Here is a 57,671-nt window from a genome sequence, read left to right on the forward strand (position 1 = left end):
AAAAGCTTAATGAAGCCAAGTATGAGTTAGAATTAGTCAATGTGAATGTGGTTAAGATGACTTCAATCAGTAAAACGCAAATGAAAATAACTATTTCGAATCCAAATGGAGGAAATGTAACAAGAGTTCAATTCCCAACATGGAGTATGACCAATGGACAAGACGATATTAAATGGCTAGAAGGAACACGTGATGCAGGTGGTTCATGGTCAGTGATTGTTGATTCGAAGGAGTTTAAACATGGTGGGGCATTCAAAACCGATATCTATGGTACTGTAGATGGAAAACTTCAAAAGCTTAATGAAGCCAAGTATGAGTTAGAATTAGTCAATGTGAATGTGGTTAAGATGACTTCAATCAGTAAAACGCAAATGAAAATAACTATTTCGAATCCAAATGGAGGAAATGTAACAAGAGTACAGTTCCCAACATGGAGTACTACGAACGGACAAGACGATATTAAATGGCTAGAAGGAACACGCAATACAGATGGTTCATGGTCAGTGGTTGTTAATTCATCAGAGTATAAACACGCTGGTGCATTCAAAACCGATATTTATGGAACAGTAAATGGGAAAATGCAGAAACTTGGTGATGCTAATTACACTCTAGAGGCTCCTACTGAAAATACAGTTGAAACAAAATCAATTAGTAGTACAAAAATGCAAGTGACAATATTTAATCCAAATGGAGGAAATGTAACAAGAGTACAGTTCCCGACATGGAGTACCACGAATGGACAAGACGATATTAAATGGCTAGAAGGGACACGTAATTCAAATGGTTCGTGGTCAGTAGTTGTTAATTCATCAGAGTATAAACATGGCGGTGGATTCAAAACCGATATTTATGGAACAGTAAATGGGAAAATGCAGAAACTTGGTGATGCTAATTACACTCTAGAGGCTCCTGCTGAAAACACGGTTGAAACAAAATCAATCAGTAATACAAAAATGCAAGTGACAATATTTAATCCAAATGGAGGAAATGTAACAAGAGTACAGTTTCCGACGTGGAGTACTACGAATGGTCAAGATGATATCAAATGGTTGGAAGGGACACGTAATTCAAATGGTTCGTGGTCAGTAATTGTTAATTCAATAGACTTTAAACACGGAGGAGCCTTCAAAACCGATATTTATGGAACAGTAAATGGAAAACTACAGTATTTAAGTGGAGCGAATTATACGCTACAACAAGATGAAGTTGCTATACGTTTATCAAAACGTCCTTATTATTATTCCCAATTGGATGGTCGTTGGAGTAATCGCCAGTATGGAATGTCAACATTAGGTCCTTCGGGTTGTGTACCAACAAGTATGGCGATGGTTTTAAAAGGACATTTTGGGATAAATGTTACACCAATTGATACTGCAAATAGAATCTATAGTTTTGGTGGATTTAATCAACAATATTTTGGCGCGTCAGGACCAGACTTTGTTAAAGGGATGAATTCGTACGGCAAACAAGTAGTTGTTATGAATAGTTTAGCTGAACTAAATGACTATTTAGCTAAAGGATATCCTGTTGTTATGTATGTTAATGTTGGGATTGGACATGCAATTGTCGGACACGGCTATTCTAATGGAAAAACAACTATCTATGATCCTTATGGACAAAAATTTTATAGTGGACAAGTTTCAACCAGTCAATTATGGAATAATCCGTCAGAAGATTATGTTGATTGGACAGCTGGAAGACCATTTTTTGCTGTTAAATAAAAAAGGAGTATCAAATGAAAAAAAGAATATTGTTATTAAGTCTGATTGCGGTATTTATGGTTACAGGTTGTAGTAAGACATCAAAAAATAGTACAGTAGAAAGTAAAAAAACTGCGCAAACTGTAAGTGAAATAAAAGAATCATCTGCAGATCAAACAAGTGAAAGCACAGAAATAAGTATTGACGATTCTTCAATAGATGATATTCGAAAAGAAAATCCGCAAGAGACTGTATCTCAATTAAGGCGCGAGCTGTATGAAGCTGGTATTAATTCAAGTCAAATTACTGATTCTGAATTAGTACAGTATAAAAAAGAAGCGACAGAAAATGGGATTGAATTTACGGAATATGTTGCTGACATAATTAAAGACTAAGTAGAAAAGAGAGGATGATATAGAACCTCGATTAATAATTGAAAAAAGGACACTTTTGAGAAACAATCAAAAGTGTCCTTTTTTATATCAAGTTTATTTATTCTCTAAAACTGAATAGGAGGCAAATTGAAATTAAGTTTTACGAAAACTCAATAAGTAAGATCTCATAGCGAGTCACTACTTTTCTCAATCTCTAGGAACTGCTTAGATTTTGTGTAGCAATTTTGTCTTATTTCAGACTAGTAATTAAAGTAGCTACGTTTTAGTTTTACCGTTCAGATACAGAAACCATTCGATTATCCACCGCATACTTATCAGACAATGCTTCTAAGATAGCATCTGAAAAGTCTTCATAAGATAAAATACTTGTACCGTTACTAGAAAACCTTAGAACATTATTCGCCAAAACATAATCGTGATTTAATTGGTAGTCTAATGATAATTCAAACGGTGGAGCAAAATACAACCAATTAAAGGAATGCTACTGCTTTAGTAAATCAAAAGCAGCTGGAACATCGTCTGATTCAGAAATACGCAATGTTTTTTCTGGATTTAAATAGAGTGGTTCGGCACCGCCGCAAATTAATTATTTTGTAGTTTGGTTTTCAAATAATTGTATAAGATGTTTTGTAACCTCGACGTTCTTTTTATCACGCACAATAGCAGTTGTTTGAGTAGTACGATTATTCTCTATTTTCGACATAAGAATACTTCCTAATTTTCCTGATGCTGAGATGATTCCTAAGTTCATTTATATTCTTCCTTTTAGCAATGGACTGTAGTAATAATCAATTTATGGCGATGATTATGGTTGATGATTCTAGAAAAAATGACACAGCGACGAATATTAGTAAACTGCTGATTGATTATTTGGAAGCATCCATTAAATAAATTTTTGACTTGACTTGATTTTTTTTAGAGTAAAAATAGTTATTTTGATTAAAAAATACTCTATTAATTATCAAGTAGGTCAATATAGAAAAAAGGGCTTGAATGTAAATTTTATCTGATTTTTTATACTATAGAGGTGATTCTCTTTTTTTACCAAGCTAGTTATTTTCCAGCATAAATCGAATGAAGCGATTAAAAGGTACAGAATGAATTTTTAGTTTTTTTTTAATTATTTAGATGAGGTTGTGATAAAAGCGGTTAGTTCTGAGAACCAAGTAGGTACGATGCATCATCGAATCACTACGTTCTTCGTGACTTATCGCAATAAGAAGGAATTTTCGAAAATGACAAGAAACATGAAAGGTTTCCTTTCGATGTTGAATGATTCCTTCTTGGTGATCTTCAAATTTTTGGTAACCGAGTAGGTATCGTACAACATTAGCTTATTTCTGAAGCCTTTAATTGTTAGAGCTTTAGCTCTTAAAAATTGTTGTGATCGGAGCATAGCGTAGTAGCTACTTTTTCACCACCGTTTATCAGGTCATAAAACAATCGTTTAGAATTGAGCAATTGTACGACCCAGCAGTTATTGAGTTCTTTGCAATGAATGTTGGTTAGGAAATTGCCGAGATTCTGATTGTTTTATACCGTTTGTTCAGGTCATAAAACAATCGCTTAGAATTGAGCAATTGTACGAACCAGGAGTTATTGCGTTCTTTGCAATGAATGTTGGTTAGGAAATTGCCGAGATTCTGACTGTTTTATACCGTTTGTTCGGTTTTAAGAGATAAAACAAAAGTGTTCTTTACTTTTGTCTAACCCACCATGATATAGTACATAGTACTAAATACTGAGTAAAGAAAATTTTTTCCGATGATAATAGCTACCCATTTGGTCGAGAATAAAGTTTCCCACTATTACTTGATTCTATTTATTTAATTGGTTAGCGAAAAAATTATTCTTTTATAAAAAAATTCATTTTCTGATTGTATAGTTGGGTTGAAAATGATATTTTTATAAGCAAAAAGACCAATTAAAAACGAAAATAGTTTAATAAAATGGAAATAATGATTGGATCGTTTTTATTTTATTTGCTTTAGAGCTATAATTATCTCAAATAAACGGTTATTGATTAATCAAAGAGATGGAACTTTAGATAACCAATAGTGTTGCCTCTTCCTTTATTGATTTTTTCAATCGTGAATGAAGGGAAATAACGTTCTAACTGCGCTTCCATCTGTGAAAAAACTTTTTTATCGATGTCAGACATCTTATAACTACTTGGAATAGCTAATACATGTTTGAAACATTCTATACTAATTGTATAGTTATCAAAAGCTTTCATCTCAAGGAACATATAATAAGCGGTTTTTGCGTAACTAGATGAAATACTTAAAAATATTTTTAAGTGATTGATATCGAAATAAGAGCCTATCATTTCCAGATTGCTGAGAACTTTTTTATTAACAAGAAAATAAACAAGCTTATTTTCTCTATTTACTTCATAATTTATAAAAACAGGACTGTATGTATCACAACCAGCTTCTTTTGTTACCCAAGACATTTGTGTTAATTCTTTAAAGTAGTTAGATTTTTCTAAGTCGGAAAAGTTTATTTTAATATATTTCTCTAATTCTTCAAAATCAAATGATATAGAGTCAGATTTTTCTTGAGAAATTTTAAAACAAATCAATACCATTAAGTTCATTTTGCGTACATCAAATCGTCGTAATCCACTAGTGTTGTCTAAATAATCCATTTTATTTTGTTACCTCAATTTCTATTTATTTGTATAGTATTTACTATGTAAAATTTAAAGTTTTATTTTAGTATAAAAAACTAGTATAGATTATTTAATTGTTAAAAAAAACATTTTTTATTGTTTTTTATAATAAATTTATGAATTTTTTGTTTTTATTCATAAATTTCTAATGTATTCTTCGAGAAAAATAGAATAAGTCTAATGGATAATAATTGACATTTTTAAAATATTCTGTGTTATTTTTCAAACAATAATAGCAGTTAAAACGTTATATATAATTATATAATGGATTCCTAAATGAAAAAATTGTAATAATTAATTAAGGTTTCAATTAAAATATATTTATAAGGTTTCAAAATTAATGATAACTAATTATAATAGTTTCAATTAGGTGAAACTAATAATACATTTTAGAGAGGTTAAAATAGAGTGAAAAAAATACTATTAGCTACAAGTTTATCGGTAGTCCTATTAGTGACAGCAGCCTGTGGATCGTCAAGTAATAATGCGGAGGAGGAAGCAAAAGATCAGGTGAAACAGATTCTTAAACGTGTAGAAAATGCAGAACTTCCTACCGCGGATCTATCCCTTGCAACAGATGCTGTTAGTCTTACTGCCTTATACAATACATATGAAGGATTATATCGTTTAGGAGATTCGGATGAGTTGCTTCCAGCAGGAGCAACTGAATTAGCTGAAATTAGTAATGATGGGCTGAAATATACGGTAAAATTAAATGAAAAAGCAAAATGGTCAGATGGCAGGTCGGTTACCGCTAATGATTATGTTTTTTCTTGGCAACGAACAGTAGATCCGCAGACAGGTTCTGAATATGCAGAAATGTTTAAACCTGTAAGAAATGCTGAAAAAATAATTGAAGGTGAAATAGCTAAGGAAGAACTAGGAATTAAAGCATTAAGCGATTATGAATTAGAAATTGAATTAGAATCTGCAACTCCTTATTTCCAAAATTTGTTAGCTTTTCCTAATTTTTTTCCACAACGAAAGGATATCGTTGAAAAATATGGCAAAGAATATGCTACAACAAGTGAAAACGCTGTTTATAATGGTGCTTTTGTTTTAGAAGATTATATTGGGCCAGGTGTATCTAGTAATTGGAAATATGTAAAAAACAATACATATTGGGATAAAGAAGCGGTTAAGCTGAATGAAGTAGATATAAAGGTAGTGAAGGAAGCAAATACTGCATTGAATATGTACGAGGATGGAAAAATTAATGAGACTTATCTTTCTGGTGAATTAGCGCAACAAAATTTAGATAATCCTGATTTTCTATCTATTTTGCAACCAAATACGTTTTATATTCAATTTAATATGAATGCGGAAGACTCTATTCTTAAAAATGAAAATGTTCGTAAGGCTATTTCATATAGTATAGATCGCAAAGCTATTGCAGATAAGATTTTAGCCAACGGATCAACAGCAGCTGAGACCTATGTTCCAGCAGAATTAGCTTATAGTCCAGAGAGTCATGAAGACTTTACGAAATATAGTCAACCAAAAGCGACGTTTGATAAAGAGAAGTCAAAAGAATCATGGGAAAAAGCGCTAAAAGAATTAGGAGAAGATTCGATAGAACTAGAATTATTAGTTACTGACACCGAAAGCGCAAAAAAAATATCTGAATATCTTCAAGAAGAATTACAGCAAACATTAACAGGAATAAAAATAAATGTAAGTTCAGTTCCTTTTGCGGTATCGTTGGATCGTTTAGATTCTGGAAGTTACGATATTGCTTTGGCAGGAATGGGTGCCGATTATCCTGATCCAATGAGCTATCTTAATAATTTGGAATCAAGTAATCCGTTGAATTATGGCGGATTTATAAATGGAAATTATGATACTCTTATTAATGAAATTAATACAAAAGATGGTGCAAACCTAGATCTCCGTTGGAATAAGATGGTTGAAGCAAATCAGATTATTATGAATGAATTACCCATCACGCCAGTCTTCCAACAAGCGAAAACATATTTACGGAATTCTACCGTAAAAGGAGTAGAATCTCATGCAATGGGCGCTCCATTTGATTATAAAAATGCGGAAATAACGAAATAATAAAATTAGAGAAACACAATGTAAATAGTCAAATAAACTTTTTAAAATTACTAAAAGTAAGCAAGGCTTTAATAAGTCGTTTATTATTTGCTGAAATGAAACTTAAATAAAAAATGAGGAGGTTGGGAGATTTTACCCAGCCTCCTTTGTATTATAAAATGAATTATTTATACCTTACTCTTAATAATTATTGTTCAGATACAGAAACAATTCGATTATCCACCGCATACGTATCAGATAAGGTTTCTAAGATAGCATCTGAAAAGTCTTCATAAGATAAAATACTTGTACCGCTACTAGAAAACCTTAGAACATCATTCGCCAAAACATAATCGTGATTTACTTGGTAGTCTAATGATAATTCAAACGGTGGAGCAAAATACAACCAATTAAAGGAATGCTGTTGTTCTAGTAAATCAAAAGCCTCCGCTTCAGCTTTTGCTAGTTTAACAAAATCAGTTTAAACAATAATCTTTAAATTTATTTTTAATAAAAGAAAAGAAAGTAAATCTGTAGTTAACATTCCTAGCAAAAGCATGAAAATAAAAATTTTTAAGTCACTAGAAATCAGGTAAATGCCTCGTGAAATTAATAAGAATAGACCGAAAATTTTATTTGTGATTCCCCAACTATTTTTTACTTGTAAACAATATAAAGCGCCTCTAAAACCGAGCATAGGGAAATATCTGGGTGCAACTAATAGACAATAGAGTCCTAAAAATAATGAACCAATAGCGACTGTCATAGTAAAACCTCCTTTTTTATTTGTGATTAATGAATGATACACTAGCTAAAATAGTCTTGGTAAAATTGGATTATTTGATCATAATTTAGTTAATAAATTTTCTAAATCTTTTTTGGTCCTTATCACTAATAAAACCAATTGCTTCATAAAATTTATGTGCATGGATTCTTTTTATTCCTGAATTTAAACGAATGCCATCATATCCTCGAGTACGAGTTTCTGTTTCCAAGACCGACATTAACTTTTTTCCAATTCCTTGACCTACATTTTCTTTGGAGACTGCTAAAGCTAGAATATTAAAAAATGTCTTAGAATAAATTGTTTCATAAACTTCAGCATGGACATACCCTAAAATTTCTTTCGTTTCTTGATCTTCGAAACCTAAAAAGAAATGATGATCTGTATCGTTCAATAATTTTATGAGTTGATTTTCGGTTACTGATAATGGAACATCATAACCTAATTGTTCTTTATTAATATGATTTAGGGTTAGTGCATCTGTGATTGTAAGAGTTCGAATCATAGTAAACAAACCTTTCACTTATTTAATAAATTTTATTTTGAAATGGAATGTATCTTTATTTTCCGTAGTCAATATAGTGCTTTAGATAACTAACTATTCTGTAAAATGAATAACTTAATACTATAGTTATGAAAAGAAAAAATTTTAGTGTTAATATTTATAATGTCCACTAGAAAATGAATAAATTGTCAATAATAAAAATATGATTGAGGTCTTTTAATACCTTTTTTTTCTTAGAGTTTTTTTACATCAACTACTATTCCCTAACAAAGCTCACTTTTCCTTTTGCTTTATTTCCGCTTACAGAAATCGTGTATTTCCCATCATTGGGGACTTCAAAAGTAAACTGATCTTTTTCCCGTTTATAATTTTTTTTAATTAATTCATCTTTTCCGACATGTGTGATTGTAATTGTGATTTCTCCAGCTTCATTATCTATCTCACAGATTACTTTATCTGCTTTTTTTAGTGTGAGTTCCTGAGAATCTTCTATATTCAATACTTTATAATTCATAATAAAGTGATCGTCATTACCTGTTCTACTGCCGTTAAATTTAGCAATCATTCTGCATGAAACCAATAGTAACGTTATAATACTGATTAAACATATCAAACCAACTTTTTTCTTGTTCATTTTATCGATCCTTTTATTATGCATAAATTTACTAAAGAATTGTAATTCGATTTAATTGTACGTAAAATAATTACTAAAGTAAATGATATTTTAAACGGTCCTGTTATAAAATTCCTGAGTTTCTAAAAATAAAGTCAAAGTTGAAGTTGTTAATTGAAAATAAAAAAATCAAAGCATTGATTTTACCAACGCTTTGACCTTCCTATCAGCTAAACTATAAGGCAGTCCCTTTGGTTGGAACAAAGAATGAATCAGTATCCAATCCCTCTAAGTTCAATAACGAGATTTTAGCGGCTAATCCACCTGCATAGCCAGTCAAGCTACCATTTGATCCAACAACTCGATGGCAAGGGACAATAATTGAAATAGGATTATGTCCAACCGCACCGCCGACTGCTTGACTAGACATACTGGTGAGGCCTCTTTTTTTTGCCACTTTTTTTGCAATTTCACCATATGTAGTGACTTCGTTATAAGGAATTTCACACAGAATTTCCCAGACTATTTTCTGAAAATCACTTCCGATAAAATGAAGAGTCAGTTCGTCGATAGCAGGTTTTTTGCCAGCAAAATAATTTGTTAACCATTGTTTTGTTTGTTGAAAAATGACTAAGTTATCTGAGAGTTTTAACTCACTATAGATTGTATCGCCGTGGTATTTTTGATTTTCGATCCAAACGCCAGTTAAAGCTGTTCCATCGCTGGCCAACGTCAACAAGCCAACAGGAGATGGGTAAGTTGTAGAATAGTACATAAAAGAATCCTCCTTATAAAGTGTTCCATAAATTTAGGACAACATAACTTCGCCAAGGGTGCCATTGTCCGGCGATTTTTTGAAATTCTTTGGTAGATAGAGGAGCAACTGCGTTTTTTACCCCAACATCAGTTTCTAAAAATGCGTCTGTCCAACCCATTGTTCGCATAGCAATATATTGAGCTGTCCAACTTCCAATGCCTTTAATTGTTTGTATTTCTTTCATTTCTACTTCTGGTTGAACACTGTAATCAAGTTTTATTTTTCCTGTCACAAAATAGTCAGCTAATTGATAGATACTATTCGATTTAGCGGCGGTAACTCCGAGTTGCCCTAATGATTCTTGGATATTTTCAAGAGCTAAAAAAACTTCAGGAGTTGGAAAAAGATGTGTTAGTCCAGAGAATTCTGTCTGGATTTTTGGTCCGAAGGCTTTTACGATTCTTTTAGCTATCGTATTGGCAGCTTTTACTGAAATTAGTTGACCTAAAATAGCACGAACAGACATCTCAAAAGAATCGAAACAACCTGGTAAGCGAATTCCTGTAATACACGAATTTGGAATAATCTCATTCATTGAATTTAATGAATCATAAATTGTTTCAGGATCACAAGCTAAATCAAACTGTTTTTTTACTTGCGCGATGACCTGTGGTAGAACACCTAGTAAAGAATGACTGATAGTTAAATCTAACGCCTTTTTTTTATTATTTTGTGTCACTTTAATCCAGCCATGAAACGGTTCTTGTTGACTATTTTTCAATTGAATTGTCCGCATGTAGTGATGTTCGTCAACTTGTTCAATCCCAGCGATTGCTCGATTTTTAAAAAAGAGCAGTAACTCTGTCCAACGATAAGGTGGATGATAACTTAAGGATAATGTAATTGAATCATCAGCAGAAGTAGGCTTTCTTTTTTTACGTAATTGAGAAGGTGTTAATTTATATTGTGTTTTAAAAGTTGCATTGAATTGACGTAAGCTACCGAAACCAGAAGTCATGGCTACTGTTAGCACACTTAAATTTGTATCGGTCAATAACTGCTTAGCTAGGTGTAGTCGACAAGTTTGGAGATATTGAATTGGAGAGACATTATACTCGTTTTTAAAGACACGGCGTAAATGACGATCTGTATAGCCTAATTTGTTTGCGACTTCCTCCATGCTTAATCGCTGACTGCAATTTTCTTCTAGAAACTTAGCGGTTCGATAGCTTAGCTGTTTATTCGCATCGGCAAGCGAATTTCCAGGAGCTAATTCTGGGCGGCACATCAGACATGGTCGGTAACCAGCTTGTTCAGCTTCAGCGGCTGAATGGAAAAAAGTACAATTAATTTCTTTTGGTTGTTTCGCTTTACAGATAGGACGACAGTAAATTCCGGTAGATGAAATTCCAACAAAGTAACGTCCATCTAGTCGCTGATCTTTTGTTTTAAAGGCGGTGTATAAACCATGAGTGTTTGAATCCATCATTTTCTCCTTTCAATCTTCAATTGTTCTGTTCATTTATTATAGCAAATAATTAGTTGAAAACTAGTTGTTTTCGGACATGGTATTTTAAAAAGTGACTAGATTCTATCTAACCTACAAAACAAAACAGGAAAAGTCGGGTTTAAAAACTTGATTATATAGTATGATAAATAAAAAGAGGAGATGAGAGTATGGATACTTTATCAAATATGGAACAAGCGATTGACTATATTGAAAATCATTTAAAGGAATCTATCGAATTTGATAACGTCGCAAAAATAGCTTTATGTTCACGATATCATTTTCTGAAATTATTTACAGGAATTGTTGGGGTTCCACCAGCGGAATATATTCGTAAGCGTCGCTTGACGTTAGCTGCTTTTGATCTACAACATACGAATGAAAAAATAATCGATATTGCTTCAACCTATGACTATCAATCACCTGATTCTTTTGCGAGAGCTTTTCAAAAATTACATGGAATCACTCCGACTCAAGCAAGAGAAAAAAATATACCATTAAAGGCCTATCCTCGAGTTCGTTTTTCAATCACTGTTGAAGGAAGAGAAGCGATGAAGTATAAGATAGTTGAAAAAGAAGCGTTTCAGATTGCTGGATTCAAAAAGAATTTATCGATTGAGACGTTAATGAACGGGGTAGGTGAAATGTGGCAATCAATGACACCAGAAAAAATAGTAGAATTAACGACTTTTAATAAAGATACGACTACTTCAGTCCCCATGGGTGCTTATTCAAAAATGTATGAAGATTATTCGACGGATTATTTTGTCGCGGTAATAACTGATGGCACAGCTAATACTAAATTAGAAACACTAGATGTTCCAGCTGCTACTTGGGCTATTTTTGAATGCAATGGGGCACTTCCGTTGGCGATTGGTGAAATGTTTCAACGAATTTATAATGAATGGTTTCCAATATCTGGTTATGAACAGATACCTTTACCTGAGTTTGAATGGTATTCTGAAGGTGATATGAGTAGTGAGGAATACAGATGTGAGATTTGGATTCCGATAGTTAAGCAGTTTGTTAATTAAAGTGTGTGGAGCAGATTGAGGCGAGGTATGAGAGTGTCGACGGATATTAGTTGTAAATAAAGTGCCAGAATATTCACTATGACAATTTTTAATTGTGTATAAAAAAATACCTCATAGGATCTAATCAAAAAATGATCCTATGAGGTGTTTTTTATCATGGTTAATTAAATGAACGATTACGCCCAATCACCATTGCGGAAAATGGCAACGCGAGTGCCGTCTTCTTTAATGCCATCAACTGACATTTGATTAGAGCCAATCATAAAATCAACATGTGTATGACTGCGATTTAAACCGACTTCTACCAATTCTTCTTCACTCATTTCAGTCCCATTTTCGACATTAAATGCATAGGCAGAACCAAAAGCTAAATGATTAGAGGCATTTTCATCGAATAAGGTATTATAGAAAGTAATCCCAGATTGAGAGATAGGCGATGGGTCGGGAACAAGTGCAACTTCACCCAAACGACGTGCGCCTTCATCAGTATCTAACAATTTAGCTAAAACTTCTTCGCCCTTTTCAGCAGAAAACTCAACGACTTTACCTTCCTTAAAGGTGAATTTCATGCCAGAAATGGTTGTTCCAGCATAGCTTAGTGGTTTCGTACTGGAAACATAACCATCGACACGGCGGCTATCAGGAGCTGTAAAAACTTCTTCAGTGGGCATATTTGCCATAAATTTTTCACCACGAGCATTGTCACTACCAGCGCCTTCCCAAATATGATTCTTAGGTAAGCCAACCGTTAAATCGGTTCCAGGAGCCGTATAATGTAAAGCAGTAAATTGTTCTTTATTTAGTTCTTCCGCTTTTGAAGCTAATTTTTGGTCATGTTGTTGCCAAGCATTGATTGGATTTTCACTGTAAATACGAGTTGTTTTGAAGATTTGATCCCACAAAGCATCTACTTGTTCTTCACTAGTGTTTAGCGTTGGAAAGACTTTAGCTGCCCATTCTTTTCCTGCTGCAGCAACGACTGTCCAACTAACTTTATTTGCTTGTGTTGCTTTTCTTAGATTTTTCAATGCTTTACCTGAAGCTGCTTGAAAAGTAGCTACACGGGTAGAATCAACGCCAGCTAAAGCTTCTGGGTTTGAAGAGACAACACTGATTCTACTAGCGCCTTTTTTTACCCAATCATCCGTTTGATCTATTTTATATTGAGGGATGGTTTCCAAGTTTGTTTGGTCAGCATGAATTAAAAATTCACGTTGAATACTGTCATCATTCCATTGAACAATCACGTCTCCTGCACCTAAACGATAAGCTTCTTTTGTAATCAAACGAGCTAATGGCGCTTGATCGACACTGATTTGTAGAACCACCATTTGACCCTTTTGAACATTTACGCCTGTTTCTACAATTAATTGCGCATATTTTTTTAAGTTATCACTGAAATTTGCTAAAACCATGAAAAGCCTCCTAATTTTTTTATGAATGAATCGAGAATATAATAACATGTAAAATTAATGAACTCAAATATCTAAGATTATAATGAAAGTTGTAGTTTTCTTTTTAAAATTAACAAAAATAATAAAAAAGTTAGGTGCTATATCATAAAAAAAGATAAGTATTTTGCAGATTAAATAAATCATGTTACAATAACATATAAAGTATTCATGTTAACGCTGTAAAGCATCGGTAGAGGGGATTGAATGATTATGGCTAGAAAAAAAACGATCACTAAGGATCAAATATTGAGTGCAGCTTATGAAGTAGTGGCAACAGAAGGTTTTTCCAAGTTTACTGCTAGAAATATTGCAAATAAAATGAAATGTTCGACACAACCTATCTATTTAGAATTTAAAAACATGGACGATTTGAAAGAAGAATTATTTGAAAAGATACATCATTATTTAGCTGATGAAGTTTTTCCAGTGGAGCATACAGGAAATACAATTGTTGATTTGGCGTTGAACTATATCCATTTTGCAAAAAATGAAAACAAATTGTACCGTGCACTTTATTTAGAAGAATATGGTGGGGGACAAAGGATGCAAGAATTCTCTTACAATTACTTTTCTAACGCGGTGAAGAAAGATCCGGATTACGAAGGTTTGGACGATACTCAAATTGAATCACTTCATTTTGGTACATGGATTGTAGCAACAGGGATTGCTGCATTGATGACTTCAGGAGTAATCAAACCTAATGATCAACAAATCGAACGTTTGATGAAAGAAAGCATTGAGAATATTTTGGAAAGAGAATATCCAATTGATATTTAAGAAAAAAACTGGAACAACTAGGCAAAAATAGTCTGTTGTTCCAGTTTTTATTAGTTAACTGCTTCAGCTAATTTCTTAGCAAAAGCTTCAAGATTTTGAATATCTTCTTCTTCTGCTGCTAAATCAACTTTAACAGTATCTGTTCCTTTAGTTGCGCCAGTTTTGGCGAAGGCTGCATCAAAATCATCGACAGATTTACAAAATTCATCATAAAAAGTATCTCCAGAACCACAGACACCATAAATTTTTCCTGTTAAATCAATTTCTTGAAGCTCTTCATAAAAATCAACGATTTCATCTGGTAATTCACCATCACCATATGTGTAAGTAGCAATAACACATATATCGGCATCAGAAAAATCTTCTGCTTCAACTTGTGTACATTCATTGATTTCAACATCAATTGCTAGATTTTCTAAAGTTTCAGCGACGATATCGGCAATTTCTTCTGTATTTCCAGTCATGCTTGCATAAACAATTTTAGCTAAGGTCATTTCATTTCCTCCTTATAAAAATAGTACAGCCTTGATTATATCAGAAGATGAAAGGGAAAGTAAATTATAAAAAATGGTTCGATTGTCTAAATCAAAGGTCTTGACTAGTGATAATTCAATCATGAACTTCAAATAGTCTGTTTTTCAAAATTCCCCATCGTAATGAAGTCCTATCATTAGTGAAAGAATTTATGAAAATCTAGTAAGCATATGTAGTAAAATGCCTTTACATTTGTAGGGTATTGTTATAGATTAGTGATCCTTTATTAAAAACAAATCAGCTAAAATAAGTCGATAACGAAACGATTTATAACTTTCCTTTTTCAATAATGGAATAAAGAGGAAAAGAGAAAAAATTAAAAAATATAAAGAAGCTCTTTCTTTCTCGTGTAAAATCCGTAAATTATGATAAAATACATTTAGTACAAAGATTAGGAGACGATAGTAAATGATCACATTAAAATCACCAAGAGAAATTGAGATGATGGATGAATCTGGCGAGTTACTGGCTGATGTTCACCGTCATTTACGCACGTTTATAAAACCAGGAATTACTAGTTGGGACATTGAAGTTTTTGTAAGAGAGTTTATTGAAAGCCATGGAGGAGTAGCAGCTCAAATTGGTTTTGAAGGTTATGAGTATGCGACTTGTTGCAGTATCAATGATGAAATTTGTCATGGATTTCCTCGGAAAGTTGCTTTAAAAGATGGCGATTTGATCAAAGTCGATATGTGTATTGATTTAAAAGGTGCCATGTCTGATTCTTGCTGGTCATATATTGTTGGTGAATCAACACCTGAATTAGATCATTTAATGGAAGTAACCAAAAAAGCGTTGTATTTAGGAATTGAACAAGCACAAGTTGGTAATCGAATTGGAGATATTGGGCATGCAATTCAAACGTATGTTGAAGGCGAAAATTTATCTGTAGTAAGAGATTTTGTCGGTCATGGTATTGGCCCAACAATCCATGAAAGTCCAGCGATTCCTCATTATGGTCAAGCTGGAAAAGGACTGCGTTTAAAAGAGGGAATGGTTATCACAATCGAGCCAATGGTCAATACAGGGACTTGGCGGATGAAGATGGATCCTAACGGTTGGACCGCATATACGTTAGATGGTGGTATTAGTTGTCAATTTGAACATACATTAGCGATTACAAAAGATGGGCCTAAAATCTTGACTTCACAAGGAGAAGAATTGACCTACTAAGCGCATCCTAAAGGAGATCAGAATGAAATTAGTGGACAAAATAAAAAGCAATGAGCGCTTGAAGCGTTTTATTGAAACGACGCAAACAAGAATGATTGAATCTGAGATAAGTAATACTTCAGTGGTTGTGGCTTATTACTTACTCTTGTCCCTTTTTCCTTTACTTATTGCAGTTGGGAATATTTTACCTTATTTGCGCATTAATCCAGATGAGGTTCTTCCTTACATTGCGGAGGCAATTCCGAGTTCGATTTATCAGGATTTGGAACCTGCGATTAAATCGCTTTTGACGCAGCGTTCTGGCAGTTTATTATCTTTATCAGCGTTAGCAGCATTGTGGAGTGCCAGTAAAAGTATTAATGCTCTTCAGATCGCGATGAATAAAGCTTTTGGTGTTGAGAAACGACAAAATTTTATTGTTATGCGAATCATGTCTCTGGTTGTTTTGCTACTTTTACTAGCGGCTCTAGTTGGCGTTGTTGTAGTCATGGGACTGGGTCAGACTATTTTGCACTTATTACAGCCAATTTTGAATTTTTCTACAAATTATATCGATACATTTCAAACATTGAAGTGGCCAATTACAGCGTTAGTCCTGTTGCTAATTATGTATTTGCTTTATCAAATGATCCCTAATGCTAGGCTTTCTTTTCGATCGGTCTTTCCTGGCGCAGTTTTTGCTACTGTCGGTTGGATGTTATTGTCTCAAGTTTTTGGACTGTATCTTAATTATTTCAGTTCAAAGATTGCCGGCTATCAGATTATTGGGAGTTTTGTCGTTTTGATGTTGTGGCTAAATTTTGCGGCGACAATCATAATTTTAGGAGCGATAATTAATGCGGTCGTAGAAGAATATCTATCTAAAGGGAAAATTGAAGATCGTAATCGTTCATTGAATAAATATGTTAAAAAAATGAAAAGTAAGATTAAAAAATAGATTTATTTTAGTTTAGATGTGATTTCTACAGGTGACTGTTTAAAAACTAAGCTTACTTAGTGATGAAGAAGTTTAGTGGGAAAAATAGTCTAACAATTCATATTTTTGTTGATAAATACTTTAGCATCAACGGAAATTAATGTTGCCAGCGTCTTCAATTATCTCATAATAGAAACGTTTGTTCTAACTTGTAAATGTTTGACGATAAGGTATAATGTACGTTGTATATTAAGAAAGTGGGTTTCCAAATGTCGATGTTCATTTATGACGTTTTTTTACGTCTTTTTTTGACCTTTATCTTGTCATTAATCCTTACTCCGATTATTAAAATTTTTGCATTTAGGATAGGAGCGTATGATGAGCCGGGAGAAAGACGAATCAATAAAAAAATTATGCCTACAGCAGGCGGTTTAAGTATTTATACAGTTTTTTCATTTTCTTGTCTCTTTTTGTTTCAAGCAATCATTCCTAGAGAATATATTTTACCAATTATTATAGCGGCAGGTATAGTTGTGTTGACTGGATTAATTGATGATATTAAGGAACTTTCGCCAAGGATGAAAACAGTAGGCATTTTATTAGGTGCTTTAGTTATTTATTTTCAAACAGATATCCGGATTGATTTGGTTACTTTACCTTTTTTTGGTCAGTTGGATCTTCGTTGGTTTAGTTTGCCATTGACGTTATTTTGGATTTTAGCCATTACGAATGCGTTTAATTTGATTGATGGCTTAGATGGGTTGACATCAGGTGTTTCAATTATTAGTTTGACAACAATTGGTGTAATTGGTTATTTCTTTTTACATGCTAAGACGGTTTATATCCCAATTGTGATTTTTGTTTTAGTAGCAAGTATTGCTGGTTTTTTCCCCTACAATTTTTATCCTGCTAAAATATTTCTTGGTGATACTGGCGCTTTGTTTTTAGGATTTATGGTTGCTGTAATGTCTTTACAGGGATTGAAAAATGCTACTTTTATTACAGTAATCACACCAATGATTATTCTAGGTGTTCCGATTACAGACACTGTTTATGCGATTATTCGCCGCCTGTTGAATAAACGTCCGATTTCTTCAGCAGATAAAATGCACTTACATCATCGATTATTATTTTTAGGTTTTACCCATAAGGGAGCCGTCATGACGATTTATGCATTGGCATTAGTATTTTCTTTTGTAGCACTACTGTTTAGTTACGCAAGCAGTTTAGCCTCTATTTTGCTGATTGTATTTTCTTTAATAGGCTTGGAATTATTCATTGAATTGATTGGTTTAGTTGGAGAAAGTCATCAGCCGTTGATGTATATTTTACGCATGCTAGGAAATAAAGAGTTTAGAAGAGAACAAATTGATAAAAAACTAGGTAAACATGCTAAGAAAAAGTAAGGACTATTGTAATTACTGATTTCTCTTTTTTACTGTGGTATAATTGGATAGGATAGAGCTTGAAGCATATGATTTTCGTATGCTTCTTTTAAATGAGGTGTAATAAATTGAATGAGAGAGTAATCATCTCTATTGTAACGCATAATAGCCGACATATATTTGAGGTGCTGGATAATTTAAAAAGAGAAGTAGGAAATGATTCTCAGTATGAAATCCACATTTTTGATAATCATTCTGAACAAGATTATTTAGCGGAGTTGGAGCGCTATAAATCATTAATCACTATACATAAATCAAACGAAAATCATGGTTTTGGTTATGGACATAATTATGTTTTAAAGAAAACAGATGCTAAATATGGCATTATCTTTAACCCTGATATCCTTTTAACAAAGCAGGCGATGGATAAAATGATTGAACGACTGAAGTCTGATGAGCAAATTGCAATGGTTTGTCCCAAAGTTTTGAATGCAGACGGGACAACACAATATTTAGTGAGACAAAAACTGGATGTTTTTGATTATATGTTACGCTTCATTCCATTTAAGTTTATCAAAAAACTATTTCATAAACGACTTAGTTTTTACGAATGTCGTGATTTGCCAGATTCAAATACCTCTTATATAAAAATGGGGTCTGGTTGCTTGATGGTGATCGACAATGCTGTTTTTAAGCAAATTGGTGGTTTTGATGAACGCTTCTTTATGTATTTTGAAGATAACGATTTGTGCCTTCGTTTTGGTCAAGCGGGGTATAAAATTTTGTATACGCCTTTTGAGACCGTTACTCATCTTTATGAAAAAGGGGCACATAAAAGTAAAAAACTGTTTAAAATCTTTTTGCAATCGATGGGGAGATTTTTTAATAAGTGGGGGTGGAAGTTTTTCTGATGCCTTACAAAATAGTTATTACAATCGTACTCTATGAAAATGAATTCGCAGATACACCAAGTTATTTGTTGCTAAAAAAGCTATTAGAGCAAGGAAATTATAGTCTGTTAATTTACGATAATAGTAAACATAAGCAAACCAATGATTTTTTTGATAATGAGCGCGTGCATTATATGCATGATCCCAGCAATCCTGGACTAGCTAAAGCGTATAATGCAGCAAAAAAATTACTGTTTGAGATAAATGCCGATTTTCTTTTATTATTAGATCAGGATACATTATTGTCAGAAGATTATATAGCAAAAATAGAGCAACTTCATCCGCAAAATGACATTGGAGCATTTGTACCAATTGTTCAGTGTAAAGGAAGACAAATTTCTCCGGTATTTAATGATGACTATGTTAGCGGGCAATCCTCATTTCCTAAAGCAGGGAAATATGAAGCGGTTATGGCAATTAACTCTGGAACGGTTTTACCAAAAGAAACGCTTGAACTGCTTGGAGAATTCAATCTTGATTTCCCACTTGATTATTTAGATCATTGGCTTTTTTGGGAAATTGGTCAAAAGCAGAAAAAAATTAAGGTTTTAGATACCATACTTGAACACGATTTATCTGTGTTGAACTATCGAACAGTCACTATCGGTAGATATGAATCAATTATTTCAGCTGAAACATTGTTTTATAAAAAGTATCAAATTGGCAAGTTTTCGACCTATAAAAAGCATTTATTACTTAGAGCGCTTAAACAATTTTTAACGGTCAAAAATCGTAAAATTTGGCATAGGACAGTTGCTGAATATTTAAGCTTGATGAGAGGTGAGTAAATGATTTCAGTTTGCATGGCGACCTATAATGGGGAACGCTTTTTAAACGAGCAGCTAGCAAGTATTTTACCGCAATTAGCCTCAACAGATGAATTGATTATTTCGGATGATGGTTCAACTGACGAAACATTGACATTGTTAGAAAATTACGCGCAAAAAGACCATCGTATAAAGTTGATAAATGGCCCTGGAAAAGGGGTTATTGCGAATTTTGAAAATGCAATCCAACAGAGTCAAGGTGAATTTATTTTTTTAGCCGATCAAGACGATATATGGCTACCTGAAAAAGTATCAGTGATTAAAGAGTATTTCGAGAATCATCCAGAAATAAATTTAGTTGTTGCTGATTTAGTCATTGTTGATACGGAGCTAAAGCCAATCGAACCCTCTTATTTTGCTTATCGTAAAGTCAGAAAAGGGTTTGTGAAAAACATTATCCGTAGCGGTTATATTGGGGCTGGCATGGCTTTTAGAAGTACTCTAAAAGAAAAAGTACTACCTTTTCCGCCGACTATTCCGATGCATGATATGTGGATTGCCTTGATTAGTGAGTGGGAAAATAAATCAGCGTTTATTGATGAACCTTTGACTTTGTATCGCCGTCATGAAGATAATGTTAGTGAAATCGCTACAGATTCATCGTTTTTACAGCAATTAAGTTGGCGGACATCATTAGTTTCTGCTTTGATTAAACGTGGAATAAAGAGAAAATAAGATTAACGTTAGTTTACATTTTTGTAAAATATTACTAAAACGAATGACAAGCGAAACGTATAATGCGATAATACTAAGGATAAATAAAAAAATGAATGATTTTTAAAGGAGCTTTCTATGAAAGGAATTATTTTAGCTGGAGGCAGTGGAACAAGATTATATCCATTGACAAAAGCCACATCAAAACAATTGATGCCTATATATGATAAACCAATGATTTACTACCCAATGTCAACTTTAATGTTAGCAGGAATTACTGAAATTTTGATTATCTCAACACCAGAGGACACACCACGTTTTGAAGGTTTGTTTGGTGATGGAAAAGATTTAGGGATTCATATTGAATACGCTGTGCAAGAAAGTCCTGATGGCTTGGCGCAAGCATTCATTATTGGAGAAGAGTTTATTGGCGATGATAGTGTTTGTCTGGTTTTAGGAGATAATATTTATTATGGTGGTGGCTTGTCTAAAATGTTGCAACGTGCTGCGGCTAAAGAAGAAGGAGCAACTGTATTTGGCTATCATGTGAATGATCCTGAACGATTTGGTGTTGTAGAATTTGATAAGGAAATGCAGGCTCTTTCGATTGAAGAAAAACCTGAAAAACCAAAATCTAATTATGCTGTGACAGGTCTGTATTTTTACGATAATGATGTCGTTGAAATAGCAAAAAATATCAAACCCTCTGATCGTGGTGAATTAGAAATCACGGATGTAAATAAAGTCTATCTAGAAAAAAATAAATTGTCTGTTGAATTAATGGGTAGAGGATATGCATGGTTAGATACTGGAACTCATGAATCTCTTTTAGAAGCTTCGACTTTTATTGAGACAATCGAGAAACGCCAAAACTTAAAAGTAGCTTGCTTGGAAGAGATTGCATATAGAATGAACTATATCTCGAAAGAACAATTGATTGAATTAGCACAGCCATTGAAGAAAAATGGTTATGGACAATATTTATTAAGATTAGCTGAGTCAGAGTAGGGGCGAATAGAAAATGAAAGTACTAGATACTAAATTGCAAGATGTAAAAATCATTGAAATGGACGTTTTTGGCGACCATCGTGGTTTTTTTACTGAAAGTTATTCAAAAGAAAAGTTTGCGGAACATGGTTTGGATTTTGACTTTGTACAAGATAATCACTCATTGTCTACAGAAGCGGGTGTTTTAAGAGGCTTACATTTTCAAAAAGGTGAGGCCGCACAAACGAAGTTAATTCGTGTGGTTACAGGCGCTGTATTAGACGTAATCGTTGATATTCGTAAAGGAAGTCCAACTTACGGTCAATGGGAAGGCTATATTTTATCTGAACATAATCATCGTCAATTACTAGTACCAAAAGGTTATGCTCATGGTTTTGTGACCTTAACGGATAATGTGAACTTCCTATATAAATGTGATAATTATTATAATGCGCCAGCAGATGGTGGGATTGCATTTGATGATCCAGATTTAGGTATTGATTGGCCAATCGATATAAAAAAAGCAATCACTTCTGAGAAGGATCAAAAACATCCAACATTAAAAGAATTTGAAAATCAAAATCCATTTATTTATGGTGAAATCTAGATAGATTAATAGGAGAGAATTCGAAATGAAAAACATCATTGTTACTGGTGGAGCGGGTTTCATCGGATCAAATTTTGTTCACTATGTGGTGAATAATCATCCCGAAGTTCATGTTACCGTCTTAGATAAATTAACTTATGCTGGAAATGAAAAAAATCTTGATGGCTTGCCAAGCGATCGTGTTGAATTGGTTGTTGGCGATATTGCTGATGCAGAATTAGTGAATAAATTAGTACAAAATACAGATGCAGTTGTGCACTATGCAGCAGAATCACACAATGACAATTCATTAAATGATCCATTTCCATTTGTTCAAACGAATATTATTGGTACGTATACATTGATTGAAGCATGTCGGAAGTATAACGTGCGTTATCATCATGTTTCTACTGATGAAGTGTATGGAGATTTACCTCTTAGAGAAGATTTACCAGGTCATGGAGAAGGACAAGGCGAAAAATTTACAGCAGAAACGCCTTATAATCCATCTAGTCCATACTCATCAACAAAAGCTGGTTCTGATTTACTTGTAAAAGCGTGGACTCGTTCGTTTGGTTTAAAAGCAACGATTTCAAACTGTTCAAATAATTATGGACCGTATCAACATATTGAAAAATTTATCCCACGCCAAATCACCAATGTGCTTAGTGGGAATAAACCGAAATTATATGGCGCAGGGAAAAATGTACGTGACTGGATTCATACGAACGATCATTCTTCAGCTGTTTGGGCAATTTTAACCAAAGGTCGTTTAGGCGAAACTTATTTGATTGGTGCGGATGGCGAAGAAGATAACAAAGCTGTGATTGAGTTGATTTTAGAGTTAATGGGTCAACCAAAAGATGCCTATGAACATGTTAATGATCGTCCAGGTCATGACTTGCGTTATGCGATTGATTCGACGAAATTAAGAGAAGAGCTAGGCTGGGAACCAGAATTCACTAATTTCCGCGATGGTTTAGCAGAAACAATCAAATGGTATTCAGAAAACGAAAATTGGTGGAAAGCTGAAAAAGATTCAGTAGAAGCGAATTATGCGAAAAATGGTCAATAAAAAATAGCGTACTATTTTTAATGATAACCTGACACAAATTGAGTGGAATAGAAAGTCGTTAGGCAGGATCGATCCTGCCTTTTTACTTGAGGAGGAAATAAAGTAATGATACTTTTAACTGGTGGTAATGGACAATTAGGGACTGAACTACGTCATTTGTTGGATGAACAAGGACTTGAATATATTTCTACAGATGCGAATGAAATGGATATTACAGATGCAGAAAAAACAATGACATTTATTAAAGAATTAAAGCCTGAAATCATCTATCACTGCGCTGCGTATACAGCTGTTGATAAAGCAGAAGATGAAGGCAAGGAATTAGATGAAAAAATTAATGTTACAGGAACTGAAAATGTTGCGCAAGCGGCTAAAGCTGTAGATGCAACGTTAGTTTATATCAGTACGGATTATGTGTTTGATGGTACCAAAAAAGATGATACCTATCAAGTAGATGATCAAACAAATCCTCAAAGTGAATATGGCAGAACAAAGTTATTGGGCGAAGAAATCGTTCGTAAAACGCTGGATAGATACTATATCATTCGTACATCATGGGTTTTTGGTCAGTATGGACATAACTTTGTTTTTACTATGCAAAATTTAGCCAAAACACGGGACACATTGACTGTCGTAAATGATCAATTTGGTCGTCCGACTTGGACAAGAACATTAGCTGAATTTATGGTTTTTGTTGTTAAAGAGCAAGCGCCATATGGTATCTATCATTTATCAAATGATGATAGTTGTAGCTGGTATGACTTCGCTAAAGAGATTTTAAAAAATACAGAAGTTGAAGTGTTGCCTGTTGATTCAACGCAATTTCCGCAAAAAGCCACTAGACCTAAGTATTCTGTAATGAATCTTGAGAAAGCAAAAGCTTTAGGCTTTGTTATTCCAACTTGGCAAGAAGCATTGGAAATGATGTTAAATCAAAAAGTAGTAAAATAATTATAGTTTAATTTTATAATAAGAGGGGAGTATGAAAAATGAAAATTTCAATTTTTGGTTTAGGATATGTAGGATTAGCAAATGCTTTACTATTAGCACAAAATGAACAAGTAAAAGCGTATGATATTGTTGATGAAAAAATTAAACTATTACAAGCCGGTAAATCACCTTTAGAAGATAAAGAAATTCATGAATTTATGGAACGCAAAGATTTAAATGTTGAATTTACGACAGATTTCGAAAAAGCTGTATTGTTCGCTGATTACTTGATTATCGCTACGCCAACAGACTATGATCCGGAAAAAAATTATTTCAATACGTCTACCGTAGAATCGGTGATTGAACAAGCGTTAACGATTCGACCAGATGCTGTTTTTATTATTAAATCAACAGTTCCGGTAGGCTACACAGAGTCTATTCGAAAAAAATATGGTACAAAGAATATTATCTTCTCCCCGGAATTCCTTCGTGAAGGTCGTGCGTTGTACGATAACTTACATCCTTCAAGAATTGTGATTGGGGAAGTATCAGAACGTGGGCAAGAATTAGCTGATATGTTTTTAAGAAATACGGTAGCAAAAGATGCCCCTGTTTTACTTACACATGATACTGAAGCAGAAGCAATTAAATTATTTTCAAATACGTATTTAGCATTGAGAGTTGCTTATTTTAATGAGCTTGATACTTACGCTGAAGCACGCGGGTTAGATTCTAAACAAATTATTGAAGGAGTCGGGTTAGATCCAAGAATCGGAACCCATTATAATAATCCTTCATTTGGCTATGGTGGGTACTGCTTACCAAAAGATACCAAACAATTACGTGCGAATTATGAAGATGTACCAAATAATATCATTGGCGCAATCGTAGACGCGAATCGTACAAGAAAAGATTTTATTGCAGAACAAATTCTAGCAAAAAATCCTAAAAAAGTAGGAATCTTCCGTTTAACAATGAAAGCTAATTCAGATAATTTCCGTTATTCATCCATTCAAGGCATCATGAAACGTTTGAAAGCAAAAGGAATCGAAGTTGTTGTTTATGAGCCGACCTTAGCTGAAGAAAGCTTTTACAATTCAAGAGTTATTAAAAATTTGGCTGAATTTAAAGCAATTTCAGATGTGATTGTATCTAATCGCTTTGAAGATGAATTAGAGGATGTTCAAGCTAAAGTTTATTCACGTGATTTGTTTGGACGAGATTAGAAAAATAGTTTGAAGTGAGGAGGTTTGGGAAAAATTGTCTTTACCTTTGTCTCAACCTCAATTTTTATGAAAATAGTATTGAATGGAAAAGTTTAGTATAATAGAGTGATAAATTTACCATGGCTGAAAATTAAATCACTCAATTTTTTTCGATGCATTGATAAAATTTGATGAAGCTGTAGTTTAGTGAATAAAATTTATGAAATAGGCAAAGCTATAATGAATAACGATTGATAGTGATATAAAGCTATTTTGAAATAGGGTTACAACAAGATATTACCGTGTCTTTCCAACTTAAAATTGGATTGTATCTGTTAATAGTATTGTTAATAAAATAGATTTGAGGTAGGTCCTAGAATGTTTGAAAAAAAGAACAGAATATTGTTAAAAGAATTAGTAAAAACTGATTTCAAATTAAGGTATCAAGGTAGTGTTATTGGTTATTTATGGTCAGTTTTAAGACCAGTAATGTTATTTGCTGTTATGTATGTGGTTTTTATCTACTTTCTACGCTTTGGAGATGATGTACCTCATTTTGCAGTTGCTTTACTTTTGGGACAAGTTTTATGGGGCTTTTTTAGTGAAACAACTAGTTTAGGGATGGTTTCGATTGTTAACAGAGGTGATTTGTTAAGAAAACTTAATTTTCCAACTTATATTGTAGTTGTTTCAATTTCTATCAATGCCTTTATTAATTTGATCATTAGCTTAGTTATTGTGTTTATTTTTGGTTTAATCAATCAAGTAGATCTATCGATATACGGGCTTTTAGCACCACTTATTTTCATTGAATTATATGCATTTTCCTTAGGCTGCGCATTAATCTTGGCAACGATTTATGTTCGTTTTAGAGATATTGCTCCAGTATGGGATGTCCTTTTACAAATCGGTTTATATATGACTCCGATAATTTATCCAGTAAAATTAATCATTGAAAAAGCTGACATTCAAATTGCCAAAATATTACTATTAAATCCAATGGCTCAAATGATTCAAGATATGCGGTACTGGTTTACAAGTCCTGTAAATACCACTGTTTGGCAACTAATAGACAATAAATTTATTGTGTTAATTCCATATGTAATACCTTTTGTCGTTTTAATAGCTGGATTCTTAATATTCAATAAAAATTCTAAAAAGTTTGCGGAGATTCTTTAATTATGAAAAAAGAGAGTGCAATAAAAGTAACTGAAATCAGTAAAAGTTTTAAACTTCCTACTGAAAATACAAATAGTCTAAAGAGAACAATTGTTAACTATTTTCAAGGAATTAAGGGCTATAGAGAACAAAAAGTTCTTAGAAATATCTCGTTTGAAGTTGAAAAAGGCGATTTTTTCGGTATAGTAGGAAGAAATGGTAGTGGAAAATCTACATTATTAAAAATTATTTCTCAAATTTATGTTCCTGAACATGGAACTGTTGATATTAATGGTAAACTAGTCTCTTTTATCGAGCTTGGTGTTGGCTTTAATCAAGAATTGTCGGGGAAAGAAAATGTTTATTTAAATGGTGCCTTGCTAGGTTTTTCAACTAGTGAAATCGACGAGATGTATGGAGATATAGTTGAATTTGCCGAACTTGGTGATTTTATGAATCAAAAATTAAAAAATTACTCTAGTGGTATGCAAGTTCGCCTAGCTTTTTCAGTCGCAATTCAATCTAAAAGTGATATCTTAGTTTTGGATGAGGTTTTAGCAGTTGGAGATGAAGCGTTCCAAAGAAAATGTAATGATTATTTTATGAAAGCTAGAGAAGATAAAAAAACAATTGTTTTGGTTACTCATTCAATGGATGCTGTTCGCAAATATTGCAATAAGGCAATGATGATTGATAAAGGTGAAGTTAAAATAATTGGCACACCTGAAGATGTTGCAAATCAATATTCTCTTTCTAATGTGACAGATACTGGTTCTGCTACTGTTATTGAAGGTGAATCAGATGAGGAAGTTGAAGTTAAAGAAGAACAAAAAATGATTGAAAATTTAAAAGTAGAACTACTTTCAACTACCATCATAGATTTCGATAATGATAGTACAGAGGTCGAATTTATGATTTCATATGATGTGATTGAAGAAATGAAAACATACGTTGCTTTTTCAATGGTAGATATTGATAAAAATATTTGGTTGTACAATGATAATTCTTATGATTCAATTACTGAAGGAAAAGGACATAAACAGTTAAGATATAAGTGTAGCCTTAACGAATTGAATGGTTGTACAATTAAATTAAACGTTTCTATTCGTAATGATAAAGATGAACCCTTTGCATTTGCAGATAAAGAGAACTCACCAGTTATTATTGTAGCCAAACGTGAAAATATGACAAAAAGTGAGCGGATTTCAAGTAGTGGTGTTATAAGAAGAAATGGTTTATGGATAGCGGAATAGAAAGATATAAAATAAAAGTTAGTTTAGGGAATAAATACAAGTAAGGATGGGGTCAAAAAGTGAAAGATTTAGTTTCTGTAATTGTCACTTGCTATAATCACGAAGCCTATATTGCTCAGTGTTTAAATAGTATTTTTACACAAACCTATAACAATATAGAATTGTTAATTATAAATGATGGATCAACGGATCATTCTGGAGATATTATTGAAGAGTTAATATCTAGTTCTCCATTTGAAAATACAGAATATATTTCTCAAGTAAATTCTGGTATTTGTGTTACTAGAAATCGTGGTTTAGAATGGGCAAGTGGAGAATTTCTACTATTTGTAGATAGTGATAATTATCTTGATGATGACTTTATTGAAAAATTGGTTTATACAGCGAATACAAGTCAGGCGGATATTGTGTATACAGATTTGTTTAATATTGAGACACAAGAAATTTTTATGGAAGCAAAACCTTTCACTCTTAAAACTTACTTGGCATCAAACTATATTGATAACTGTTCTTTATTGCGAAAAGAAAAAATTAACTCCTACACATATGATTTGGAACTTAATAGAAAAAAGTTAGTAGATTATGATTTTATTATGGGACTGATTTTGTTAAATCAAGCAATCCCAACAAAATGTGAAGGTGCAAAATTAAATTATCGTGTATTAGCCAACTCTATTTCTAGAGAAGGAGATCATGCCACAGAAAAATATTATTATGAGGTATATTTATATATTTTAAAAAAATATGTCAAAAATTATCCTTATGAAATTTTAGCGGCAGTACAAGAGAACATCATGACTCTTTCAGCGAGATTAACTGATTTAATTCAACATCTTTCAAATCTAGAAGTTCATATAAACAATCAAGAAAGCACCATTCAAGAGTTATTGCAACAAAGTGAATCGTTACAGAAGGAAATCGAATACATAAAAAATAAAGAAAATCAATTATTGAAAGAAAAACAAAACTTGACCAATGAAAATAAGCATTTAAAAAATGTTATTTCATTATTAGAAAATGATAAAAATGAAATTTTAAGTTCAGCATCGTTTAGAATCGGTAATTTTGTTATCAAACCCCTTAGTTATTGTAAAAAAGTGATTAAAAATCCTAAAATATTTTTTTTGACTCTAAGAAAAGTAAAGAATTATTTGAGTAGAAAAATAACTAACATACCTAGTGTGAAAAAAGTATATTTTAAACAAAAAAGAAGAATCCAAAGGAAAAATAATAACTATAATAATCCTAGACGCATGCTAATTTTTGTTATTTATGAAGGGCAAGATCAACTTCAAGAATATAAGTTATATTTTTTGAAATCCTTAGCTAAATTTGTTGACAATGTATTGATTGTTGTTAATGGGCAGTTACCTGATTCTGATATCCAAAACTTATCTAAAATAGGTCATGTTGAAATAAGAGATAACAGTGGTTATGATACTGCCGCTTTTCGTTATGGTATCAATTATCTTGGGAAATCTGGCTTAAATGATTATGATGAACTTTTACTGGTAAATGATACGAATGTTGGCCCAATCGAAGATCTCTCTATTGCGTTTTCTAAAATGAATCAAAAGGAAGTAGATTTTTGGGGAATTTCATATGGAGAAGAGCAAAATGACTTCACTGAATTTAATAAATATGGCTATATTCCAATACATTTACAATCTTACTTTTTAGTTATTGAGAAATCGTTATTAGTAAGCGACGATTTTTATGATTATTGGACAGCACTGAACGATACAGACTCCAGATATAAGGCGATAGGGAAACATGAGACAGTATTTACCAAGCACTTTGAGGATTTAGGGTTTACACATAGCGCTTTAATTGAAGATAATATAGATAGTCCGATGTATATTCATCCTTTAAGAATGGTTAAGGATGGAAGTCCTTTGATTAAATATACGGCCTTCGCAAATTATACAAATGAGAAGTTTGCGTGGCAAGGATTAAGTAGAGAAACGGAAGTTCCAGCATTAATTGAATATTTAAAAACAGAAACCGATTATCCGATGTCGATTATTGATCAAATCATGTTTGAAGTAAAAAATAAAAAAGTAAAACAGCATATTTTAATTATTGATGGGGTCGAAAATGTGATACCACAATTAACAAATTATAGGGTTATGAATAAAAAAGAACAGCTAGAATCTTTGGGATATGCGGTTTGGGTAGTAAATCTTTCAACTTTTCAAATGGGATATGCTGAACATGCCAGTCATATTATCATATACAGAGCGCCTCTGAATTCTCAATTGATTGAATTAGTACGTTTGGCTCGGTCAAATCATAAACCAATTTTTTATGATATTGATGACTTAGTTATTGATACAGCATTCACCGATCAGCTATCTTATGTTCAACAACTTTCAGAAACTGAAAAAAGAAATTATGATAATGGTGTGATTAGTTACGGAGATATGATGGAGTTATGTGATGGGGTTGTCACTTCAACACTGAAGATGAAAGAGGAACTCCATAAATATAAAGACTTAGTGTTATTAAATAGAAATTTAGCTAATCATGAACTAGTGAAAATAAGTCAAAGGACAGAGAAACAATATAATGTGGAAGGCACTTCTGTAAAAATTGGTTATTTTTCAGGCTCTATCACACATAATGAAAATTTTGAACTTGTCAAACAAGCCATTATACAATTAATGAAAAAGTATAATCATGTGGAGCTTCATCTAGTTGGACATCTAGACTTACCTGATGATATCAAACCATATAAAGATAGAATAAAAATCCATCCATTTGTCAACTGGCAAGAATTACCCCAATTGATTAGTGAAGTAGATATAAACATAGCTCCTTTAGTTAATTCGATTTTTAACGAAGCCAAATCAGAAATTAAGTGGATCGAAGCATCATTGGTAAAAGTTCCTACCGTTGCTAGTAATTTAGGTGCATTTAAAGAAATGATTACAAATAATGAAACAGGTGTTTTAGTGAACGATTCAGATTGGTATGATTCGTTAGATACCATGATTCAATCATTTGAACTAAGAAAAAAAATTGCTGAAAATGCGAATAAATTTATTTTGGAACAAGCGATAACAATTGAACATGAGGATGAATTAACAAAATTTTTAAGGGGTTAAATAAATGAACTTGATTAAAGAAAATGTTAAGGAACTTAATAAAAATCGTATATTAATTTTTTGCTCGCTTATTTTTTTAGTGTTTGGACAATTTCTGTTACAATATAAAGAAGTACGTTGGCCAAAACTTTATATAATTTTAGCAGTTGTTTTTTTTGTTCTGGTCTTTACTTTCTCTAGACTAAATAATCAGAACAAAATCCATCGAAATGCCTTTGTCCTCATTTTAACTGTAGGAACATTGAATACGTTCATCCTTCCTGTACGACAAAATTTAGATGAGAATACTCACTATTACCATGCATTAGAATTAGCAGATGGTAAAATAATAAATCAAACAAATGAAATGAATTTTTTAGATATTTCTCCTGATTTTCTTGCAGAAACAAAAATGCCTAGTAAGCCAGGATATGGGAATGATTTAAATACTAATCTATACTATAAAGAATTTTTTGAAATTGAGCATAAACCTTCTGAATATAAAGAGGAGTTATTAAATAAGTCAGGATTTAATAATCCAGCTTATATTCCTAGTGCATTGGGAATAAGCTTTGGAAGATTGATTAGTAATAAAATTGCTGTTTCCTATTATCTCGGTCGTATTTTTAACGTATTGTTTTATGCCCTTTTAGTTTTATTGGCTATAAAACTAAGCAAAAACTATAAACTTCAAATTTTTTTAGCAAGCGCGGTTCCCTATGCCCTATGGGTTTCAGTAGGGTATACGTATGATAATTTATATTATGGGCTAGTTATACTTATTATTGCACAAATCACTAACTTTTTAGGACCAAAGAACAAAGTTACCACGAGGGATATTATTTTATATGAATTAACCTGTTTAGGCTTGGTATTCTGTAAAGCTCCTACCATATTATTAGCATTTTTACCTTTGTTTATACCTAAAGAGAAGTATGATAGTGGTCTAATGTTATTGAAAAATTTATTCATTACCGGTTTCTTTTTATTTTTAGGTCTTATTTGGTTGATACAAGCTAAAATTTTTGAGATATTTAGAGCTTCAAGTCCAATCTTGGAAAAAGCTAGTGATGGAAATGGAGAGAGTTCAAACATCATTTATTTTCTTCGTCATCCTATATATTCTGTGGAACTAGTATTGAGAAGTCTTTCGGATGTACTTTCAACAATTGTTGGTTCAATACAAAGACCACAACCTTATCTATTACGATCAGATACACTTGCTGCAATAAACGGAATCGTTTTTATCGTCTTACTTATTTTGGTGACGTTATTAGTTAAAATACGTTTGAATAAAACATTTTTAATTGCATCGTTATCTATTTTTTTACTAATTATTTTGGGAACTATTTTGGCTATTTCAGGTGATCCTCGAGTTTTTAATATTGGTGATTTACATGTGGACGGAGTTCAAGGAAGATATCATTTTTATATTTTAGTTTTTTTACCACTGCTACTGGCTCCTTATATTCAAAAACCGAGTTTTGCGATAGCTGACTTTGCCAGTTCCATTGATGAGGATCGATTGATCGTCTTTGTAACAAAAATGATTTATATGGTTACTATTTTAAATACTGCGGTCGCTTTATACGGCTACTTATAAACTGTGAGGAAAATAATTATGAAGACTGTTCTTTTCATTTCTCCGACTGGAACGTTAGATAATGGGGCAGAAGTCTCTATCTTCAATCTAATGAAATTTTTAGTTAGTGAAGGATATCAAGTAATCAACATTGCACCAACGCAACAAAAAACGTTAACAAATGACTATTCTAAAGAGTTTTCAACAAATGGCATTGAATGTATATTAGTTAATGCCCAGCGATGGTGGTGGGAAGATGCACCAGGAAATCTATTTGGGAGTGAAATAGATAGAGCTACTTCTTTTAGAGAAACGATTAATAAAATTGTTACAGTAATTGAAGAAAAGCAAGTAGATCTTGTTATTAGTAACACGGTTAACGTATTTCAAGGAGCCCTTGCTGCTGCTATAAAAAACAAACCTCATTTTTGGTTGATTCATGAATTTCCAGAAAATGAATTTGCTTATTACAAAGATAAACTAGATTTTATAGATACCTATTCTACAGAAATTTTTGCTGTTAATGGAAAACTATTTGAGAGAGTTAGTGAGTTGTTCCCAGAGAGAAAAGTAAAAGCATTTTCTCCATACACTGAGATTACTTATAATAAACCCAAGGCTGGAAATAAATCCAGAATTGTATCGATTGGTCGAATATCTGAAAGAAAAAATCAACTTGAGTTGATTCAAGCTTTTGAAAAAATTCGTAATAAAGAGCTTGAATTAATTTTTGTCGGAGGCTGTGATGAGTCATATAAAGAAAAGTGTACGAAATACATAAAAGATCATCACATAAAAAATATTCGCTTTTTAGGAAATAAAGATAATCCTTGGGCTGAAGTAACAGATAAAGATATATGTGTGTTTCCTTCTGCAATGGAAACTTTTGGGCTTGTTTACGTTGAAGCATTACTAAATGGTATCCCGGTCATTTTATCGGATAATCCTGGACATACTTCTGCATATGAGATGTTTAAATTCGGGCAGCTTTATCCAAGTGGTGATATTAGTTCTTTGGTCAATCAAATGAATGATTTCTTGGAAAACTTTGAACAAAAGCAAAAAGAAGCTATTTTATTTACCAGTAAAGCAGAAGAAATTTATGAAGTATCAATAGTTTATAAAGAAATCATTATAGAATTAGAAAATTCTGGTCACGTTCAACAACATGCTATTAGACACATTGCTAATTTACTTACTTTAAATGAGAAGAAAAGTAAACTTGCGAAATTGGAGTTTCGGATTCGTCAAAAATTACAACGAGTTTTATATAGATTAAAACGAAGATAAAGTTTTAGCTGAGTTGTAACATGTACTTATAGTATAGTTGTTTATCAATTAGAAGATTTTTTTGAATAAACTAATTGAATGACTACAATAGAAAGAGGAATTGTGAATAGTATGAAAAAAGCGAAACATTCTTTTATGATATGTGCATATGGAGAATCTCCTTACTTAGAGAAATGTATTGAATCTTGTGTTGGTCAGGAGTCGGTAAAACAAAACGATTCGTTGATAGGTCTATATACAAGCACTCCTACCGACTATATCGAAAATCTATGTGAAACTTTTGGTATTCCTATGTATACTTCTGAAGGTGGCGGTATAGGAAAAGACTGGAATAATGCTTTATCATTTGTACAAACTCCTTACGCAACTATTGTTCATCAAGATGATATCTATTTACCTGATTATGGTAAAACAGTTATTAAAAAATTAGAAGAACGAGATGATTATACAATCGTTTTTACTGATTATTGTGAAATCGATAATCATGATAAACTTAGAAAAAGAAATATAAATTTGCATATAAAAACATTAGGACTTTCTGTGATGTCGATTTTGCCTTTAAAAGGGTATCAAAGAAGAGTATACGCTTTTGGAAACTTTATTTCATGTCCAGCGGTTTCATATAATATGATTAATTTAAAAGGATTTAAGTTTGATGAAACCTTAAAAATGACGCTTGATTGGGATGCTTGGGAAAGAATAATGAAAAGAACTGGTAGAATCAAGTATATTCGAAAAAGATTGATGTATCATAGAATTCATGAAGAGTCTGAAACGACAAACAATACAGTAGATAAAACGAGAGAAATTGAAGAACAATTACTTTTTGAACGTTACTGGGGTAAAAGTATTTCAAAAATGCTAATGAAATTCTATACATTTAATCAAAAATCGAATGATATCTAATTCTTTTATAGGGATGGGAAAATGAAAAAACATAAAATCTTATTAATTATTCCAGCTTATAATGAAGCCGATGGAATTCTAGATGTAATAAAAAAAGTAAAAGAATATCAAAAAAAATGTCCTTATGATTTGGATTATTTAGTAATCAATGATGGTTCTACAGATAATGAAGAGGAAGTTTTAGTCAAAAATAATATTGACCATGTAGAATTAGTTTGTAATCTAGGGATTGGTGGAGCTGTACAGACAGGCTACATTTATGCATTAAGAAATGGTTATGATATTGCTGTTCAATTTGATGGGGATGGTCAACATGATATTGAGTCTCTGTCTAAATTAGTGGATCCAATTATTAAGGATCAAGCTGATTTTACAGTTGGTTCGAGATATGTTACGGACAGTGATTCAGAATTTAAATCCTCAGGTGCGAGACAATTTGGCATTAAAATTTTATCAAATTTAATTCGTCTCTTAACCCGTGTTAACATAAAAGATGTAACTAGTGGATATAGAGCTGGCAATCGCCGAATCATCAAACAATTTGTCGAGCGCTATCCTAGTCAGTATCCAGAACCTGAAAGTTATATGTATTTGATTGCCAAAAATGTTCGGATTCAGGAAGTTGGCGTAAAAATGTTCGAGCGAGAAACTGGAAAATCAAGTATCAGTCTTATTAATTCTGCCAGTTATATGATTAATGTCTCATTATCTATTATTATTGCCTCATTAATAAATAAGGAGGATGCATAAATAATGCCATTTCAATTACAAATTTTAGCCATTATTTTGGCGATTGTCTTTTTTGTTTTTACTATTTACTTGATTCGAAAAGGACATGCTGAAGTTAGACAAATGAATAAATGGTTGTTTCTGGGTTTAGTCATGATTTTTGGCTCTTTATTCCCTGCATTCGGTAATAAAGTTGCCCATTTTTTTGGAATCACGACTTTAACGTCCTTAGCTTTGTTTGTTCTCACTGGTATTTTACTTTACTTCTCTTTAGTAACTCAAGTAACTTTAATAAACAAAGAAAAACAATTGAAGATATTAACACAAGAATTATCTCTTTTAAAAAAGAAGATAAATGAAACAGAAGAGGATTAATTTATGAACGGGATTTACCTATCTCAGGACTTAACACATGCTGATGGTATTTTAGAAAAGATCAACTTACAAATTAATGAGTTTGAACAAAATAATTATCACATTACGAAACATATAAACGGGAAACGAAATAAGCTCCATTTAGCGAGAAATTTAATACCATTTTTTTCTGAGCAATATTTTAAGACTAAGAATATTGAATGGACTAATTATGATTTCGCATACATAAGAAAAGGGGCTGTTTTGGACAAAAGTGTCATTGAACTAGTGAAGAAAGCCAAAAAGATAAATCCAAAGCTAAAGATCATTCTTGAAATTCCTACTTATCCTTATTTGAATGAATTTAATGGTTTAGTAAAAATAGATATTGCAATGAAAGAAAAACGTTGGACCAAAAAACTATCAAAGTATATTGATAGAATTGTCACGTATTCAGATGATCAAGAAATATTTGGTGTTCAGTGTATAAATATTTCGAATGCTTATGAATTTAAGCAATTAAGTTTTAGCCGTGAAGAAGCTGAGGATCAAACCATTCATTTAATTGGTGTGGCTACACTATGTTTTTATCATGGTTATGATCGTCTAATTGAAGGCTTAAAAGAATACAATCAAAAGACGGAGCAGAAGACCAAAGTAGTATTTAATCTTATTGGTGATGGTCCTGTTTTAAGTGAATATCAAAAACTTGTAAAAGACTACAATCTTGAAAATATCGTAACTTTAAGTGGTAGAAAAAAATTAACTGAGTTAGATCAATATTATAAAGAAGCGAGTATCGGAATTGATTCATTGGGTAGGCATCGTTCGGGCGTTACTTACAATAGTAGTTTGAAGGGAAAAGAATACCTAGCTAAGGGATTACCGATTATTTCTGGTGTAAAAACTGATCTAGACGATAAAGATATCCCCTTTTACTATCGTGTACCAAATGATGATACGCCCATCAATATTGTTTCGATTGTTGAGTGGTATCAAAATTTAACGAATAACAAATCGCGAAATCAACTTTCTAAAGAAATATATCAATACGGTGAAACTAATTTCACTTTTTCGGTTACTTTTTCTCCGGTGATTGATTATCTAAATGGAATTTTATGAGAATAAGCTTACGGTTTCAAGATTCATATTTATGCTACCTAAAACTGTTAGATTTGTTTGGTGTTTATTTAGAATATATATATAGAATGACTCAAAATTAAAAAAGTTAAAGAGGGTATTTTATGAACAATACTTTTCGATCAGGCATGATATTTACTGCTATTGGATCATACAGTATATTATTGATTCAGTTCCTAATCAATGTTATTTTATCTAGAATTTTATCAGTAGAAGAATTTGGAATTGTTGCAAATGCTCAAGTCTATTTACTGTTTTTTCAATTGATTGTAACAGCAGGAATTGGACCTGCTATAATACAAAAAAAAGATTTGAGTGAAGAAGACTATGGTATTTTATTTAATTATACCATTCTATTTTCTTTACTACTTAGTGTAGTATTCGGATTATTAGGAAGATTTGTTGCATTTTCATATCAAAATGATGATTATAAAAATCTTTTTTGGGCAATGTCAATAGTAGTTTTTTTTGAAGGAATTAATACTGTGCCAAAATCAATACTAAATAAGACATTAAGATTTAAAGATTTAAATCTTAGAGTTTGTATTTCTAGTGCGTTTGGAGCAATTTTTGGTGTATATGCTGCTTTTTCTGGTTGGGGAATTTATGCACTAGTTATCTGCAGTGCAGTTCCATCAGTTATTGCATTCATTTTAAATATTTCGGTTGTTAAACTTAAATATACATTAAGTTGGAATCCTAAACCGTTAATATCTATTTATTCATTTTCAAGAAATCAATTTTTCTTTACTTTTTTTAATTATTTATCAAGAAATGCTGATAATTTATTAGTTGGCCGTTTTTTGGGACCGACATCTATTGCAAATTATCAAAAAAGTTATCAACTTTTATCGATGCCCACAACTGTTTTTTTAGGTGTTATCACCCCGGTTTTACAGCCGATCTTATCGCAACACCAAGATAATGTTAAAATAATTCAAGAAACATTCTTTAAAATTATAAGAGTCCTATCTTTATTAGCATTTTCTTTAACTGTGTTTATGATGTTGAATGCTAAAGAAATCATTTTTTTCCTTTTTGGATCAAAATGGTATGGAGCTGTAACGCCATTCTTTATCTTATCGTTTAGCTTATGGTCTCAAATGTTGGTTGCTGTAACTAGTGGTATTTTTATGGCAAGAAATCAATCTAAAATGTTATTTATAAATGGAATTATTTCTTTTTGTATTATGATACCAAGTATTATAATTGGGGTAGGTTTTGGAAAAATTATTTATGTCGCTGTTTTTGTTTGTATTGCTAATTTAATTAACTTTTTGATATCCTATTGGTTATTGATGAATAAAGCACTGAATGGAAGATTAAGAGATGCATTGAAGCAATTAATAAAGCCTGCCTTTATTGGTGCCATAGTTGCAATTATCTTGTTTTTCACCAACCCGTTCTTAAGTTTTCCTAATTTATTTATTACGTTACTTTTTAGAGGTATCTTTTGGTTACTTGCAGTGACTATTTGTATGTATGTTTCAGGTGAAATGAAAGTGATAAAAAAATTACTTAGTGAATAATCTAATTCTTTTATCTACATTATTTATATAAAAGAGTTTAAAAAAGGATGTTCCTTATGAAAAAAGTATTAGTAATCGTTGGTCCAACTGCTGTTGGTAAAACAGCATTAAGCATTGAATTAGCTAAAAAAATCAATGGAGAGATTATTAGCGGAGATTCGATGCAAGTTTATCGTCAATTAGATATTGGAACGGCAAAAGTTTCTTCAGCAGAAAAAGCTGGAATTAATCATTATTTGATTGATTGTAGAGAAATTGGTGAGTCTTATTCAGTTTCTGATTTTCAAAAAGAAGGTCGACAGGTCATCGATGAAATTTGCGCAAAAGGAAAAGTTCCGATTATTGTTGGCGGAACAGGACTCTATGTGCAAGCTTTACTTTATGATTATAAATTAGGCAGTAAAGACGAGTCTACCGATATTCGTGAAACCTATGAACGATATGCGCAAGAAAAAGGAAATAAAAAATTATGGGAACTGTTAGCTCAAAAAGATCCGTTAGCAGCCGAAAAAATTCACTTCAATAACCAAAAGAAAATTATCCGGGCGATAGAGGTTTTTGAGAAAACAGGTCAGAGTATTTTAACTCCTAAAGTTGAACCAAAGTGTCTTTATGATTATTTAATGATTGGTTTGGAAACGGATCGTCAATTATTATACGAGCGGATTAATACCCGTGTTAATTTAATGATTGATAAAGGCGTTCTAAAAGAAGCAGAATTACTCTACAATAGTCCGCCTTCTCAAGCGAATCAGGGGATTGGCTATAAAGAATTTTTTCCTTATTTTGATGGAAGGGAATCTTATGAAACAGCAGTTGATCAAGTAAAACAAAATTCTCGAAGATATGCAAAGCGTCAATTAACTTGGTTTAAAAATCGTTTAAGTGCATCATGGTGGGATTTAATTCAGAATCCTGCTTCTCAAATGGAATTAGAAGCTGAAGTTTTAGCTTGGCTAAATAAGCCAAAAGGAGAGCCAGATGGAGAATGTAGTTGAAAAAATTATTATAGTTGGTGTGGAAACACCAAAAAATAGTGATCAATTTGATAGTTCTATGAAAGAGCTAGAAAATTTGGTCAATACTGCTCAAGGAGAAGTCGTTTTTGATTTGACACAAAAACGACCAAAAATGGATTCAAAAACATTGATCGGTAAAGGAAAACTAGAAGAATTAGTTCAATTGGTTGATGCGTATGAAGCAGATGTTGTTGTCTTTAATCATGAATTAACACCTAGACAAGGTCAGAATATTACAGAAGCAGTTGGCATACGTGTGATTGATCGAGTCCAGTTAATTTTAGATATTTTTGCGATGAGAGCTCGCTCCAAAGAAGGCAAGATGCAAGTTGAGTTAGCACAGCTTAATTATTTACTGCCTCGTTTAGCTGGACAAGGAATTAGTCTCTCTCGTTTAGGTGGCGGAATTGGGACAAGAGGTCCTGGTGAAACAAAACTAGAAACGGACCGTCGACATATTCGCAATAAAATTACTGCGATTAGACATGAGTTAAAAGAAGTATCTGCTCATCGTGAAAGAAGTAGGCAAAAAAGGCAAGATTCTGATATCTTTCAAATTGGTCTGATTGGTTATACAAATGCTGGAAAATCAACGATTTTGAATTTATTGACAACTGCGGGTACGTATTCTGAAGATCAGCTATTTGCTACATTAGATCCACTAACAAAAAAATGGCAACTCCCTCAGGGAATGGTTGTAACTTTAACCGATACAGTCGGATTTATTCAAGATTTGCCAACGCAATTAATTGAAGCATTCCAATCAACTCTAGAAGAAAGTCGCGGAATGGACTTGCTACTACACGTAGTGGATGCGAGTGCTGAGGATCGAATCCAACACGAACAAACCGTGACTAGTTTGTTAAAAGAGCTGGATTTAAGCCATGTTCCTGTTTTGACTGTATATAATAAAGGAGATCAATTGAAGGGGAATGAGTTTGTTCCAACATTATTTCCAAATGTCTTAATTTCAGCTAAAAGTAGTATCGGTAAAGAGCAGTTGACCGAAGCTATTCGAGAGAGCATGATGGAAATTATGCAACCTTATGAGTTTGAAATTCCAGCAAGTCAAGGTCATCTTTTAAGTGATTTAAAAAGACAAACTTTGTTATTAGCAGAAAATTATGATGAAGAAGCAACTGGCTATCAAGTAAAAGGCTTTGCTAAAATGAATTCTAAATGGTCCCGTGAATCTGAAGAGGAATGAATGATTCATTTAACTGTTAATTTTTAGTATTGAATATTGAATTGAGGATAATTAGTTAAAAATCAAGAGAAAAGCGATACCTCACAAAACTGATAAGAAATACAAATGGTTTGAGGTTATGGCAGAATGAGATGCGCCAAGAACCGACTAAGTACAATACTTCATTGAATCACATCGCTCTTCGGATATATAACAATAAGCGACCAATCACGAAAATGGTAAAAATACGAAAGGTTTCCATTCGATGTTGAATGATTCCTAACTGGTGTTTTTCAAATTTTTTTGATTGGTCGCTTATTTTTTGGTCAGTGGTACATAGTACATAGCAAAAAACGAATATTCAAAAACTTATGTTAGGAAACCTTACATAAACAGTTGACAAGAGAAAAAAGTACTGTTATCCTATACATATCTTAGAGAGGGGGGTGGATATGAGAGAGAAGGAACTGAGGAGATCGATGTCCGTTTTTCCAATTGGTACAGTTATGAAATTGACAGATTTATCTGCACGTCAAATTCGTTATTATGAAGAACAAGACTTGATTTATCCTGAAAGAAGTGAGGGGAATCGACGAATGTATTCTCTGAACGATATTGATGTTTTACTTGAAATCAAAGATTATTTGTCAGATGGTCTGAATATGGCTGGCATCAAACGCGTGTATGAAATGAAATTGGAAGAACAGAAATTTGGAAAAGATTCTAATAAACCATTAACGGATGAAGATGTCCGCAAGATTTTGTACGATGAGCTTATCTCGCAAGGTGGACTAACTCAACAAAATCCATTCCAATCAAAAGGACCACGGTTGTAAAAAAATTAGTAAGCTAAAAAATGAAGGGCAGGAAGGGATACTATGACAAAAAGACAAAACACAGAGGAAGACATTATACGAATTGCCGAGGAAGAAAATGTACGATTTTTAAGATTAATGTTTACTGATATCATGGGTACTATTAAAAACGTTGAAGTCCCTGTAAGCCAACTAAAAAAAGTATTAAGTAACAAAATGATGTTCGATGGTTCTTCAATTGAAGGCTTTGTTCGTATTGAAGAAAGTGATATGTATTTATATCCTGATTTGTCCACATGGATGATTTTTCCTTGGGAAAGTGATCATGGTAAAGTTGCTCGTTTAATTTGTGATATTTATAATCCTAATGGAGAACCATTTGCTGGAGATCCTAGAGGGAATTTACGTCGTATTTTAGCTGAAATGAAAAGTTTAGGTTTCACTTCATTTAACTTAGGTCCTGAACCAGAATTTTTCTTATTCAAGTTAGATGAAGATGGTGAAATTACAACCGATTTAAATGATAAAGGTGGCTACTTTGATTTTGCCCCTACTGACTTAGGTGAAAATTGTCGTCGTGATATCGTTCTTGAGCTAGAAAGTCTTGGCTTTGAAGTTGAGGCATCTCATCATGAAGTTGCTCCTGGTCAACATGAGATTGATTTCAAATATGCTGATGTGATTGAAGCTTGTGATAATATCCAAACGTTTAAATTAGTTGTAAAAACAATTGCTCGTAAACATGGATTGCACGCAACCTTTATGCCAAAACCATTATACGGAATCAATGGTTCTGGTATGCATTGTAATATGTCTTTATTCAAAGGTGAAGAGAATGCTTTCTTCGATGAAGATGGTCCAATGCAATTAAGTCAAACAGCTTATCATTTCTTAGGCGGACTTTTAAAACACGCAAGAGCGTATACTGCGGTTTGTAATCCAACAGTTAATTCATATAAACGACTAGTTCCAGGATATGAAGCACCTGTTTATGTTGCTTGGAGTGGTCGTAATCGTTCTCCTTTAGTTCGAGTGCCTGAATCTCGTGGCTTATCTACCCGTCTAGAATTACGTTCAGTAGATCCTTCAGCAAATCCATACTTAACTATGGCTGTTTTATTAGAAGCTGGTTTAGATGGAATTAGAAATGAAATTGAACCACCTGCTGCAGTAGATCGCAATATTTATGTTATGAATGAAGCGGAGCGTAAAGAAGCACATATTGAAGATTTACCATCTACTATTCATAATGCAATTAAAGAATTACGCAAAAATGATGTGATGATTGATGCTTTAGGTCAACATATTTATGCGAATTTTGTTGAAGCGAAGCGCATGGAATGGGCCGCCTTTAGACAAACTGTTTCTGAATGGGAAAGAGAACAGTATTTAGAACTATATTAAAAACAATTTTAGCAAAAATAGCAAATTTGATTAAATGAAAGTTTGCTTGACTATATAGACTGAAACGAAACGGAGTTCAAGTTTTGTTTCAGTCTTATTTCTTTAATAAAGTCTGAAAGAAATAAAACCAAATGAGGTGAGAAGTGAGAATGAATGAGAAGCAAAACTGGCTTGAAAGTGATGAGTATAAGCTCGAGAGATCTTTAAAAAAGGTCAATCAATTAAAAGCTTACGGTTGGGACCAAGCTGCAATCGATATATATATGAAGGAAACGACAAATTTAAATGAAAATGAAGCGAACATAAGTGGAATAAATCAGCAACAATTTCTAGTTGGATCACAATTATATGAGAAAATGTTTAAGGCAAGTCAATTAGCAAATAAAGCTAAAATTCAGTTGGTGATAGGCCAGTTAGGAATTGGTTTCGATGAACATCATGATTTGGTCACTTTTCAGAAACCTGATTTTTATTTTGATCCGATGATGCCACCAGGGTCTTCCTTTTTAATTGAATTTGCTCAAATCATTCAACAGGCTTATCCAGATGGATTATTGACTCAAAAAGAAGATAAGCATTTGTCAAAATCAAAACTAAGGAAAAAATATCCGCTAGAAACAATGATTCATCAATTTCGACACCAAATTGATCAACACAATATTAAATTTATTGAAACCTATCGTCGAGAGAAGAAATTGAAGACAGATGAATTAGCTATTAAAGAAGTATTGGTTGGAAAGTGGTTTTATGCGGATCCTCAATACCACAATCGAGCTTTATTGGGAATCGATATCGAAAATCGAGACCTAAAAAAACAAAAACGTGTAATGAATATTTTCGGTTGGATAAAAAAATTACGTAGACATGGATTCAATCGTAAAATTTTATCAAATGATTATCATAGTGAATTTATTATAGATGAATCAGGTATGTTGATTAGCCAGTGGAGGAAAAAATCAAATGAAGAAAAGATGTATGCGATTGAAATGCCTATTATGAACGGAGAATCTTTTAATTATGGTGAACGCCCTGCAGGAGATAAAAAAAGAAGTCATCACTTTTTAGATGGTTTGCCGGCACATTATTTTGATTCAACTAAGAGGAACGAAATCAAAAGTCGATGGATTTCACCAGATGATACATTTATTTACCAAATTACTCGTCGCTTATCGGAAAAAGGAATTCGTTTCAAACGAAATTAACTTTTTTAATAAGAAGTTTGTGAATTTTATTCATTATTCTATAAAAAATCAAACCAACTAAAGTGGTGAATGAGTCAAAAGTACAAAACACTTTTGTTATAATCTCTAAAATCGAATAACTAGTGGGAGCAGAAGCAACTCCTACGGAAATAAGCGCTAATTCACAAAAATTAGAAAATAATTTTCATGTGTTATCGCTTCTTTTTGAAGTTAAATCCCTCTGTCCCAGCTTCTTCTTTTCTTTTATTTCAAAAAGAAATTATGATAAGTCTGTGAAAAAAATCTTCAGAATGTTTCAAAATCAAGATAGTTCCGTTATAATGTATAAGAATATGCGTGCAACTATTCTAATATAGATAAATAAAAGGAAGCGAACAATGATTATGCGAAGAATGAAAACAATGGATGGGAATACAGCAGCTGCACATATTTCTTATGCTTTTACTGAATTGGCAGCAATTTACCCAATTACGCCAAGTTCAACCATGGCGGAACTTGTTGATCAATGGTCAGCCGAAGGAAAGAAAAATATTTTTGGTCAACCTGTAAGAATTGTAGAAATGCAATCAGAAGCTGGAGCAGCAGGTGTGGTGCACGGCTCCTTAAAAACAGGTGCTTTGACAACAACTTATACAGCATCTCAAGGGTTATTGTTAATGATTCCAAACATGTATAAAATTGCAGGAGAATTGTTACCTTCTGTTTTTCATGTGGCTAGTCGTGCGATAACGACAAATGCGTTAAATATTTTTGGAGATCATGGAGATGTGATGGCTGCTCGACAAACTGGTTTTGCGATGTTGTCAGAAAGCAGTGTTCAAGAAGTCATGGATTTATCTGCTGTTGCTCATTTAGCATCAATTGAATCAAGTGTGCCGTTTATTAATTTCTTTGATGGCTTTCGAACTAGTCATGAAATACAAAAAATAGAAGTATTGGATTACGATGAACTTGCGCCTTTAATCAATCAAGAAAAGTTGGCAGAATTTCGCCAACGTAGTATGAATCCGAATCACCCGTCAGTTAGTGGGATGAATCAAAATCCTGATATTCATTTTCAACAACGTGAAACCGTTAATAAATATTATGAAACGATTCCTGCAATTGTGAAAAAGTATATGGGCGAAATTAATCAATTAAGAGGGACCAACTATGATTTGGTTACTTATTATGGTGTTGAAGATGCAGAAGAGGTCATTGTATCTATGGGGTCAGCGGCTCAAGCAATTGAACAAACGATTGATTATTTAACAAAACAAGGACGAAAAGTCGGTTTCTTAAATATTCATCTCTATCGTCCTTTCCCGATTGAGACATTTTTAGCAAAAATGCCGAAAACAGTTAAAGCAATTGGCGTTATGGATCGTACAAAAGAACCTGGCGCTGGCGGTGAACCATTATTATTAGACGTTCAAAGTGCGATGTATGAATCTGATTTACGTCCAATGATTATCGGCGGACGTTATGGATTAGGATCAAAAGATGTTTTACCGAATCAAATTGTCGCTATATATAACGAATTACAAAAAGAAAAGAAAAATGTAAAATCACGGTTTACAATTGGAATTGACGATGATGTGACTTATACTTCCTTAGATGTGGGACCTGCATTAGATTTAACCAATACGACTACTTATCAAGCGAAATTTTGGGGCTTTGGTTCTGATGGAACGGTTGGCGCAAATAAATCGGCGATTAAAATTATTGGAGACAATACCGATAAATATGCACAAGGTTTCTTTTATTATGACTCGAAAAAATCAGGTGGACTAACTGTTTCGCATTTGAGATTTGGGGAGCAAAAAATTCGTTCTACTTATTTGATTGAACATGCTGATTTTGTTGCCTGTCATACAGCTGCCTATTTAAATACGTATGATTTAGTAAAAGGGTTGAAAAAAGGTGGCATTTTCTTACTGAATACTATTTGGAATGATGAACAATTAAATCGCTTTTTACCTAACAAATTAAAACGTTATTTAGCTGAAAATGAGATTCAATTTTATACTATTAATGCGATTCAATTAGCTAGTGAAGTTGGTTTAGGTGGACGGATCAATACTGTGATGCAAACAGCCTTTTTTAAATTAGCTAACATTATGCCGATCGAAAGTGTATTGCCTCTTTTAAAAGAAGATGCCCTGAAAAGTTATGGAAAAAAATCAATGAGTATCGTTGAAAAAAATATTCAAGCAATTGATCGTACCATCGAACACTTGCATCAAATTGAGATTCCAGAAGCATGGAAGTCTGTTGAAGTAAAACCGAGAAAACGAACAGAAAATAGTTCGAACTATATTCATGAAATCGTGGAACCTGTAAATAGACAGGAAGGAAATGAACTTTCAGTTGGTACACTAGTCAGAAATGGGATGACAGATGGCCGAATGCCTTTGGGGACGACTGCAGTTGAAAAACGTAGTGTGGCTATTGAAGTACCTGAGTGGATTAGTGATCGTTGTACGATGTGTAATGAGTGTGCTTTTGTTTGTCCGCATGCGGCAATCCGTCCATTTTTAGCGGATGAAGAAGAGATGACTGAAGCTCCTGAAGGCTATATTGTCAGAGAAATGCGTGGCACTGATGGCTTGAAGTATCGAATTCAAGTTTCTGTGGAAGATTGTACTGGGTGTGGTCTTTGTGTTGAAGCTTGTCCAGCTAAAGGGAAGGCTTTAGTGATGAAGCCATATGAAGAACAAAAAGCAGAAGCAATAAACTGGGCTTTTTCAATGACGTTAAAACAAAAAGAAAATCCAGCTAAACCGAATACAGTCTTAGGCACGCAATTTAACAAACCTTTATTAGAATTTTCGGGAGCTTGTTCTGGTTGTGGTGAAACGCCTTATGTAAAACTATTGACACAAATGTTTGGTGACCGCATGATGATTGCTAATGCAACGGGTTGTTCCTCTATTTGGGGTGCAGCAGCACCGGTTGCTCCATATACAACAAATGATGAAGGACAAGGACCAGCTTGGTCGAATTCATTATTAGAAGATAATGCAGAATTTGGTTATGGGATGTTTTTAGCAAGTCAAACTCGTCGCGAATATTTAGCCGAAAAAATGCAGGAAGCGTTATCTACCGTATCTTCTTCTTTAGCGGACTTGATGAAAAATTGGATTGAGCATATGTATAGCGGAGAAGGCAGTCAACAACGAGCTGCAAAATTGAAAGCTGCCTTACTTGAAGAAAAAGCTGGAAATCCATTATTAGAAGAAATCTATGCAGATAATGATTTGTTTGTGAAGAATAGTCAATGGATGATTGGCGGAGACGGCTGGGCTTATGATATTGGTTATGGTGGGATTGATCATGTGTTAGCGAGCGGAGCGGATGTCAATATGTTAGTCTTGGATAATGAAGTTTATTCAAATACTGGCGGTCAAACTTCTAAAGCAACTCCTGCTTCTGCTATTGCTAAGTTTTCTGCAAGTGGAAAATATGTTTCTAAGAAAGATTTAGGAATGATGGCGATGACTTATGGCAATGTCTATGTTGCTCAAATCGCTTCTGGAGCAAATCAAATGCAGACGATTAAAGCGTTTGAAGAAGCAGAACGTTTCCCAGGTCCATCATTAATTATCGCTTACACGCCTTGTATCGCTCATGGACTCGCTGGAGGTATGAGCAAAACGTTGCAAGAAGCAAAAGAAGCGGTCAACTCTGGTTACTGGTCGTTGTATCGTTATAATCCGGAATTAAGAGAAAAAGGTAAAAATCCAATGACGTTGGACTATAAAAAACCTACATTTGATGAAATGAAGGCCTTTATGCGTAAACAAGTTCGTTTTTCTTCATTAGAATCAATGCAGCCAGAATTTGCTGAAAAATTATTTGATAAAACAGTTGGTGATGCGAAAAAACGTTTTTATAATTATGCACGACTAGCTGGTCAAGAAGAAAAAATTAAAGCGAAATTAGAAAAAAAGGTATCAGATGAAGTTACAGAAGTGACAATGGAAAAAACTGTGAAAGAGAAAAAAGCAAAACCAGTTGATTTAGAAGCACAAGCTAGAAGAGCTGCCAAAAGAGCAGAGCGTGCAGCAAAACGAGCTAAAACAGAAGAGTAATAAAGAGTTAAAATGGTTTATGTAGAGTGAGATAAAAAAAAATGATAGCAGACGAGCGACCGCAAAATTATTTTTATTTTGCTAGTTGCTCGTTTGTTTAACTATTGAGTGTTTTGGAACTAATTTTATCCATTTTTTTCTGTAATTTTTCAGTAAAAAATTCTGTAAATTTTTCTTTCTTTCGGATTTCACTTCTGTAATCAATGAAAAGAATATGGTATACTTGAAAAGAATTCTTCGAAAGAGAAGTGATGTATATAATGTCTTTTCAACTTAATCAATTATTCAGTTTAAATTATTGGCAACAGTTAATTTCTACAGATTTTTTTTCCAAAGACTTTATTATTAATATTATAGATATTCTTGTGGTTTGGTACCTTGTTTATAAATTAATTATGTTAGTGAGAGGAACAAAAGCCGTTCAGCTGTTTAAAGGTGTGGCTATTTTTATTTTCATTCGTGTTTTAAGTGATATTATTGGCTTGCATACTTTGTCATGGCTTATGAATCAAGTAATTACGTATGGTGTGATTGCTGCAGTCGTTATTTTCCAACCAGAGATTCGACGTGGTTTGGAGCATTTAGGGAGAAGTTCTTTCCTAACACCATCAAGAGGAGAGCAACAGGAAGATGAACGGATGATTTTAGCTTTTGATAAAGCGATTCAGTATATGTCTAAGCGGAAAATTGGAGCATTAATCACCATTGAAAGAAATACTGGTTTAGACGAATATATTGAAACAGGGATTGATTTGGATGCCGATATTACAGGCGAGTTATTGATTAATATTTTTATTCCTAATACTCCTTTACATGATGGTGCTGTGATTGTTAAAAATGAAAAAATTGCAGTTGCTAGCGCTTATTTACCACTTTCTGAGAGTACCTTGATTCCTAAAGAGTTTGGGACTCGCCATCGTGCAGCAGTTGGGATTAGTGAGGTGAGTGATGCAATCACAATTATTGTGTCAGAGGAAACGGGTGAAGTTAGTTTAACCTTAAATAATGAGTTGCTTTCACATTTATCTCAGGAAGAATATCTCAAAATTTTACGAGAAGAATTAGTTCCTAAGAATGAGAGCAAAGATAAAAAGAATCTTTTGCTACACTTTATTGAAGGTGTAACGAAAGGGGCGAAGAAAAAATGAGAAACCTTTCACAAAAAAAATGGTTTTCAGGAATTTTGGCGTTATTATTTGCGCTACTTCTTTTCTTTAATGCAAATGCTCAAGGAACAATCCCAAGTAATCTAGGCAATAATCAAATTTATGATGAAATGATTTACAACGTTCCAGTTCAGCTTGAATATGATAAAGATAAGTATTTTGTTTCAGGGTACGAAGAGACAGTCAATGTTCAGTTAAGCAGTGCCAACCGAATTCAATTAAATAAAGAAGTGAATGAAGATACTCGAAGTTTTCAAGTCGTCGCTGATCTTACTAATGTACCTGTCGGAACATCTGAAATTCAATTAAAAGTTAAAGGCTTAAGTAGTGCAGTCAATGCAACCATTGAGCCTCAAACGATAACGGCAACGATTGAAAAGAAAGTTTCAAAGACATTTAAAGTTGAAGCGCAATTGCCAAATTCGGTAGAAGCTGAAGGATATAAAGTTAATAAAATAACCGTAGATCCTAAAGAAGTGAAAATTACTACTGGTGAAGAGACGCTTAAGGCAATTGATCGAATTGTTGCTCCTTTATCAAATGTGAAACAATCGGTAGACACTATCAAACAAACTGTTAATGTTCAGGCAGTTGATAAAAATGGTCAAATGTTGACGATTGAAAATCCTGCTCCTCAAGTTAGTGTGACCGTAGATCTAACCGTTCCAAGCAAAGAGGTTTCCTTGCGGGCTGTCTCATCAGGCGATATACCAAGTGGCATTAATAGCTTTTCTTTTGCTCTTTCTGAGTCCAAAGTCGAAATTAGAGGCCCAAATTCGGTATTGAGTTCAATTGAAGCGCTCGATGTACCTGTTGATGTGACAGATGTACGAACAACTACAAAACAAACGGTCAAGATACCAACAAGCGAAGAATATGTTGTGACACCAAGTGATGTTGAAGTTACGATTACACCGCTATTTATGGATTCACAAAGCAGTTTTTATTCGGATGGCTCAAGTTCAAGTTCAAGTAGTTATACTAATGGAGAGCAGACAACAAATCCTACATCTACAACTGAACAAGTAGAGCAAACGGGTAGTTCCAGTTCTTCAACGACTGTCCAAAGTTCTCCAGAAGATACTGGCGAACCAATTATTGAAACTGAAAAAAATGAGTAGAGAGAAGTCTATTACTCTGTGGAAAGATTTTTAGTGAGATAATGATAATAAATAACGATATATTGAAAATAAATGGATAACTTGCAGAGGAGAATTATAAGCATGGGGAAATATTTTGGAACAGATGGAGTCAGAGGAATTGCTAATAAGGAGTTAACGCCAGAATTAGCGTTTAAATTAGGAAGATGTGGTGGATATGTATTAAGTCAACATGAAGATTCAACAACTAAACCTAGAGTTTTAGTAGGGCGCGACACAAGAATTTCAGGTCAAATGCTTGAACAGGCATTAGTTGCTGGTCTTTTGTCTGTAGGGATTGAAGTGTTTCAATTAGGTGTGATTTCAACTCCAGGAGTCGCTTATTTGACGAAATTACAAAAAGCTTCTGCAGGTGTTATGATTTCAGCTTCACATAATCCAGCAGAAGATAATGGCATCAAATTTTTCGGCTCTGATGGATTTAAATTAGTAGATGAGCAAGAATTAGAGATTGAGGCTTTATTAGATGCAGAAGAAGATACGTTACCTCGTCCTTCTGCTGAAGGTTTAGGATCGCAAGATGAATTTCCAGAAGGTTTGTTGAAGTATTCGCAATTTTTAGTGCAAACAATTCCTGGTGATTTAGCTGGATTAACAGTTTGTATTGATGCTGCAAATGGAGCGACAACAACTTCGGTCAATCGATTATTTGCTGATTTAGAAACTGATTTTTATACGATGGGTACAACACCGAACGGCATGAACATTAATGATGGTGTAGGTTCAACGCATCCTGAGAAACTAGCTGAGTTTGTTGTTGAAAAAGGTGCGGATGCAGGATTAGCTTTTGATGGAGATGGCGATCGTATCATTGCAGTTGATGAGTTAGGAAATATTGTTGATGGTGATAAAATAATGTTTATTTGTGCCAAATACTTAGCTGAGAAAAAACGATTGAAAAAAGATACAATTGTCACAACGGTCATGAGTAATTTAGGCTTTAGAAAAGCTGTTGAAGCAACTGGATTAAAAGATGTTATCACACAAGTTGGTGATCGCTATGTTGTTGAAGAAATGCGCAATAATGATTACAATTTTGGTGGAGAACAATCTGGACATATTGTATTTTTAGATTATAACACGACTGGTGACGGTATGTTGTCTGGTATTCAGTTATTGAACGTAATGAAACAAACTGGCAAAAAATTATCAGAACTTGCGGCAGAAGTAACCGTTTATCCACAAAAATTAGTGAATATTCGAGTGTCAGACAAAAATGGCGCAATGGATGTTCCGGCAATAAAGAAAATTGTTGAAGAAATGGAAGCTGAAATGGCTGGAGATGGCCGTATTCTTGTTCGACCATCTGGAACGGAGCCTTTATTGCGTGTTATGGCAGAAGCGCCAACAAAAGAAAAAGTTGATTATTATGTCGATAAAATTGCAGATGTTGTAAAAGCTGAAATAGGTATTAATTAATATAATAGCATTATTTATTACTCAAAGAAATTGGCTGAGCATTACAGAAATCTTTTAAGATTTTTGTGATGCTCAGTTTTTTTAACTAATAGATTTGATAGGCTTACTCATTTTTAAATCGGAAAGGTTAAGTTATGAAATGGTTGCTTATTTTTGCAGAAATTGCTTGTGATATTCCCACCTATTTTGACTTATAAAATAGCATTTAGGATTGGAACATTGGATGAAATTATTATTGTTCTGTGTAATAAAGGACTTTTGAACAGCTGCTAGAAGATAAAAAGCGATTTTTACTCGATTCTCATTCATTATAATTAGTTTTATACAATTTTTGTTATAATTATAATTGTGTATACCAATTTATTTATTTTTTGAATTGGGTTGACAGAAAATAGTTTGTTGTTGTACACTTATTGAAGTTTCTGTTATAAAAAAACGGAAGGAGATATATATACCAATTTTTGGATAGCGCCAGATCTGTGAAAGCAGATGACGAGGAGAGAGTTTATCGAAAATGTTCGGCGGATGGCTCTAGGGACTGCACTCTAAAAACTAAAAGAAAAACTAGTTGTGAAATTAGAACAAAAATTTAGTTACGCAGAACAGAAACGAGAAAAATAAAAAGAATTGAATAAATCGTTCATTTTACCGGATTATTAACTTATTTAAAGTTTAATTGATGGAATAATAATGATTTTTCTTAAGAAAGTAGGAAATTAAAAAGATGTGTGGAATTGTAGGAATAGTAGGAAAAGATAACGCGACAGCAACGTTGGTTCAAGGGTTAGAGAAATTAGAGTATAGAGGATATGATTCGGCTGGGATTTTTGTAACTGGAAATCAAAATCAAAGCTATTTGATTAAATCTCAAGGAAGAATTGCTGATTTACAAGAGAAAATCACTAAAGAAGTTAATGGAACCGTTGGAATAGGCCATACACGTTGGGCGACTCATGGAAAACCTAGTGAGCGCAATGCCCATCCTCATACATCAAGTAATCAACGCTTTATTTTAGTTCATAATGGAGTGATTGAAAATTTTGAAGAAATTAAACAGGAATATCTTCAAAATGAAACGCTGCTAGGTGAAACTGATACAGAAATCGTGGTTCATCTTGTTGAATATTTTTCAAACAACGGGTTAGCTACTAAAGAAGCATTTAAACAAGCGATTGGTGTTATTCAAGGCTCTTATGCGTTCGCTCTAATCGATAAACTTAATCCTGAAGTGATTTACGTTGCGAAAAATAAAAGTCCTTTGTTAATTGGTTTAGGAGACGGATTTAATGTGATTTGTAGTGATGCGATGGCAATGCTCCAAGAAACGAACCATTTTGTTGAGATATCAGATGGTGAAATTGTAACAGTTAAATCTACGAGCATTGAAATTGAAGATGAAAAAGGCAATGCAGTTTATCGCGAATCATACGAAGCTCAATTAGATTTGAGTGACATTGAAAAAGGAACATACCCTTATTACATGCTTAAGGAAATCGATGAACAGCCCGCTGTTATGCGTAAAATTGTTCAAGCCTATACACAAGCTAATGGTGAAACAATTATTGATGAAGAAATTATCAATAAAATCAAAACGAGTGATCGAATCTATATTATCGCTTGTGGTACCAGTTATAATGCTGGCTGGGTTGGAAAAAACAGTTTAGAAAAATTAGCTGGAATCCCTGTTGAAGTACATCTTTCAAGTGAATTTGGTTATAATATGCCGCTTTTATCAAAAAAACCTTTCTTTATCTTTTTAAGCCAAAGTGGCGAAACCGCAGATAGCCGCCAAGTGTTGGTACAACTGAATAAAAAACAGTTGGCATCATTAACGTTAACTAATGTACCTGGTTCAACATTATCTAGAGAAGCTGATTATACGTTGTTATTACATGCTGGACCTGAGATTGCGGTAGCTTCTACTAAAGCTTATACTGCTCAAATTGCAGTTTTAGCTGTATTAGCTAAAGCGATTGGCGATGCTAAAAATAACCAAGAAGCTCTTGAATTTGATGTTGCGCATGAATTAAGTGTCGCAGCTTCAGTAATGGAGACCATCATTGACGATAAAGCGTCGATTAGTGAATTAGTCGAAAAACAGCTTGAAGCGGCTAGAAATGCGTTTTACATCGGTCGTGGAGTTGATTACTATGTATCAATGGAAGCGGCTTTAAAACTGAAAGAAATCTCTTATATTCAAGCTGAAGGATTTGCTGCAGGTGAATTAAAGCATGGAACAATTGCCTTGATTGAAGAAAATACGCCAGTATTTGGCATTATTACGGATCAGAAAACAGCGGCTCATACACGTGGAAATTTAAAAGAAGTTGAAAGTAGAGGGTCACGTAATGTTGTGATTGCGTTAGAATCATTGGCTAAACCGACAGATCAGTTTATCATACCTGATATTCATTCATTATTAACGCCTTTAGTAAGTGTTGTTCCCACTCAATTAATTGCTTATTTTGCGACATTGCAACGTGGCTACGATGTTGACAAACCAAGAAATTTGGCAAAAAGTGTAACCGTAGAGTAGGAAGAAAGTATGAATCAGAAGAATTGTAAGTAATTAGCTTATTTCATTATTGATAGTAGTAGAGGTTGGGACAAAAGTGGTTAGCTCTGAGAAATAAGAAGGAATTTCCGAAAATTGTTCTTCAAATTTTTGGTAAATTTCGGCTTATTTCCGAAAGAGCTACTTTTGCACCACCGTTTTTTCGGTTTTAAAAGATAAAACAAAAGTGATTTTTACTTTTGTCTCATCCACGTCAAAACTTTATTTAAATTGAATGAATAAAAAACAAGAAATCCTAAGGCAATCAAAGATTGATTCTATGGATTTCTTGTTTATATTTTTTTGAAGTTACTCATAAATAATTAGAATTCATTGGTGGAAAGCAACCTAATTTCTTGATGCAAAGGTTACGAAGTGATTCTAATGCCAAAACTAGGTGCAAATGAAGCGACTGTACTAATTTCGACGACAGCTCCTGGGACTGGTGCGTGGATATAAGAACCGTTTCCCATAGAAATTGCTACATGATAAGAACTACCCTGACTGCCCCAAAAAAGTAAGTCGCCTTCTTGCGCTTCTTCTATAGAAATGAGTTCACCAGCCAATTCTTGATCTGTTGTTGTTCGTCCAATCGTCCGATTGACTTGAGAAAAAACGTATTGAACTAGTCCAGAGCAATCGAAAGCATCGGGACCGTTAGCCCCATATACATAAGGCTTACCAAGTTGTTCTTGTGCCTTATCTATAATAGTCTTTTTAGTATTAGCTTGTTTATCATTTTTATTAACTAATTCAATTTGTTGTTCATATATTGCCTGTTTTTCAACTAAACTTTTTTCTTCTTCATTTAATTCATAAACTATTTTTTCTAATTTATCTTTTTCTAGTCGCAAAGTAGCAAGTTGCTCTTTTTTATTCGTTAAAAAATCATTACGATTGTCTAGAATTTTTACTGAATGACTTAATAAATGAATAGAATCAATTTTTTCATTTTTTACATGATTTTTTTCAGTAAATAGAGGTATTTCATTTTTAGAGGATAGATCAGTTTCAATTTTTTGAATTTGTTTTGATAATTCCTCTAATTTTTCAAGTGTGATTGAATTTTCTTCGCTATTTTTTCGTTGTTGTAATGTTACTTCATCTATTTTTTTAGAGATATGTTCAATTGAAAGTTCAGTAGAATTTTCGGCGAAAGCTGATTCCCTAGATAAGAACAGAGTGGGAAAAATGACACTACTTATAAATAGTGTTGCAATCAGTTTATTGTATTTCATAAAAAGCCCCTTTTAAAAATTTTAATCAGTCTGTATTAAAACACATAATGACGAATTAGTCTGTATAAAAAGAGTTAAATTAGTGTGTCCGAAATTACATAAAAAGCATATTTATTTCGTAAATAAGTGAAATAATACAAAGCACTCTTCAATTGTTAGAAATAAATAGTGAAGAGTTGATTTTATTTTTTTGATGAGTTGCAATTCGTTTTTAATTCAAGTGAGGAATTATTTTCTTAATTAATTTAGAAGAAGATTATTAATCTTGCTAATTTATGTAGATAAAAATAGAGATGATTGTTTTTAAGCTAATTTTATGCAAAAAAAGATCTTATTAATAATTATATTAAGGTCCATTTTTGGGATTAAATAAGGTATACTAAAGTTACGAAATTTTACTTTTAAATATTCTCAAATGTCGAAAAAAGTAATTACTAATTTTTCTTGTTAATAAGATAAAAACAATTAAAAAATATTATTCAAGAAAAAGAGAGCTTTCATATATCTTATTGGAACTTTTAGTACTACAATCTTTTCACGGGATATAAGATTATAATGGACAAAATTGTAAAAAAAAGATAAGCTTAATTTTGATCACTTGTATCATTGATTGAGCAAATGTATATTGGAGGTAATTGGATGGAAAACAGAGTTAACGCCCTAACGTTTGGACAATTAAAAAAAATCATCAGTGATTTAGAGCGTGATAGCGGCATTACGAATGAAACGAAAGTCTTTATTGATACTGGTTGGGATAGCGTGCAAGAAGTGGAACCGAATGCATTTTGTGTGGAAAAAGTAATGGAATTTAAGGTGCAAGATGAGTGGACAAAAGAAACGTATTTTGGTTTTTCTCTAATTGAAAAAGCAGAACGAATGAAAGCGGATGGAGAACCAGAAACTGCAATTATTATTAGAAACTTGTATTAATTAGTTGGGAACAAAATAGTCAGTAGTCTTAAAGGAAGGCGGTATTTCTTTTGTCAAATAGGATTCCATTTCCCAAAAATTATGAACGTTTTATTCAGCTTGGAAAAGAAGCAACGAATAGCAATGATTTGAAAAAAGCAATTGATTATTTTCGTAAGGCGTATGAAATTCGCCCAGAGTTTTCATTGAATCTATTATTGGCAAATACCTATTTAGATGTCGGTGAAAATGACCAGGCGTTGTTTCTGGCTATGGATAAGAAAGAAGAGTATCTTTCTTGTATTGAATTTACCGAAATGTTTATACAAATTCTAATTCAAAATCAGAAATTCATTGATGCCCACTGTGTAATCAATGAGCGCATATTATTAGAGCAAACGGGTGAATTGAAACAGCTCATTTTATTGAAGAAAAAAGTTAGAGATACAGAACGAATGTATCAACAATTTGAAATGAGAAAAATAAAATTACTTGAGGATGAACTAGCAGATTTAGCTAATCACAACTACTATGAACAGTTATCTATTGTAAAAAAAGCAGGAAAATTACCACAAGAAGAATTTGTAGCGATTGGGAAAAAAATAGTGTTAAACGAACAAATTCATAATTTAGTTCGTTCATGGGTTTTAGAAGAATTTGCTAAATTACATATCAAAGAACCAATCGATTTTATTTGGCGTGATGCTGAAAGGTATCAAGTTATTCCAGTAACGGTAGGTAATTCTTTGGATTGTGGGGCTTATCAGAGGATATTACTTTTTTTGGAGAAAGAGCTAGTAAATAATAACCCCATTTTATTGTCGGATGTATTAGAAGAAATAAAACTTCATTTTTCATTACTGTATCCTTTAGCTGATAAAGTTATAGTAAATCCCAATCTATGGGCCGTTAGCTATTTAATAACATATGATAGTGAATTAACAAGCAAATACCAAACAGAAAAAAATAAGGAAGAGTTACTTGCTATTCAAAAAGTTCAGGAAGAAATTCGTGACGAACTGTCATTGCTGATTTGATTT

The 57,671-nt window shown here is 33.0% G+C and carries 50 protein-coding genes; 38 read left to right on the forward strand and 12 right to left on the reverse strand.

Annotated features, from left to right (window positions below):
• On the forward strand, window positions 1-1,721 hold a 1,721-nt coding region (locus tag ACYSNW_RS15005; protein WP_461745834.1), incomplete at its 5' end, for a GBS Bsp-like repeat-containing protein.
• Between the two features lie 14 nt (window positions 1,722-1,735).
• The gene (locus ACYSNW_RS15010; RefSeq protein WP_461745836.1) at window positions 1,736-2,095 is read left to right on the forward strand and encodes a hypothetical protein; all 360 of its coding nucleotides are present in this window, start codon (window positions 1,736-1,738) and stop codon (window positions 2,093-2,095) included.
• A 268-nt stretch (window positions 2,096-2,363) separates the two neighbouring features.
• Here ACYSNW_RS15010 and ACYSNW_RS15015 read toward each other — a convergent pair whose 3' ends face one another.
• The 3 genes from ACYSNW_RS15015 to ACYSNW_RS15025 all read right to left on the reverse strand — a co-directional run bounded on the left by ACYSNW_RS15015 (window position 2,364) and on the right by ACYSNW_RS15025 (window position 4,745).
• Window positions 2,364-2,561, reverse strand: a complete 198-nt coding sequence (locus ACYSNW_RS15015) for a hypothetical protein (protein WP_461745838.1) — start codon at window positions 2,559-2,561, stop codon at window positions 2,364-2,366.
• 120 nt (window positions 2,562-2,681) lie between these two features.
• Window positions 2,682-2,846, reverse strand: coding sequence for a hypothetical protein (locus ACYSNW_RS15020; RefSeq protein ID WP_461745840.1), 165 nt, complete (start codon window positions 2,844-2,846; stop codon window positions 2,682-2,684).
• Between the two features lie 1,272 nt (window positions 2,847-4,118).
• Window positions 4,119-4,745 (reverse strand): replication initiation protein, encoded by a 627-nt coding sequence (locus ACYSNW_RS15025; RefSeq protein ID WP_461745841.1) that lies wholly within the window; start codon window positions 4,743-4,745, stop codon window positions 4,119-4,121.
• 432 nt (window positions 4,746-5,177) lie between these two features.
• Between ACYSNW_RS15025 and ACYSNW_RS15030 the strand changes: the two genes are divergently transcribed.
• The gene (locus tag ACYSNW_RS15030; protein WP_461745843.1) at window positions 5,178-6,827 is read left to right on the forward strand and encodes a peptide ABC transporter substrate-binding protein; all 1,650 of its coding nucleotides are present in this window, start codon (window positions 5,178-5,180) and stop codon (window positions 6,825-6,827) included.
• 187 nt (window positions 6,828-7,014) lie between these two features.
• Here ACYSNW_RS15030 and ACYSNW_RS15035 read toward each other — a convergent pair whose 3' ends face one another.
• From ACYSNW_RS15035 to ACYSNW_RS15060, 6 genes are all read right to left on the reverse strand, one after another.
• Complete coding sequence (locus ACYSNW_RS15035) at window positions 7,015-7,212, reverse strand: hypothetical protein (RefSeq protein WP_461745845.1); 198 nt, start codon at window positions 7,210-7,212, stop codon at window positions 7,015-7,017.
• A 75-nt stretch (window positions 7,213-7,287) separates the two neighbouring features.
• Window positions 7,288-7,572 carry a hypothetical protein gene (locus ACYSNW_RS15040; protein ID WP_461745847.1) on the reverse strand — a complete coding sequence of 95 codons (285 nt, stop codon included), beginning with the start codon at window positions 7,570-7,572 and terminating at the stop codon, window positions 7,288-7,290.
• An 85-nt stretch (window positions 7,573-7,657) separates the two neighbouring features.
• Entirely contained in the window at window positions 7,658-8,095 is a 438-nt protein-coding gene (locus tag ACYSNW_RS15045; protein WP_461745849.1) for a GNAT family N-acetyltransferase, read from the reverse strand.
• 256 nt (window positions 8,096-8,351) lie between these two features.
• On the reverse strand, window positions 8,352-8,729 hold the full coding sequence (locus ACYSNW_RS15050; RefSeq protein ID WP_461745851.1) for a hypothetical protein: 378 nt from the start codon (window positions 8,727-8,729) through the stop codon (window positions 8,352-8,354).
• A 214-nt stretch (window positions 8,730-8,943) separates the two neighbouring features.
• Window positions 8,944-9,483 (reverse strand): methylated-DNA--[protein]-cysteine S-methyltransferase, encoded by a 540-nt coding sequence (locus ACYSNW_RS15055; protein WP_461745853.1) that lies wholly within the window; start codon window positions 9,481-9,483, stop codon window positions 8,944-8,946.
• 13 nt (window positions 9,484-9,496) lie between these two features.
• A complete protein-coding gene (locus tag ACYSNW_RS15060) occupies window positions 9,497-10,951 on the reverse strand; it encodes an AlkA N-terminal domain-containing protein (RefSeq protein WP_461745855.1) in 1,455 nt (484 codons plus the stop codon).
• A 191-nt stretch (window positions 10,952-11,142) separates the two neighbouring features.
• Between ACYSNW_RS15060 and ACYSNW_RS15065 the strand changes: the two genes are divergently transcribed.
• A complete protein-coding gene (locus ACYSNW_RS15065) occupies window positions 11,143-12,006 on the forward strand; it encodes an AraC family transcriptional regulator (RefSeq protein ID WP_461745857.1) in 864 nt (287 codons plus the stop codon).
• Window positions 12,007-12,182: 176 nt separating this feature from the next.
• Here the strand turns inward: ACYSNW_RS15065 and ACYSNW_RS15070 are convergent, their stop codons facing one another.
• The gene (locus tag ACYSNW_RS15070) at window positions 12,183-13,421 is read right to left on the reverse strand and encodes an aminopeptidase (protein ID WP_461745859.1); all 1,239 of its coding nucleotides are present in this window, start codon (window positions 13,419-13,421) and stop codon (window positions 12,183-12,185) included.
• Window positions 13,422-13,670: 249 nt separating this feature from the next.
• Between ACYSNW_RS15070 and ACYSNW_RS15075 the strand changes: the two genes are divergently transcribed.
• Window positions 13,671-14,237 carry a TetR/AcrR family transcriptional regulator gene (locus tag ACYSNW_RS15075; RefSeq protein WP_461745861.1) on the forward strand — a complete coding sequence of 189 codons (567 nt, stop codon included), beginning with the start codon at window positions 13,671-13,673 and terminating at the stop codon, window positions 14,235-14,237.
• 50 nt (window positions 14,238-14,287) lie between these two features.
• Here the strand turns inward: ACYSNW_RS15075 and ACYSNW_RS15080 are convergent, their stop codons facing one another.
• Entirely contained in the window at window positions 14,288-14,731 is a 444-nt protein-coding gene (locus tag ACYSNW_RS15080; protein WP_461745863.1) for a flavodoxin, read from the reverse strand.
• 448 nt (window positions 14,732-15,179) lie between these two features.
• Between ACYSNW_RS15080 and map the strand changes: the two genes are divergently transcribed.
• The 31 genes from map to glmS all read left to right on the forward strand — a co-directional run bounded on the left by map (window position 15,180) and on the right by glmS (window position 54,466).
• Window positions 15,180-15,944, forward strand: coding sequence for a type I methionyl aminopeptidase (gene map, locus ACYSNW_RS15085; RefSeq protein ID WP_461745865.1), 765 nt, complete (start codon window positions 15,180-15,182; stop codon window positions 15,942-15,944).
• A 22-nt stretch (window positions 15,945-15,966) separates the two neighbouring features.
• A complete protein-coding gene (locus ACYSNW_RS15090) occupies window positions 15,967-16,881 on the forward strand; it encodes a YihY/virulence factor BrkB family protein (RefSeq protein WP_461745867.1) in 915 nt (304 codons plus the stop codon).
• Window positions 16,882-17,129: 248 nt separating this feature from the next.
• Window positions 17,130-18,266 (forward strand): glycosyltransferase family 4 protein, encoded by a 1,137-nt coding sequence (locus ACYSNW_RS15095; protein WP_461745869.1) that lies wholly within the window; start codon window positions 17,130-17,132, stop codon window positions 18,264-18,266.
• Between the two features lie 107 nt (window positions 18,267-18,373).
• Window positions 18,374-19,156, forward strand: coding sequence for a glycosyltransferase family 2 protein (locus ACYSNW_RS15100; protein ID WP_461745871.1), 783 nt, complete (start codon window positions 18,374-18,376; stop codon window positions 19,154-19,156).
• Window positions 19,156-19,983, forward strand: a complete 828-nt coding sequence (locus ACYSNW_RS15105) for a glycosyltransferase (protein ID WP_461745873.1) — start codon at window positions 19,156-19,158, stop codon at window positions 19,981-19,983. The genes ACYSNW_RS15100 and ACYSNW_RS15105 overlap by 1 nt, the downstream gene beginning before the upstream one ends.
• Window positions 19,984-20,697 carry a glycosyltransferase family 2 protein gene (locus tag ACYSNW_RS15110; protein WP_461745875.1) on the forward strand — a complete coding sequence of 238 codons (714 nt, stop codon included), beginning with the start codon at window positions 19,984-19,986 and terminating at the stop codon, window positions 20,695-20,697.
• 117 nt (window positions 20,698-20,814) lie between these two features.
• Window positions 20,815-21,684: a glucose-1-phosphate thymidylyltransferase RfbA gene (gene rfbA / locus ACYSNW_RS15115; RefSeq protein ID WP_461745877.1), complete on the forward strand. Its 870-nt coding sequence runs from the start codon at window positions 20,815-20,817 to the stop codon at window positions 21,682-21,684.
• Between the two features lie 13 nt (window positions 21,685-21,697).
• The gene (gene rfbC / locus ACYSNW_RS15120; RefSeq protein ID WP_461745879.1) at window positions 21,698-22,270 is read left to right on the forward strand and encodes a dTDP-4-dehydrorhamnose 3,5-epimerase; all 573 of its coding nucleotides are present in this window, start codon (window positions 21,698-21,700) and stop codon (window positions 22,268-22,270) included.
• A 25-nt stretch (window positions 22,271-22,295) separates the two neighbouring features.
• Window positions 22,296-23,324, forward strand: a complete 1,029-nt coding sequence (rfbB, locus tag ACYSNW_RS15125; RefSeq protein ID WP_461745881.1) for a dTDP-glucose 4,6-dehydratase — start codon at window positions 22,296-22,298, stop codon at window positions 23,322-23,324.
• A 105-nt stretch (window positions 23,325-23,429) separates the two neighbouring features.
• Window positions 23,430-24,275, forward strand: a complete 846-nt coding sequence (gene rfbD / locus ACYSNW_RS15130; RefSeq protein ID WP_461745883.1) for a dTDP-4-dehydrorhamnose reductase — start codon at window positions 23,430-23,432, stop codon at window positions 24,273-24,275.
• Between the two features lie 38 nt (window positions 24,276-24,313).
• Window positions 24,314-25,480, forward strand: a complete 1,167-nt coding sequence (locus ACYSNW_RS15135) for a nucleotide sugar dehydrogenase (protein ID WP_461745885.1) — start codon at window positions 24,314-24,316, stop codon at window positions 25,478-25,480.
• Window positions 25,481-25,837: 357 nt separating this feature from the next.
• Window positions 25,838-26,638, forward strand: a complete 801-nt coding sequence (locus ACYSNW_RS15140; RefSeq protein WP_461745887.1) for an ABC transporter permease — start codon at window positions 25,838-25,840, stop codon at window positions 26,636-26,638.
• Window positions 26,639-26,640: 2 nt separating this feature from the next.
• The gene (locus tag ACYSNW_RS15145; RefSeq protein ID WP_461745889.1) at window positions 26,641-27,870 is read left to right on the forward strand and encodes an ABC transporter ATP-binding protein; all 1,230 of its coding nucleotides are present in this window, start codon (window positions 26,641-26,643) and stop codon (window positions 27,868-27,870) included.
• 59 nt (window positions 27,871-27,929) lie between these two features.
• Entirely contained in the window at window positions 27,930-30,977 is a 3,048-nt protein-coding gene (locus ACYSNW_RS15150) for a rhamnan synthesis F family protein (RefSeq protein WP_461745891.1), read from the forward strand.
• 10 nt (window positions 30,978-30,987) lie between these two features.
• On the forward strand, window positions 30,988-32,559 hold the full coding sequence (locus tag ACYSNW_RS15155; RefSeq protein ID WP_461745893.1) for a DUF2142 domain-containing protein: 1,572 nt from the start codon (window positions 30,988-30,990) through the stop codon (window positions 32,557-32,559).
• Window positions 32,560-32,574: 15 nt separating this feature from the next.
• On the forward strand, window positions 32,575-33,828 hold the full coding sequence (locus ACYSNW_RS15160; protein WP_461746033.1) for a glycosyltransferase family 4 protein: 1,254 nt from the start codon (window positions 32,575-32,577) through the stop codon (window positions 33,826-33,828).
• 111 nt (window positions 33,829-33,939) lie between these two features.
• A complete protein-coding gene (locus ACYSNW_RS15165; protein ID WP_461745895.1) occupies window positions 33,940-34,734 on the forward strand; it encodes a glycosyltransferase in 795 nt (264 codons plus the stop codon).
• Window positions 34,735-34,755: 21 nt separating this feature from the next.
• A complete protein-coding gene (locus ACYSNW_RS15170) occupies window positions 34,756-35,484 on the forward strand; it encodes a glycosyltransferase family 2 protein (RefSeq protein WP_461745897.1) in 729 nt (242 codons plus the stop codon).
• A 3-nt stretch (window positions 35,485-35,487) separates the two neighbouring features.
• The gene (locus tag ACYSNW_RS15175) at window positions 35,488-35,838 is read left to right on the forward strand and encodes a DUF2304 family protein (protein ID WP_461745899.1); all 351 of its coding nucleotides are present in this window, start codon (window positions 35,488-35,490) and stop codon (window positions 35,836-35,838) included.
• A gap of 3 nt (window positions 35,839-35,841) precedes the next feature.
• Complete coding sequence (locus ACYSNW_RS15180) at window positions 35,842-36,939, forward strand: glycosyltransferase (RefSeq protein WP_461745901.1); 1,098 nt, start codon at window positions 35,842-35,844, stop codon at window positions 36,937-36,939.
• A gap of 122 nt (window positions 36,940-37,061) precedes the next feature.
• A complete protein-coding gene (locus tag ACYSNW_RS15185) occupies window positions 37,062-38,486 on the forward strand; it encodes a lipopolysaccharide biosynthesis protein (RefSeq protein ID WP_461745903.1) in 1,425 nt (474 codons plus the stop codon).
• A gap of 56 nt (window positions 38,487-38,542) precedes the next feature.
• Window positions 38,543-39,484, forward strand: coding sequence for a tRNA (adenosine(37)-N6)-dimethylallyltransferase MiaA (miaA, locus tag ACYSNW_RS15190; RefSeq protein ID WP_461745905.1), 942 nt, complete (start codon window positions 38,543-38,545; stop codon window positions 39,482-39,484).
• A complete protein-coding gene (gene hflX / locus ACYSNW_RS15195; protein ID WP_461745907.1) occupies window positions 39,468-40,712 on the forward strand; it encodes a GTPase HflX in 1,245 nt (414 codons plus the stop codon). The genes miaA and hflX overlap by 17 nt, the downstream gene beginning before the upstream one ends.
• Window positions 40,713-41,143: 431 nt before the next feature.
• Window positions 41,144-41,527, forward strand: coding sequence for a MerR family transcriptional regulator (locus tag ACYSNW_RS15200; RefSeq protein WP_461745909.1), 384 nt, complete (start codon window positions 41,144-41,146; stop codon window positions 41,525-41,527).
• A gap of 42 nt (window positions 41,528-41,569) precedes the next feature.
• Entirely contained in the window at window positions 41,570-42,910 is a 1,341-nt protein-coding gene (gene glnA, locus ACYSNW_RS15205; RefSeq protein WP_461745911.1) for a type I glutamate--ammonia ligase, read from the forward strand.
• Between the two features lie 149 nt (window positions 42,911-43,059).
• On the forward strand, window positions 43,060-44,112 hold the full coding sequence (locus ACYSNW_RS15210; RefSeq protein WP_461745912.1) for a DUF3114 domain-containing protein: 1,053 nt from the start codon (window positions 43,060-43,062) through the stop codon (window positions 44,110-44,112).
• 383 nt (window positions 44,113-44,495) lie between these two features.
• The gene (gene nifJ / locus ACYSNW_RS15215) at window positions 44,496-48,185 is read left to right on the forward strand and encodes a pyruvate:ferredoxin (flavodoxin) oxidoreductase (RefSeq protein WP_461746035.1); all 3,690 of its coding nucleotides are present in this window, start codon (window positions 44,496-44,498) and stop codon (window positions 48,183-48,185) included.
• A gap of 260 nt (window positions 48,186-48,445) precedes the next feature.
• A complete protein-coding gene (cdaA, locus tag ACYSNW_RS15220) occupies window positions 48,446-49,333 on the forward strand; it encodes a diadenylate cyclase CdaA (protein ID WP_461745914.1) in 888 nt (295 codons plus the stop codon).
• On the forward strand, window positions 49,330-50,472 hold the full coding sequence (locus ACYSNW_RS15225; protein WP_461745916.1) for a CdaR family protein: 1,143 nt from the start codon (window positions 49,330-49,332) through the stop codon (window positions 50,470-50,472). The genes cdaA and ACYSNW_RS15225 overlap by 4 nt, the downstream gene beginning before the upstream one ends.
• Window positions 50,473-50,574: 102 nt before the next feature.
• On the forward strand, window positions 50,575-51,930 hold the full coding sequence (gene glmM / locus ACYSNW_RS15230) for a phosphoglucosamine mutase (RefSeq protein ID WP_461745918.1): 1,356 nt from the start codon (window positions 50,575-50,577) through the stop codon (window positions 51,928-51,930).
• Window positions 51,931-52,654: 724 nt separating this feature from the next.
• On the forward strand, window positions 52,655-54,466 hold the full coding sequence (glmS, locus tag ACYSNW_RS15235; protein WP_461745920.1) for a glutamine--fructose-6-phosphate transaminase (isomerizing): 1,812 nt from the start codon (window positions 52,655-52,657) through the stop codon (window positions 54,464-54,466).
• A 386-nt stretch (window positions 54,467-54,852) separates the two neighbouring features.
• Here the strand turns inward: glmS and ACYSNW_RS15240 are convergent, their stop codons facing one another.
• Entirely contained in the window at window positions 54,853-55,722 is an 870-nt protein-coding gene (locus ACYSNW_RS15240) for a C40 family peptidase (protein WP_461745922.1), read from the reverse strand.
• A 639-nt stretch (window positions 55,723-56,361) separates the two neighbouring features.
• On the opposite strand from ACYSNW_RS15240, the gene ACYSNW_RS15245 reads away from it, so the two are divergent.
• The gene (locus ACYSNW_RS15245) at window positions 56,362-56,652 is read left to right on the forward strand and encodes a hypothetical protein (protein WP_461745924.1); all 291 of its coding nucleotides are present in this window, start codon (window positions 56,362-56,364) and stop codon (window positions 56,650-56,652) included.
• Window positions 56,653-56,702: 50 nt separating this feature from the next.
• Window positions 56,703-57,668 carry a tetratricopeptide repeat protein gene (locus tag ACYSNW_RS15250; protein ID WP_461745926.1) on the forward strand — a complete coding sequence of 322 codons (966 nt, stop codon included), beginning with the start codon at window positions 56,703-56,705 and terminating at the stop codon, window positions 57,666-57,668.
• Window positions 57,669-57,671 lie beyond the last annotated feature (3 nt).

Source organism: Enterococcus sp. LJL99 (genome assembly GCF_054871725.1).

What these genes read in the sequence shown, in the direction of transcription:
- ACYSNW_RS15010 (WP_461745836.1), top strand. Translation starts at nt 1,736, where the DNA reads ATGAAAAAAAGAATATTGTTATTAAGTCTGATTGCGGTATTTATGGTT.
- ACYSNW_RS15020 (WP_461745840.1), bottom strand. Translation starts at nt 2,846, where the DNA reads ATGAACTTAGGAATCATCTCAGCATCAGGAAAATTAGGAAGTATTCTT.
- ACYSNW_RS15025 (WP_461745841.1), bottom strand. Translation starts at nt 4,745, where the DNA reads ATGGATTATTTAGACAACACTAGTGGATTACGACGATTTGATGTACGC.
- ACYSNW_RS15040 (WP_461745847.1), bottom strand. Translation starts at nt 7,572, where the DNA reads ATGACAGTCGCTATTGGTTCATTATTTTTAGGACTCTATTGTCTATTA.
- ACYSNW_RS15045 (WP_461745849.1), bottom strand. Translation starts at nt 8,095, where the DNA reads ATGATTCGAACTCTTACAATCACAGATGCACTAACCCTAAATCATATT.
- ACYSNW_RS15050 (WP_461745851.1), bottom strand. Translation starts at nt 8,729, where the DNA reads ATGAACAAGAAAAAAGTTGGTTTGATATGTTTAATCAGTATTATAACG.
- ACYSNW_RS15055 (WP_461745853.1), bottom strand. Translation starts at nt 9,483, where the DNA reads ATGTACTATTCTACAACTTACCCATCTCCTGTTGGCTTGTTGACGTTG.
- ACYSNW_RS15060 (WP_461745855.1), bottom strand. Translation starts at nt 10,951, where the DNA reads ATGGATTCAAACACTCATGGTTTATACACCGCCTTTAAAACAAAAGAT.
- ACYSNW_RS15065 (WP_461745857.1), top strand. Translation starts at nt 11,143, where the DNA reads ATGGATACTTTATCAAATATGGAACAAGCGATTGACTATATTGAAAAT.
- ACYSNW_RS15070 (WP_461745859.1), bottom strand. Translation starts at nt 13,421, where the DNA reads ATGGTTTTAGCAAATTTCAGTGATAACTTAAAAAAATATGCGCAATTA.
- ACYSNW_RS15075 (WP_461745861.1), top strand. Translation starts at nt 13,671, where the DNA reads ATGGCTAGAAAAAAAACGATCACTAAGGATCAAATATTGAGTGCAGCT.
- ACYSNW_RS15080 (WP_461745863.1), bottom strand. Translation starts at nt 14,731, where the DNA reads ATGACCTTAGCTAAAATTGTTTATGCAAGCATGACTGGAAATACAGAA.
- map (WP_461745865.1), top strand. Translation starts at nt 15,180, where the DNA reads ATGATCACATTAAAATCACCAAGAGAAATTGAGATGATGGATGAATCT.
- ACYSNW_RS15090 (WP_461745867.1), top strand. Translation starts at nt 15,967, where the DNA reads ATGAAATTAGTGGACAAAATAAAAAGCAATGAGCGCTTGAAGCGTTTT.
- ACYSNW_RS15095 (WP_461745869.1), top strand. Translation starts at nt 17,130, where the DNA reads ATGTCGATGTTCATTTATGACGTTTTTTTACGTCTTTTTTTGACCTTT.
- ACYSNW_RS15105 (WP_461745873.1), top strand. Translation starts at nt 19,156, where the DNA reads ATGCCTTACAAAATAGTTATTACAATCGTACTCTATGAAAATGAATTC.
- ACYSNW_RS15110 (WP_461745875.1), top strand. Translation starts at nt 19,984, where the DNA reads ATGATTTCAGTTTGCATGGCGACCTATAATGGGGAACGCTTTTTAAAC.
- rfbA (WP_461745877.1), top strand. Translation starts at nt 20,815, where the DNA reads ATGAAAGGAATTATTTTAGCTGGAGGCAGTGGAACAAGATTATATCCA.
- rfbC (WP_461745879.1), top strand. Translation starts at nt 21,698, where the DNA reads ATGAAAGTACTAGATACTAAATTGCAAGATGTAAAAATCATTGAAATG.
- rfbB (WP_461745881.1), top strand. Translation starts at nt 22,296, where the DNA reads ATGAAAAACATCATTGTTACTGGTGGAGCGGGTTTCATCGGATCAAAT.
- rfbD (WP_461745883.1), top strand. Translation starts at nt 23,430, where the DNA reads ATGATACTTTTAACTGGTGGTAATGGACAATTAGGGACTGAACTACGT.
- ACYSNW_RS15135 (WP_461745885.1), top strand. Translation starts at nt 24,314, where the DNA reads ATGAAAATTTCAATTTTTGGTTTAGGATATGTAGGATTAGCAAATGCT.
- ACYSNW_RS15140 (WP_461745887.1), top strand. Translation starts at nt 25,838, where the DNA reads ATGTTTGAAAAAAAGAACAGAATATTGTTAAAAGAATTAGTAAAAACT.
- ACYSNW_RS15145 (WP_461745889.1), top strand. Translation starts at nt 26,641, where the DNA reads ATGAAAAAAGAGAGTGCAATAAAAGTAACTGAAATCAGTAAAAGTTTT.
- ACYSNW_RS15165 (WP_461745895.1), top strand. Translation starts at nt 33,940, where the DNA reads ATGAAAAAAGCGAAACATTCTTTTATGATATGTGCATATGGAGAATCT.
- ACYSNW_RS15170 (WP_461745897.1), top strand. Translation starts at nt 34,756, where the DNA reads ATGAAAAAACATAAAATCTTATTAATTATTCCAGCTTATAATGAAGCC.
- ACYSNW_RS15175 (WP_461745899.1), top strand. Translation starts at nt 35,488, where the DNA reads ATGCCATTTCAATTACAAATTTTAGCCATTATTTTGGCGATTGTCTTT.
- ACYSNW_RS15180 (WP_461745901.1), top strand. Translation starts at nt 35,842, where the DNA reads ATGAACGGGATTTACCTATCTCAGGACTTAACACATGCTGATGGTATT.
- ACYSNW_RS15185 (WP_461745903.1), top strand. Translation starts at nt 37,062, where the DNA reads ATGAACAATACTTTTCGATCAGGCATGATATTTACTGCTATTGGATCA.
- miaA (WP_461745905.1), top strand. Translation starts at nt 38,543, where the DNA reads ATGAAAAAAGTATTAGTAATCGTTGGTCCAACTGCTGTTGGTAAAACA.
- hflX (WP_461745907.1), top strand. Translation starts at nt 39,468, where the DNA reads ATGGAGAATGTAGTTGAAAAAATTATTATAGTTGGTGTGGAAACACCA.
- ACYSNW_RS15200 (WP_461745909.1), top strand. Translation starts at nt 41,144, where the DNA reads ATGAGAGAGAAGGAACTGAGGAGATCGATGTCCGTTTTTCCAATTGGT.
- glnA (WP_461745911.1), top strand. Translation starts at nt 41,570, where the DNA reads ATGACAAAAAGACAAAACACAGAGGAAGACATTATACGAATTGCCGAG.
- ACYSNW_RS15210 (WP_461745912.1), top strand. Translation starts at nt 43,060, where the DNA reads ATGAATGAGAAGCAAAACTGGCTTGAAAGTGATGAGTATAAGCTCGAG.
- nifJ (WP_461746035.1), top strand. Translation starts at nt 44,496, where the DNA reads ATGCGAAGAATGAAAACAATGGATGGGAATACAGCAGCTGCACATATT.
- cdaA (WP_461745914.1), top strand. Translation starts at nt 48,446, where the DNA reads ATGTCTTTTCAACTTAATCAATTATTCAGTTTAAATTATTGGCAACAG.
- ACYSNW_RS15225 (WP_461745916.1), top strand. Translation starts at nt 49,330, where the DNA reads ATGAGAAACCTTTCACAAAAAAAATGGTTTTCAGGAATTTTGGCGTTA.
- glmM (WP_461745918.1), top strand. Translation starts at nt 50,575, where the DNA reads ATGGGGAAATATTTTGGAACAGATGGAGTCAGAGGAATTGCTAATAAG.
- glmS (WP_461745920.1), top strand. Translation starts at nt 52,655, where the DNA reads ATGTGTGGAATTGTAGGAATAGTAGGAAAAGATAACGCGACAGCAACG.
- ACYSNW_RS15240 (WP_461745922.1), bottom strand. Translation starts at nt 55,722, where the DNA reads ATGAAATACAATAAACTGATTGCAACACTATTTATAAGTAGTGTCATT.
- ACYSNW_RS15245 (WP_461745924.1), top strand. Translation starts at nt 56,362, where the DNA reads ATGGAAAACAGAGTTAACGCCCTAACGTTTGGACAATTAAAAAAAATC.